A 56,609-nucleotide genomic window follows, 5' to 3' on the forward strand; every position below is an offset into this window, starting at 1 on the left:
CTGGCCTGGTGTTTCAGAGCCTAGTGCTGCTGCAGATGGCCATAAAGCTTGGCGTACAGACCGCCATCGGCCATCAGTTGCTGATGGTCCCCGTCCTCGGCGATTTTCCCACCGTCGAATACCAGCACCCGGTCGGCCTGCTTGACGGCCGACAGCCGGTGAGCGATGACCAGGGTGGTGCGATGGCTCAGGAATCGGGCCAGTGCCTGGTGCAGGTTGTATTCGGTGGCAGCGTCCAGGGCCGAGGTCGCCTCGTCGAGGATCACCACCTTGGGTTCGGCCAGGACCATGCGCGCAATCGCCAGGCGCTGGCGTTGGCCACCGGATAGACGCACCCCGGAACGCCCGACGACGCTGTCCAGGCCGGCGGGCAATTCGCGGATCGTGCTGTGCAACTGCGCAATTTCCAGCGCCCGCCAGCAGGCTTCGTCGCTGCGCTCGCGGCCCATGGTCAGGTTGGCCCGGACCGTGTCATTGAACAGCGCCGGGTGTTGCAGCACCACTGCGACGTGTTCACGGATGGTCTCCAGACCGATGTCCTCCTGAGTGACGCCACCAAAGCGAATGCTGCCCGACTGCGGTGTATACAGCCCCAGCAACAGCTGCACCAGGGTGCTCTTGCCACCGCCGCTGGCCCCGACGATGGCGACTTTTTCACCAGGCGCGATGGACAGGTTCAGTTGGTCGAGCACCAGCTCCTCGCCATAACCGAAGCTCAATCCCTGGATATCGATGCCGAGGGTGTCCTGCCCCAGGAACGGATCGACCGTGCCCTTGTATTGCGGCTCGTCGGCACGCGCCAGCAATTCGTTGATGCGGCTCAAGGCTCCGCCCGCCGCATAATAGGCGTATTGCAGGTTCAGCAGTTGTTCCACCGGACCGATCATGAACCAGAGGTAGCTGAACACCGCCAGCATCTGGCCGATGGAAAGATCGGAAAACAGTACGGTGAGCATCGCCGCGGCGCGGAAGATATCGATGCCGAACTGGAACAGCAAACCACTGGCCCGGCTCGACGCGTCGCTTTTCCACTGGGAGTTGACCGCATAATCGCGCACTTCCCGGGCGCGCAACCCCAGCCGGCCAAGGAAAAAACCCTGCCGGTTACCGGCCCGCACCTCCTGGATCGCGTCCAGGGTTTCAGTCAGGGCCTGGGTGAAGCGCGACGTGCTGTCGTTTTCCAGTTTCTTGAGGTGCTTGACCCGTTTGCCCAACTGCACGGTGGCGTAGATCACCAGCGGGTTGAACAACAGGATCAACAACGCCAGTTTCCAATGCATCCACACAAGAATGCCGGCCGTGCCCACCAGGGTCAGCATCGCCACCAGGAACCGGCTGAGCGTCTCGCCGACGAATTTGTCGAGGGTATCCAGGTCGGTGACCAGGTGGGCCGCCACGGTGCCGCTGCCCAGGCTTTCGTATTCGCCCAGGGAGATGCGCTTGAGGCGGTCGATCAAGCGGATACGGATGCGATAGACGATGTCCTTGGCCAGTCTCGCGAACAACCGCGCCTGCAGTACGTTGAACAGCAGCGCGCCGCACCGCAGGGCCAGGGTCGCCAGCAACATCAGCCCGATATAACCGGCAGCGCTCTGCCAGCCCAACGGCAGCGCATGGTTCATTATCTTCAGCGCCGCGTCGCCATGGCCCAGCAGCACCTCGTCCACCAGCAGCGGCAACAGCAAGGGGATCGGCACGCTGCACAACGTCGCCAGTACGGCCACGCCGTTGGCGATCCACAGGGCCTTCTTGTGCTTGAGGGCCAGGCGACGGATTTCCGCCCAGCTCAATCGATCGACGCGCTGGGGGCCCGGGGTCCCCTCCGGCAGATCAGGCACAGGCGGCGCGCTCCAGCCAACGCCCCAGCAATGGAGCCAACTGGCTCAAGGGCTGGTAGCCATTGGTGAGCAAGGCCAGCTGGCCGTCGCGCTCGGCCAGCAGCGTGGGGAATCCGGCGATGCCGAGGTCTTGCACCCAGGTGAAATCCGCAGCCGTGGCCGCGTGTTGATCGGCACGGTCGAACGCAGCGGCGAACTCGATGCGCGGCAACCCCGCCTGCTCGGCCAGTTCCACCAGGACGCTGGCGTGGGTGACATCGCGACCTTCGACATAAAAAGCCTGCTGGATCAGTTTCAGCAGCTTCCAGGCCAGGTCCGGCGCCAGGCTACGGGCCGTCACCACGGCGCGGCAGGCCGGCTCGGTGTCATAGACGAAACCATCGGGCAACGCGCCTTCGAGCTTGAACGGCTGGCCGGTGGCCTGGGTGACCGCCTGCCAGTGTTCGAGGATGTAGCGCCGGGTCGTCGGCTCCAGGGCCGAGCCGCTGCCGGTGCGCAGGCCGCCCACCACCAGGTGCAGTTCCACGCCGTGGGCCTGGGCCTGCTCTACCAGGGCCTCGGCCACCGGGGCGAACCCCCAGCACCAGGAACACATGGGATCCATGACATAGAGCAGGCGTGGCGACATGGTTCAGGCCTCGGACGATGATTGCTTGTAGTTGTAGCCGATCGGATGCGGCATGTTGCGCGCCTTGGCCAGCTCGATCTGCTTTTGCCGGTCGATGGCGCTGCGGCGGGTCTTCTCGCTCAGCTTGTCCCAGCAATGCGGGCAACTGATTCCCGGCACGTAATGCTCCGAAGCGCGATCTTCCAGGCTTACCGGCGTGCGGCAGGCATGACATTGATCGTAGTCGCCTTCGCTGAGGTCGTGGCGCACGGTCACGCGGTTATCGAACACAAAGCAGTCGCCACGCCATTTGGTTTCTTCCTGGGGCACCTCTTCCAGGTACTTCAGAATGCCGCCCTTGAGGTGGAAGACTTCGTCGAAGCCCTGGCTGAGCATGTAGCTGGAGGCCTTCTCGCAGCGAATGCCACCGGTGCAGAACATCGCGACCTTCTTGTGCCGCGCCGGATCGAAGTTGGCTTTGATGTAGTCGGGAAACTCGCGGAAGCTGGTGGTCTTGGGGTCGATGGCGCCTTCGAACGTGCCGATGGACACTTCGTAATCGTTACGGGTGTCGATCAGCAACACCTCCGGATCGCTGATCAACGCGTTCCAGTCCCGCGGCTCGACATAGGTACCGACCTGCTTGTTCGGGTCTACGCCTTCGACGCCGAGGGTGACGATTTCTTTCTTGAGCTTGACCTTGGTGCGATAGAAAGGCTGCTCGTCGCAGTACGATTCCTTGTGGTCGATATCGACCATGCGCGGATCGTTCCTGAGCCAGGCCAGCAACCCGTCGATGCCTTCACGGGTGCCGGAAACAGTACCGTTGATGCCCTCCTGGGCGATCAGCAAGGTACCTTTGATGCCGTTGTCGAGCATGGCCTTGAGCAAGGGCTCACGCAGCTCGACGTAATCTTCCAGGGTGACGAACTTGTACAGTGCCGCCACGACAATGGATGGTGTCATGGGTATTTCTCCAGGTGGCTACCCTCGTAAAGGGTGAACCGGATGCGAAAAAAAACGCGCCCTTGTCAGGCGCGTCGCGGATTCTAGCAAATACACCGTGGCTTTAGGAGCTGCACGAGGGTCAGTGCTTGCTGCCTCCGGCACAGGTCGGCGAAGCAGGGGCCGCGTCGATCTGCGCCCACTCCTCGGGGGTGTAGGTGTGCAACGCCAACGCATGGAACTCGCCCATCAGCTCGCCCAGCGTGCCATAGACTTTCTGGTGGCGCTTGACCCGATTGAGCCCCTCGAACTGCCGGCTGACCACCACCGCCTTGTAATGGGTCTCAAGCCCACGGCTGTGCATGTGGCTTTCATCCAGTACCTGCAGGTGCTCGGGCTGCAGGAGCCCGAGTGTCGATTCGATGCGTTGTTGCATGCTCATACCGGGCTCCGCTTACGGCTTTTTCTTGGCAGGGGCGGCTTTCGGTTCAAGCTCGGCGGTCATGTCGGCCAGCAGCTTGTTGACCACCGGCACCGCGCTTTCCAGCTTGGCCTGGGTCAGTTGGGCGGACTGCTGGGTCAGCTGTGGCATCTTTTCCAGGACTTTCTTGCCCAGGGGCGACTGATAGAAAGCGACCAGGTCCTTGAGCTCCGACTCACTGAAGTTGGTGGTGTAGAGCTTGACCATGTCCGGCTTGAGCTTGTTCCAGCCAATGGCCTGGTCCAGCGCGGCATTGGCCTTGGCCTGGTAGGTCTCCAGGGTGGCTTTCTTCGACTCGGGAGCCTTGGTCTGTTCGAAGCGTTGGGCAAACATCTGCTGCACTTGCATGTACACCGGGGTGCCCAGCTTGTCGGCATGAGCCAGGGTCAGGAACGCTTCGGCACTGGCGTTGTGGCTGGCGGTATCGGCGAAAACAGGGCCGCTGGCACACACCAGAGCAACTGCGGTACAGATGGCGCGAAGACGGGTCATCGAGTTTCCTTTTTAACTGGCGAGGTAAAACCCCAGGGGCGACCATTCTGCGCCTATTAAACGCCGCGCCTCAACCCCGTGGCGAGCGGGTCCGATTGACGGACCGAACGGGCCGCTCCTACATTGAGGGAACCGATGCCGCCCAGCAGGGCCCAAACCGCGTATCCGATGACAGGAGTTTTACCCGATGAGCCGTATCGAAACCGACAGCCTTGGCCAGGTTGAAGTCCCCGATGAAGCCTACTGGGGCGCCCAGACACAGCGCTCCATGATCAACTTTGCCATCGGCGACGAACGCATGCCCCTGTCGGTGTTGCATGCCCTGGCGCTGGTCAAGAAAGCCGCCGCGCGGGTCAATGACCGCAATGGCGACCTGCCCGCCGACATCGCCCGCCTGATCGAGCAGGCGGCCGACGAAGTGCTGGCCGGCCAGCATGACGACCAGTTCCCCCTGGTGGTGTGGCAGACCGGTAGCGGGACCCAGAGCAACATGAACGTGAACGAAGTGATCGCCGGGCGCGCCAACGAGCTGGCGGGCAACCCCCGAGGCGGCAAGACCCCGGTGCACCCCAACGACCATGTCAACCGGTCCCAGAGCTCCAACGACTGCTTCCCTACCGCCATGCACATCGCCGCCGCCCAGGCCGTCCATCAGCAATTGCTGCCGGCCATCGCCGAACTGTCGGGCGGGCTCGCGGAGCTGGCGGCGCGTCACATGAAGTTGGTCAAGACCGGCCGTACCCACATGATGGATGCCACCCCCATCACCTTCGGCCAGGAACTGTCGGCCTTCATTGCCCAGCTCGACTACGCCGAGCGGGCGATCCGTGCCGCATTGCCGGCGGTCTGCGAACTGGCCCAGGGCGGTACCGCCGTGGGTACCGGGCTGAACTCGCCCCATGGCTTCGGCGAAGCGATTGCCGCTGAACTGGCGGCGTTGTCCGGCCTGCCCTTCGTCACCGCGCCGAACAAGTTCGCCGCGCTGGCGGGTCATGAGCCCCTGACTACGCTGTCCGGTGCGTTGAAGACCCTTGCCGTGACCCTGATGAAGATTGCCAACGACCTGCGCCTGCTGGGCTCCGGGCCTCGTGCCGGCTTCGCCGAGGTGAAGCTGCCCGCCAACGAACCGGGCAGCTCCATCATGCCCGGCAAGGTCAACCCGACCCAGTGCGAAGCCTTGTCGATGCTGGCCTGCCAGGTCCTGGGCAACGACGTGACCATCGGTTTCGCCGCCAGCCAGGGCCATCTGCAGCTGAATGTGTTCAAACCGGTGATCATTCACAACCTGTTGCAATCGATCCGCCTGCTGGCCGATGGCTGCAGCAACTTCCAGCAACACTGCATCGCCGGTCTCGAACCCGACGGCGAGCAGATGGCGGCGCACCTGGAGCGCGGCTTGATGCTGGTCACTGCGCTGAATCCGCACATCGGCTACGACAAGTCCGCCGAAATCGCCAAGAAGGCCTACAGCGAAGGGCTGACCCTGCGTGAAGCGGCGCTGCAACTGGGGTATCTGACCGACGAAGAGTTCGATATCTGGGTACGTCCGGAAAACATGCTGGAAGCGGGTAGCCAGGGCTGAGTCACGGTTGACGGAGAGCGAGCCTGCTCGCGATGGGCAGGTCGACACTACATCCTGTCGCCTGCCAGGCCGCTACCGTCCCAGCGCCAACCGCTCGCGCCGGGCCCTGAGCCCGGCCAGCAGCGAAGGGCCCAGGGCCACCAGGGCCGAACCCAGCACCACCAGCACCGCTCCGCCATACCCCAGCAGGTTGATCTGCTCGGCATGGACATAGTCGGGCCACCACCAGGCAGCCAGGGCCACCGCGGCGAAGGTCACCAGTGGCGTGATGGCCAGGGTCGCACTGACCCGGGAGGCCTCCCAGTGGGCCAGGGCCTCGGCGAATGCACCATAGGCAATCAGCGTATTGAGGCAGCACGCCAGCAGCAACCAGCCTTGCAGCGGGCTCAGTTGCAGCGCTTCCAACGGATGTACCCAAGGCGTGAGCAGCAACGCGCAGAACAGGTAGATCACCATCATCACCTGCAGGGAATTCCATACCGTCAGCAATTGCTTCTGGCCCAGGGCGTAGAACGTCCAGACCGTCGAAGCCAGTAACACCAGCAAGACCCCGGCGGTGTAGTCGCTCAAGGACGTCAGCAATTCTGCGAGGCGCTGGTTGAAAAACAGCGCGAAACCCACCAGCAACACCAGCAGGCCAATGCCCTGTCCCAGGCTGAAACGCTCCTTGAACACGAACAGGCTGGCGACCAGCAGCATGATCGGCCCCATCTGCACCACCAGTTGCGCGGTGCCCGGGCTCAGGCGGTTCAGTCCCATCAGGTACAGCACGTAGTTGCCCACCAGCCCCAGCACCGCCATCGCCACCAACCAGCCGCCACGCGGGCCCAGCACTTTGCGGGAGGGCAAGCGCCGGGTGGCTGCCAGGTAGATGAACAGCAAGCCGCCGGATACCAGCAAGCGAAACCAGGTCACGGTGACCGGATCCATCACTTGCAGCACCTGTTTGAGTTTGATCGGCAGGATTCCCCACAACAGGGCGGTCAGCAGGGCGAGGAACAGGCCATAGACCCAGCGACCGGACGAAATGTGCATGCAATCCCCGAAGCTCAAGAAAAGAGCGACTATTCTAGTTGGAGATTGTCCGATCACACAGGGACAGTTGGGCTTGAACAGTTCCGGGGTAAATAATGGCACATTGCCGTCTATCGACTGGCCAAGCGCCAGTTAACGGCAACACGTAAACTTCATTCACTCTCGATGCTTTCTGGAGTTCCCATGCTTGGCAAACGCGCCCAGGACGTCGCCCCGGCGATGGTCTTTCCCAGTGACCGGATTTGCCGGATCAACGGCGAATTCTATTTCAGTACCCGGGAAGGCACCCAGGAAGGCCCCTTTGCCAGCCGTGAGGCGGCAGAGCGAGAAGTGGCGGCGTATATCGAGCGGATACAGAAAGCCGTTGCGGCCGCCAGTTGAGAGGCGGCTCCAACATTTACCCCAGTAATCGTGGCAAGGGCGCCAGGGCCCTCGCCACGCTGGTTTTCGGTCTTTTGCGATTCGCCGCTACCTGACCGCCTCGAATAGCCCTGTCGCCCCCATCCCGCCACCTACGCACATGGTCACGATGCCGTAGCGCAGGTTGCGCCGTTGCAGTTCACGCACCAGGTGCCCCACCTGGCGCGAGCCGGTCATGCCGAACGGATGGCCGATGGCGATCGAACCGCCATTGACGTTGTATTTCTCGTTATCGATTTCCAACCGGTTCCGGCTGTACAGGCATTGGGAGGCGAACGCCTCGTTGAGCTCCCATAGATCGATGTCAGCGACGCGCAGGCCCTTGGCCTTGAGCAGCTTGGGCACGGAGAATACCGGGCCGATGCCCATTTCGTCCGGTTCGCAACCGGCCACGGTAAAACCGCGGAAAAACGCCTTGGGCTTGAGTCCCAGCGCGAGGGCTTTTTCCAGGCTCATCACCAGGGTCATCGAGGCGCCATCGGACAGTTGCGACGAATTGCCCGCCGTCACCGATCCGTCTTCGGCGAACACCGGCTTGAGGGCCGCCAGGCTTTCATAGGTCGTATCCGGACGATTGCAGTCGTCGCGATCCACCACACCGTCGAGGATCTGCACCGCTCCACTGTTCCTGTCCTCGACCCGATACTTGACCGTCATCGGGACGATTTCGTCATCGAACAGCCCGGCCGCCTGGGCCGTGGCGGTGCGTTGCTGGCTCTGCAAGGCGTAGCGGTCCTGCTCCTCGCGGCTGACCTGGTAACGGCGCGCCACCACTTCGGCCGTCTGGCCCATGGGGAAATAGATCCCGGGCACCTGCTCCTTGAGCAGCGGGTTGATCAGGTTGTCGGTATTGACGCTTTTCATCGTCAGGCTGATGGACTCCACCCCACCGGCCACGATGATGTCGCTGCAACCGGAGGCGATCTGGTTGGCGGCGATGGCGATGGCTTGCAGGCCCGAGGAACAGAAGCGGTTGAGGGTCATGCCGGCGGTGCCGGTACCCAGCCGTGAAAGCACCGCCACGTTACGACCGATGTTGTAGCCCTGCGCCCCTTCGTTGGAGCCGGCGCCCACAATGCAATCCTCGACTCCGGCCGGGTCGATGTCGTTGCGCGTCAACAGCGCATTGACACAGTGCGCCGCCATGTCGTCAGGGCGGGTCTGGTTGAACTTGCCGCGAAAGGACTTGGCCAGGCCGGTCCGCACGCTGTCGACGATCACCACTTCACGCATGGCTCTACCTCATTGTCGTTGTCGGTTTAGGTGACAACGAGCATAGAGCCAGCGCATCAGCGGCCGCGACGATCATTCATCCCGCGTATGCATATCCATCGCCCGCTACTTCTTGCGGGCCCGCTTTGCACTGCGCTCGAACGCAGCCTCCAGCGCTTCGTTGAGGGTGCGCAAAACCTTGACCCGAGCCCAGCGCTTGTCGTTGGCCTCCACCAGTGTCCACGGGGAAATCTCGGTGCTGGTGCGATCTACCATGTCGCATATGGCCGTCCGGTAGTCGTCCCACTTGTCGCGATTGCGCCAGTCGTCCTCGGTGATCTTGAAGCGCTTGAACGGGATTTCCTCGCGCTCCTGGAAACGTTCGAGCTGGGTCTGCTTGTCGATGGCGAGCCAGAACTTGACCACCACCACGCCGGCATCGGCGATCTGCTCCTCGAAGTCATTGATCTCGCCATAGGCCCGCATCCAGTCGGCCCGGCTGCAGAATCCTTCGACCCGTTCCACCAGCACCCGGCCATACCAGGAGCGGTCGAACATGGTGAACTTGCCCCGCGCCGGAATGTGCCGCCAGAACCGCCACATATAGGGGTGGGCGCGCTCTTCCTCGGTGGGCGCGGCGATCGGCACGATGCTGTACTGGCGCGGATCGAGGGCGGCCGCCACCCGCCGGATCGCCCCGCCCTTGCCCGCCGCATCGTTGCCCTCGAACACCGCCACCAGGGCATGCCGGCGCATGCGCTTGTCCCGCAGCAGCCCCGCGAATCGCGCCTGCTCGGTGATCAGTTGTTCTTCATAGTCGGCCTTGTCCAGGCGCAGGGTCATGTCCAGGCTGTCGAGCAAGGTAATCTGACTGTCCAGCGCCGGCAGCGGGGCCACGCTGACCTTTTCCGGCTTGATCCTGTGGCGGTCCAGTGCCTGGCGCAGGCCTTCGAGCAGGATCCTGCCGACGGTGAGGCTGCGGTAGCAGGCGTCCATGCCCTCGATGACGTGCCACGGCGCGTAATCGCGGCTGGTCCGGCGCAGCACCCGCTCGCCGTACTTGACGAACTTGCCGTAGGTCTGGGATTGCTGCCAGTCCAGCGGGCTGATCCGCCAGCTGTGCAACGGATCGTCCCGGAGCCCCTTGAGCCGGGCCTTCATCTGTTTCTTGGAAAGGTGGAACCAGAACTTGAAGATCAGTGCACCCTCGTCACAGAGCATTTTCTCCAGGCGCTCGGCGGCATTGATGGCCTGGTCGAGCCGGGGGTCCTTGAACTCCCCATGAACCCGTCCCTGCAGCATCTGGCTGTACCAGTTGCCGAAGAAGATGCCCATGCGCCCCTTGGCCGGCAGCATCCGCCAGTAGCGCCAGGCCGGTGGCCGCGCCAGTTCCTCGTCGGTCTGCTGGTCGAAGGTGCGCACCTCGATCAGCCGCGGGTCCATCCACTCGTTGAGCAACTTCACCGTTTCGCCCTTGCCCGCCCCTTCGATGCCGTTGATCAGCACGATCACCGGAAATCGGCTCTGCTGATGCAGCTCGAATTGAGCCTCCAGCAGCGCTTCACGCAAGGCCGGTACTTCGGCGTCATAAGTGTCTTTATCGATAACGTGGCCGATCTCGGCGGATTCGAACATACGCAGCTCCTTCCAGGAATGGGCAAAGACTAGCGGATTGGATGCGGCACCGTGCAGCAGATTCCATCCAGATGCCCAGTCTGTTGCGGTGGGTCAAGCAAGCCGACAGCGATCGGCTAGAATGGCCATCCAGTTTTCACCGAGCCTGCCATGACGCCCATCCAGTACCACGCCCAACTCGACTGGGACGACCAGGGTCGCCCGCGCTCGCGGGTGTTCGACGACGTGTACTTTTCCGACCAGTCCGGGTTGGAAGAGACCCGCTATGTGTTCCTCGAACAGAACAACCTGGCCGAGCGCTTTCGCGCGTTGCCGGACCACGGGCGGCTGGTGATCGGCGAAACCGGATTCGGCACCGGCCTGAACTTCCTCTGTGCCTGGCAGTTGTTCGAACAACACGCGCCGGTCGGGGCGCGGTTGCATTTTGTCAGCGTCGAAAAGTACCCCCTCACCCCCACGGACCTGCGCCGGGCCCTGTCCCTCTGGCCATCGCTCAAGGAACAGGCCGATCAGTTGCTCGCGCAGTATGTGGCAATCCACCAGGGCTTCCAGCGCCTGGTAATGGCGGGTGGGCGTGTGACGCTGACCTTGATGATCGGCGATGCATTGGAGCAGTTGCCACAACTGGACGGCCAGATCGACGCCTGGTTCCTGGACGGTTTCGCGCCGGCCAGGAACCCGGACATGTGGACCGCCGAACTGTTCGCCGAACTGGCGCGGCTGGCGGTCCCCGGCACCACCCTCAGCACGTTCACCAGCACCGGTTGGGTACGACGATTGCTCAACGCCGCCGGTTTCAAGATGAAACGCACACCGGGCATCGGCCATAAGTGGGAAATTCTTCGAGGAACTTATCTCGGCGGGCCGGAGCAGACGCCGGCACCATCCCCCGCGAAGCCATGGTATGCGCGCCCCGCCCCACTGGCCGGAGAGCGCCGCGCATTGGTGGTCGGTGGCGGCCTGGCCGGTTGCGCCAGTGCGGCCAGCCTAGCGGCACGAGGGTGGCAGGTCACGCTGCTGGAACGCCACGCCGGATTGGCGGAAGAAGCGTCCGGCAATCCCCAGGGCGTGCTGTACCTCAAGCTTTCCGCCCACGGCACGGCGTTGTCGCAGATGATCCTCAGCGGATTCGGCTACACCCGGCGCCTGCTGGAGCAACTGCAACGAGGCGTTGACTGGGACGGCTGCGGTGTCTTGCAACTGGCCTTCGACCACAAGGAGGCCGAACGCCAGGCGCAACTGGCCGCGGCATTCCCGACCGACTTGCTGCACCGGCTGGAGCGCCCGGAAGCCGAGGCCCTGGCGGGCATCGGCCTGGCCTGTGGTGGTCTGTTCTATCCCGAAGGCGGCTGGGTCCATCCACCGGCGCTGTGTCGCTGGCAGGCTTCGGCGCCGGCGATCGAGGTGTCGCTCCACCATGAGGTGCTGGACCTGCGCCGCGTCGACGGGCAATGGCAAGCCTGGGACGGCGAACGCTGCCTGGCCAGCGCACCGGTGGCGATCCTCGCCAGCGCCGCCGAGATCAAGCGTTTCGAACCGGCGGCGGGGCTGCCGCTCAAGCGCATTCGCGGACAGATCACCCGGCTACCCCAGACTGCCCGCAGCCAGGACCTGCGCACCGTGGTCTGCGCCGAAGGCTACGTGGCACCGGCGCGCCTGGGCGAGCATACCCTTGGGGCCAGTTTCGATTTCAAGAATGACGACCTGACGCCCACCGCTGCCGAACATGCCGGCAACCTGGTTATGCTGGAGGAACTTTCCGCCGACCTGGTGGATCGCCTGGAAGCCGACACCCTGGCTCCGGAAAACCTCGAAGGCCGCGCGGCGTTCCGTTGCACCAGCCCGGACTACCTGCCCATCGTCGGTCCCCTGGCCGACGGCCAGGCCTTCGCCCGAACCTATGCCGTACTGGCCAAGGACGCCCGTCAGGTTCCGGACAGCCCCTGCCCCTGGCTTGATGGCTTGTACATCAACAGCGGCCATGGGTCCCGGGGCCTGATCACCGCACCGCTGGCAGGGGAGCTGATCGCCGCCTGGCTGGACAACGAACCCTTGCCCCTGCCCCGCAGCGTCGCCGAGGCTTGCCACCCGAATCGGTTCGCATTGCGGACGCTGATCCGGGGCAAACTCAACGACTGATGCCCCGCCCCAAATCTTGTGGGAGCGAGCCTGCTCGTGACGGCGGTGTATCAGTCGGCGTCAGGGCAGACTGAGTCAGCGCCATCGCGAACAGCCCGCACACAATCAGCGCAGCCCGGCCCCTTCTGTCGCCTTATAACGCATCGATATAAAACTCACGGCAATCCCCCCGGTCAGTTCCAGAGTACCCGCCATTTCGGCGCGTGCGGCTTGACCCCTCCCCAACGGAAAAACCGGTAAGGACTTATGTGCGGATTAGCTGGAGAGTTACGTTTCGATCAACAACCTGCGGACCTTGCGGCCGTGGAACGCATCACCCACCACCTCGCCCCTCGTGGCCCCGACGCGTGGGGTTTTCATAGCCAGGGCCCGATCGCCCTGGGTCATCGTCGCCTGAAAATCATGGACCTGTCCGACGGCTCGGCCCAGCCGATGATCGACAATCAGTTGGGCCTGTCCCTGGCCTTCAATGGCGCGATCTACAACTATCCGGAGCTGCGAGCCGAACTCGAAGCATTGGGCTATGGCTTCCATTCCGGCGGCGACACCGAGGTGCTGCTCAAGGGTTATCACGCCTGGGGCCAAGCGCTGCTGCCCAAGCTCAACGGCATGTTCGCCTTCGCCATCTGGGAGCGCGACGCCAAGCAGCTGTTCATCGCCCGCGACCGTCTCGGCGTCAAGCCGCTGTACCTGTCGCGCACCGGCCAGCGCCTGCGTTTTGCCTCGGCGCTGCCGGCCCTGCTCAAGGGCGGCGATATCAACCCCGTGCTCGATCCCGTCGCGCTCAATCACTACCTGAATTTCCACGCCGTGGTCCCGGCGCCGCGTACCTTGCTGGCGGGCATCGAAAAGCTGCCACCGGCCACCTGGATGCGCATCGGAGCCGATGGCAGCACCGAGCAGCAAACCTGGTGGACCCTGCCATACGGCCCGCGGGCCGATGAACAGCAGCTGAACCTGGAGGACTGGATCGACCGGGTGCTCGACAGCACTCGCGAAGCGGTCGCCATTCGCCAGCGAGCCGCGGTGGATGTCGGCGTTCTGCTGTCCGGCGGCGTGGACTCGAGCATGCTGGTGGGGCTGTTGCGAGAGGTCGGCGTGCAAGACCTGTCCACCTTTTCCATCGGTTTCCAGGATGCCGGCGGCGAGCGCGGTGACGAATTCCAGTATTCGGACCTGATCGCCCGACACTACGGCACCCGGCACCACCAGTTACGCATCGACGAAAAGGAAATCATCGAACAGTTGCCAGCGGCCTTCCGCGCCATGAGCGAGCCGATGGTCAGTCATGACTGCATCGCGTTCTACCTGTTGTCGCGGGAAGTGTCCAAGCATTGCAAAGTGGTGCAAAGCGGCCAGGGCGCCGACGAACTGTTCGCCGGTTACCACTGGTATCCACAGGTGGATGGCGCCAGCGACCCTTATGCGGCCTATCGCGCGGCCTTCTTCGACCGCAGCTATGAAGAATATGCCGCCACCGTACAGCCCAAGTGGCTGGTGGCCAACGACGCGGCCGGTGACTTCGTCAAGGAACACTTCGCCCGACCTGGCGCCGACGCGGCCGTGGACAAGGCGCTGCGCCTGGACAGCACGGTTATGCTGGTGGACGACCCGGTCAAGCGTGTCGACAACATGACCATGGCCTGGGGCCTGGAGGCGCGCACGCCGTTCCTGGACTACCGACTGGTGGAGCTCTCGGCGCGGATCCCGGCGAAGTTCAAGTTGCCCGACGGCGGCAAGCAAGTGCTCAAGGAAGCGGCCCGGCGGGTGATTCCCGGCGAAGTGATCGACCGCAAGAAAGGCTACTTCCCGGTACCGGGACTCAAGCACCTGGAAGGCAACACCCTGGCCTGGGTCCGCGAACTGCTGCTGGACCCGAGCCAGGACCGCGGCCTGTTCAACCCGGCCATGCTGGACCGCCTGCTCACCGACCCCAACGGTCAGCTCACCCCATTGCGCGGCTCCCGTCTGTGGCAGCTGGCAGCGCTGAACCTGTGGCTCAGCGAGCAAGGAATCTGATTGATGAAACCCAACCCTACCGTTCACAACCAACGTCTGCTGCGTGGCCAGGCCCCTTCCTATGAACGCCTGCAAGCACGCCTGGCCGAAGACGGCAGCGAGCTGGACACCGCCCCCATCGCCGTGCATTGCGGCTGGGGCCGGCTGCTGATCGGCCACACCTTCCCGGACCCCGCGTCCCTGGGCCGGGAACTGCTCAACGAACAGCCCGGCGAACGGGACATCGCCCTGTACGTCGCAGCTCCCCAGCAAGTGCTGGGGCTGGAGCCGGCGCATCTGTTTCTCGATCCCTCCGACACGCTGCGCCTGTGGTTCAGCGATTATCGCCAGGCCACCCGGGTGTTCCGTGGCTTTCGCATTCGTCGCGCCCAGAGCGAAGCGGACTGGCAGGCCATCAACCAGCTCTACCAGGCCCGGGGCATGCTTCCCATCGATCCCCAGCGGCTGACCCCGCGCCACGAGGGGGGCCCCGTCTACTGGCTGGCCGAAGACGACGACACCGGTGCGGTGATCGGCAGCGTCATGGGCCTGAATCATCAGAAAGCCTTCAACGATCCGGAAAACGGCAGCAGCCTCTGGTGCCTGGCCGTGGACCCGCAATGCTCCAGGCCCGGGGTGGGTGAAGTGCTGGTGCGGCACCTTGTCGAGCACTTCATGAGCCGTGGCTTGAGCTATCTCGACCTGTCGGTATTGCATGACAACCGCCAGGCGAAGAATCTCTATGCCAAGCTGGGTTTCCGGAACCTGTCGACCTTTGCCATCAAACGCAAGAACGGTATCAACCAGCCACTGTTCCTGGGGCCGGGTCCGGAAGCGCAGTTCAATCCCTACGCCCGGATCATTGTCGAGGAAGCTCACCGTCGCGGCATCGAAGTGCAGGTGGACGACGCCGAGGCCGGCCTGTTCACCCTGATCCATGGCAGTCGCCGAGTGCGCTGTCGCGAGTCCCTGAGCGACTTGACCAGTGCCGTCAGCATGACGTTGTGCCAGAACAAAAGCCTGACCCACAAGGTGCTGAAAAATGCCGGGCTGAGCCTGCCGGCCCAGCAATTGGCGGGCAATGCCGATGACAATCTGGCGTTTCTGGATGAACACGAACGGGTGGTGGTCAAGCCGTTGGACGGCGAACAGGGCCAAGGCGTGGCAGTGGACCTGCGCACCATCGAAGAGGTGCAGGCCGCCATCGAGACCGCCCGGCAGTTTGACCAACGGGTCCTGCTGGAAAGCTTTCACGAAGGGTTGGACCTGCGGATCCTGGTGATCGGATTCGAAGTGGTGGCCGCAGCCATCCGGCGTCCGGCAGAAGTGATCGGAGATGGCCGCCACACCATCGGTGCCTTGATCGAGGCCCAGAGCCGCCGGCGGCAGGCGGCTACGGGGGGCGAGAGCAAGATCCCCCTGGACGCCGAGACCCAACGCACACTGAACTCGGCGGGCTATGACTACGACAGTGTCTTGCCGGCCGGGGAACACCTGTTCGTACGGCGTACAGCGAACCTGCATACCGGCGGTATCCTGGAAGATGTCACCGGCATTCTCCACCCGACCCTCGCCGAGGCAGCGGTACGGGCCGCACGAGCCCTGGACATCCCCATGGTTGGCCTCGACCTGCTGGTACCGGCCGCCGACCAACCCGAGTACGTATTCATCGAAGCCAATGAACGCGCCGGCCTGGCCAACCACGAACCACAGCCCACGGCTGAACGCTTCGTGGACTTGCTGTTTCCCCACAGCCAGGCGATGGCCTAAGCCTCTACAGATCATTCCCACGCCCGGCGTGGGAATGCCTCAAGGGACGCTCAGCGTTCAGATCACGCCGGGCGTCACCGGCTGCATTCCCACGCAGCGCGTGGGAATGATCATGCGCTCAACCCATCAGGAGTTTCCATGATCAGTAAAATTCCCGAACCGAACCTCGAATACCTGCAGAAAGTCCTGCTGGAGATGCTTGCCATTCCCAGCCCCACCGGCTTCACCGACACCATCGTGCGCTATGTCGCCGAGCGGCTGGAAGAACTCGGCATTCCCTTCGAGATGACCCGGCGCGGCACGATCCGCGCCACCCTCAAGGGCCGCAAGAACAGCCCCGACCGGGCGGTCTCGGCTCACCTGGACACCATTGGTGCCACCGTACGGGCCATCAAGGATAACGGCCGCCTGACCCTGGCGCCGGTGGGCTGCTGGTCCAGCCGTTTCGCCGAAGGCAGTCGAGTCAGCCTGTTCACCGACACCGGGGTGATCCGCGGCAGCGTGTTGCCGTTGATGGCCTCCGGGCACGCGTTCAATACCGCCGTGGATGAAATGCCCATCAGCTGGGATCACATCGAACTGCGCCTGGACGCCTACTGCGCCACCCGGGCCGATTGCGAAACCCTGGGGGTCGGTATCGGTGACTACGTCGCCTTCGACCCCTTGCCGGAATTCACCGAGAGCGGCCACATCAGTGCCCGGCACCTGGACGACAAGGCCGGGGTAGCGGCACTGCTGGCCGCGCTCAAGGCTATCGTCGAGAGCGGTGAGGAACTGCTGATCGATTGCCACCCACTGTTCACCATCACCGAAGAAACCGGCAGTGGCGCAGCCGCCGCACTGCCCTGGGACGTCAGTGAATTCGTCGGCATCGACATCGCCCCCGTCGCCCCGGGCCAGCATTCGAGCGAGCACACGGTGAGCGTGGCGATGCAGGACTCCGGTGGTCCGTATGACTATCACCTGTCGCGGCATCTGTTGAAGCTGGCCAAGGAGAACGACCTGCCGGTACGTCGTGACCTGTTCCGCTACTACTTCAGCGATGCCCATTCGGCCATCACCGCCGGCCATGACATTCGAACCGCCCTGCTGGCCTTCGGCTGCGACGCCACCCATGGCTACGAACGCACCCACATCGACAGCCTCGCCGCCCTCAGCCGCCTGCTGGGCGCCTACATTCTCAGCCCGCCGGTATTCGCCAGCGATGCACAACCGGCCCAGGGTTCCCTGGAGCGCTTCAGCCATCAGATCGAACACGATGCACAGATGGAAAGCGATACCCGCGTACCGTCGGTGGACAGCCTGGTGGGACAACGGTCGGACGGGTGATCGAAATTATCCTCCGGCCGGTCATCCGCGGACAGGCGGTTGCCCTGCGGGCGCAGCCTGCTCGCGATGCGCCTCCCAAGGCTAGCCGCAAGCCTTCAATGGCCGTAGCATCAGGGCATTGTCCAGCCGAGGTAGACCATGCTGATTCCCCACGACCAACTCGAAGTCGACACGCTGACTCGCCTGATCGAGGACTTCGTGACTCGCGACGGCACCGACAACGGTGACGACACGCCCCTGGAGACGCGTGTATTGCGGGTCAGGCAAGCCCTGGCCAAGGGCCAGGCGATGATCGTCTTCGATCCTGAAAGCGAACAGTGCCAATTGATGCTCAAGCACGACGTGCCCAAGCATCTATTTGACTGAACACGCCCTGTCGACCGCAGACGCCTTGGGCGTGGCCCGGGCTTTCTTCTTCTGGATCCTTTCGTAGATTTCGAAGCGATGCACATCGATGTGCCGTGGCGCTTCCACGCCGAACCGCACGGTGGTGCCGTTGACCGAGAGCACCCGCACGGAAATGTCGTCACCGATGGAAATCAGTTCACCCACAGCACGGCTTAATACGAGCATGGTTCTTGTCCTTAAGAATGTCTGGACCTCGACCATGCCCGGCCGCTTTGGTGTTCACAAGACAACGACAAGAATTCAGTAACCCCCTACAAACAGGGCTCCTGCGACTGACGGAAACGTCCTGCAAAACCCTGTCGAATCGCCCGGATGTCAGGAAGCCGAAAAACGAGGACCGAACAGGATGACGCTGGCGCCCAACACGCAGAGCGCCACGCCGATCCAGTCGGATCCCAGGGGCCTGGCACGCTCGACCACCGCCAGCCAGCCGATGGAAGCGATGATATAGATACCGCCATAAGCGGCGTAGGCACGCCCGGCATAGGTCGCTTCGATGCGGGTCAACAGCAGGGCGAACAGCGTGAGGCTGAGCAGCGCTGGCACGATCCACCAGGCACTCTTGCCCTGGCGCAGCCACATCCAGAAGGCGTAGCAGCCGGCGATTTCAAACAGCGCGGCGAGGAAGAACCACAAGTAATTGAGCATGCACGTGTCCATCAGGAGGGCCGGATGGCGCCATCCTGAGGACACCGGGCGCTCAGGTCAACTCGAGCCCTGGCGGGCCTTGGCGCGCATCTTGTCGGCCATGGCGGTCATCTCATCGTACAGCAGCTGCGGATTCTTCTGCTTCATCGCCCAGGCCATGCGTCCCTGTTCGTGCGGCAGGATCATGAACTCCCCCTGGTCCACTTGCCGATAGATGTAATCGGCAATATCGGCGGCGGTGATGGGCGAGCTTTCCAGCAACTTGCCCACCTGGGCTTTCATCGCCGGGGTCGGGCCACGGAAAGAATCCAGCAGGTTGGTCTGGAAGAACGACGGACAGACCACGTGCACGCCGATTTCCTGCTGTGCCAGTTCCACCAGCAGGCTTTCCGACAATGCCACCACGCCGGCCTTGGCCACGTTGTAGTTGCTCATGGCTGGCCCCTGCATCAGCGCCGCCATGGAGGCGATGTTGATGATCTTGCCACGACTTTTCTCCAGTAACGGCAGGAAGGCCTTGCAACCCTTGACCACCCCCATGAGGTTGATCGCGATCTGCCAGTCCCAGTCCTCCAGCGACAGTTCGCTGAAAAAACCGCCGGAAGCCACGCCAGCGTTGTTGACGATGATATCGATGCCGCCGAGCTTCTCTTCACACGCTTGAGCAAACGCCGTCAGTTGGCTGTAGTCACGCACATCGCAGCGCTGTACGAAACCGTCACCACCGGCGTCGCGCACCAACCTGAGGGTTTGTGCAAGGCCGGGCTCACTGACATCCGACAAGGCCAGGTGCCAGCCTTCGCGGGCCCAGCGCAGCGCGATTTCGCGACCCAGGCCTGAGCCGGCACCGGTAATCATCATGCGATTTTGCATAGGAAACAGCCTTGTTGTTCCGGGAGAGATGCAGCCGAGTGTAGCGAAGGACCCGTCACGGCCCACGCACCATTAGATTGCTGAATAGCCGGGGCAAACCGTAATGGGTTTTGATCGGGCTGACCGCCTGCCATCACCCGACGGGCCTCGAAGTTCAGGGCTGTCCTGCCTCCGCAGTCATCAATTTCCTCTCCCCCCTGTTCGCGACAAAGCAGGAAGATTCATCCTTTGGAAAAACCGCGATAAGCAGCGCCCCTTCAAATACTAAAAAACTTTGAATTTTTTACAGGACGTTACGGTCGGACTAAATAAGCCCGCCCGGTTTCAATGCAGCGCGCTGGCAGTTGAAAAGTTGTCTCACTCCAAAACTGACCAATAAGGAAAAGCAACAATGGGCACAATACTTATCATCATTCTGATCCTCCTCTTGATCGGTGGCCTGCCGGTCTTTCCACACTCCAGAAGTTGGGGTTATGGTCCATCCGGTATCATCGGCGTAGTGTTAGTGGTGCTGTTGATATTGCTGTTACTGGGCAAGATATGAACCGCCGGACTCTGTTTGAAAAGTCTTGAGACGAAGGTCAGGCAAGGCGAAAACCGGCGAGGAACGGCCGGGGTCGCCTCGGCTTTACTGGGGTAAGTGAGCATTGCGATCGGACTCGCGCACGACCCGGTTTTCAACGCAGCATGAACGAGTATCAAGACTTCTCGGAAAGAGTCCAGGCAAAAAAAAGAGGCCTTCTTCAAGGCCTCTTTTTTATGCTCGTCGGACTCAGTCCGGCGTACCGTGAATCACTCCAGCGGTGTTATCGATCAAGCTCTTGGTGGCGGTTTGCAAGAACGCCTCCAGCTCGAGCTTCATCTTCGCCGCATCGGGCGAGTCCTGGATAACGGTTGCACGAGGGTTGGCTCCCAGTTCATAACTGAACAGTTTCGCGTCCATGCCCTTGTCCCTGGGTACCATCAGGACCTTGTCACCGCGCAGGATAGCCGTGGTCTGGTCACTGCCCGATGGCTTGATCACGCCAAAACCGCTGTCCCCTTCCGGCAGGTTCAGCAGATCGCGCCCCCAGCACTGGTGACGCACCTGGCCACCGATCCGCCCCATGATTGTCGGTACGATATCGACCTGGGTGCCCACGGTATGGTTACGCTGGCCGAACTTTTCCTGGATGCCCGGACCGATCAACAGCATCGGCACGTTGAACCGGCCCAGGTCCATTTCGGAGATCTGACGCTCGTTGCCGAAGCCATGGTCGCCGACCACGACGAACAGCGTTTCCTTGAAGTAAGGCTCCTTGCGGGCCTTCTCGAAGAACTGTCCCAGGGCCCAGTCGGAGTAGCGCATAGCGGTCAGGTGTTCGTTCAGGCTGCCCCGGTCGGTAACCCGCTCCACCGGCAAGGGCGTTGGCAATGCGTACGGCGTGTGGTTGGACAAGGTCTGCAGCAAGGCATAGAACGGCTTGCCGTTCTCCCGCGCCTTGAGCTCGATCAGGCCGCGATCGAACATGTCCTGGTCGGACACGCCCCAGGTCGGATCGGAGAATACCGGGTTCACGAAATCGTTACGCCCGATGAAGTTGGTCATGCCCTGGTTGCTGAAGAAGCCCGACTGGTTGTCCCAGGCGAAATCGCCGTTATAGACATACACATCGTCGTAGTCTCGGGCGCTGAGCAGCTGTGGCAGGCCCGACAATTTATGACTGCCTTCCGGCGTCTGCATCAGGTACTCGAAACCCGGCAGGTTCGGGAAGCAGGCCATGGTGGCGAACATACCCTGGTGGGTGTGGGTGCCGTTGGAGAAGAAACGGTCGAACAACAAGCCTTCCTTGGACAGCTTGTCCAGGTAAGGCGTGATGTTGCCAGGAGCGCCAAGGGCGCCCACCGAATGCCCCGCCATGCTCTCCATGAGGATCACGACCACGTTCTTGATCGGCAGGGTCTTGTCGGCTGGCGGCGTGTAATCCCGGCGTACGGCGGCAGTATCGGTATCCACCAGCTTGTCGTCGGGCATCACCAGCATGTCACGCACGGTCTGTTGCGCCAGGGGTTGCTCCAGCGTGGCTTTCCAGATGTTGTCACGGTCTTCGGACAGCCGGCTCTTGGCGGCCGCCACCAGGGACAGCGTGCCATTGAGACCCAGCTGGTTGGCGAAGTTCGAATCGGTGGTGTAGACGTCGCCCCAACGCAGGGGTGGCCCCTGGCGCAGGGTGCCGCGCGCGGCGGTCACGGCCACCAACAGGCAGACCATGAATACCGCAACGCGTCCGTACCACGGGGCGATCTGGCGCGTACCGATGCTGCCACCGCTGAAAGGGCCACGTGGCCGCGTGGCACGATCGGCAGCCTTGAACGCCAGGCTGAGAATGATGGTTCCGCCGGCCCAGGCCAGCAGGTAGCGCACCACCGGGAAACCGTACCAGAGCATGCTCATTACGGTCTTCGGGTCTTCCTTCACGTATTGGAAGACCAGGCCGTTCAAACGCTGGTGGAATTCACGGTAGAAGTCCATTTCCATCAGGCCCAGGAACAGGGCGATGCTGGAGGTGAGCGTCAGCCAGAAACGAAAGAATCCGCGAGCGGCCATGGCCCGGACGCTGAACAGCGACAGCAGCAGCGGGATACTGAGATAGACCACCAGCCTCAGGTCGAAGCGCAGGCCGTTGGCAAAGGCCTCGACAAAGGTCGAAGCCGGGGTGTCGAGGATCATTTCGCGGTTATAGACCAGCAGCGCCACGCGCAGCAGGCTGAACATCACCATCATCACCAGGGCACAGAGCAAGGTATAGGCCAGGTGTGATTTGACGGTCGGTTGCAGCAGGCGATGCGTGCTTCGCCGCGTGCTCAGGGCGTCCGGAATTGCCATGTCGTTTTAGGACCTATTGGAGTGAGTGTGACAAAGAAACAACGGCGTACTCCTCTGTCGACCAAAGGGGGTTGCGCAGAGGGGGCAGATGTTGCACGAACGGCCAAGGCATTGCCATTAAATAACCGCCGGCAATAAAAGCGCGGGGATTTTCCAAAAGTTCTCGTGAAAATTTCGTTCAATGCATATTCAGAAACAAAAAAGCCCGGCCTGCCGGGAAAACTGTGGTGAGGGGATTGATCCCTTCACCACAGGGGCCTTTGTTCAATGAAATTGCCGCCCGAGGCCCGCCGGTACGCCTTCTATGGTGGTGGCTTCCCAGGGGCCGTTCGGGCTGACGGAACGGCTCCAACCGTTGTCCCAGCGGTAGTAGGTACGTTGGCGGTAGAAGGTGTTGGTCTGGTTATCCAGCACATAGACCCCAAGCTTTGCATCCCAATGGCTGTTGCCACCCGGTGGCGGGGCAAAACTGGCGGAAGTGCGCGGCAGCGGCTTGGCCGGTTTGTTCGGCGTTACCGGTTTGCCCGGAGCGGTCGAGGGTGCCGGCTTGGTCGCCGGGCCGGAAGGCGGGATGGGTGGTAGCGGCGCCGAAGGCTCCGGCGGGCGATGGACCGCACAAGCGCTCAGGCCCAGAACGAGCGAAAGCAGGGTGATACGAGCGAGGGCGGTCATGGTGCGAGTTCCTGTCATTGGTCCGGGCTGTCGATAGTCAGTTGCTGCGGCGTCGTGGTGCTGCTCGCCAGGGGCTGGCTGCGGCCGATCCACTCGCCGGCGGTCGGTTGACCGGCGCGGGAGATACGCGCCACCAGTTGGACTTCGGGGAAGTTCGACAGTTTCAGTTGCGGCATCATCGCGTCCGCGTCGCCCAGCTCGACGCTGGCAGGCAGGTCGGCGACCGTCAGGCGCTTGGCCGCCAGCGGCGCGGGTGGGCCGGAGACGGCGCGGGCGAAGATGAACACGCTGTCGCCTGGCTGTACCTTGGCCTTGAGCGCCGGGGCCAGGTCGACGCGCACCTTGAGTAGCGCGGCGGCCTTGGCAGCCACGGCCGGAGCCTGGGCGACCTTGCCACCACTGGCCTGGAGCTTCTCAGTGGCACGAGCGATGCCGCCTTGCAGTGCCTCGCGGGATTTATCGCCTTGCGGCAACTGCTCCAGCAGGCGCCCCCAGTAATCGATAGCGTCCTGATAGCGCTCGCCTTCGAACGCGGCGATCCCCAGCAGGCCCAGGCTGGTGACTTCCTTGGGATCGAGCTTCAGGGCTTCGTCGGTCAGGGCCTGGACCTTGTCCGACCATTTCTTGCCATCGGCGAAATACTGCGCCTGGGCCCATTGGCCGAGCAACTCGGGCTGCCGGCCGGCCACCGCGACGGTGCGCTCGAAGATTTTCGCCGCATCCGCCGGGCGGTCCTGGGCCATGTAGGTGCGACCGAGGAAGTACAAGCCTTCGGCGTTATCCGGTTGCGCCGCCACCGCCCGTTCCAGGCGCTGGGTCATGTCTTGCATCGACTGCGGCGCCTGGGCGAATTCGCGGGTCAGTTCGACCTTGTCGCTGGCTCCGAAATGCAAGTACAGCCCCAGCCCCAGCACCGGGACCAGCACGGCGGCCAGCAACGGCAATGGTTTGCCCAGCCGCGATTCCCGTGGTGCGTCGACGCCCTCGGTGTCGGCAAGCAGTTCCCGGGCGGCTTCGGCGCGACCGGTGTCCAACTGCGCGGCGTTGAGCACGCCTTCCGCCTGCTCGGCCTGCAGTTCGGCAACGCGCTCCTGATACAACGCCACGTTGAGCGCGGTACGGTCCTCTTCCCGCTGGGCACGGCGCCCCCGCAACACAGGGATCAACAGAAAACTCAGGGCAACCAGGAGAAGCAGACCTGCGGCGAGCCAGAAATCAATCATGCTTGGTTTTATCCAACAGTTGGTCGAGGCGCTGGCGCTCTTCGACGGAAAGCGAATCGGGGGCCGCAGTTCGCTGGACCCGGCGGCGACGCACGATCACCGCGATGATGACGAAACCGCCCAGCAGCAACCCGGCGGGGCCGAACCACAGCAGCGCGGTCCTGGAACTCAAGGCCGGGTTGTAACGCACGAACTCGCCGTAGCGGTCCACCATGAAATCGACGATCTGCTGGTTGCTCTTGCCTTCACCGAGCATGCGGAAGATTTCCTTGCGCAGGTCGGCGGCAATCGGAGCATTGGAATCGGCGATGTCCTGGTTCTGGCACTTGGGGCAGCGCAGTTCCTTGGTCAGTTCGCGAAAGCGCTCTCGCTCGCCCTCGTTGGCGAACTCGTAGGTATCGATGGCGGCATGGGCCACCCCGGCCAGGCTCAGGCCGAGGACCGCCGCGGCTAGCCAACGCTTCATGGCTTGGCCTCGTCCACCAGCGCCTGGTACTTGGCGGCCAGTTTCTCGCGCCAGACCTGTTCGTCGATCACACCGACGAACTTGTCGCGGATGACCCCCTTGGCGTCGATGAAGAAGGTTTCCGGCGCCCCGTAGACCCCCAGGTTCAGGCCCAGGGAGCCCTCCTCATCACGGATGTCCAGTTGGTACGGATTGTGGAATTCGGCCAGCCATTTCAAGGCGTCGGCGTTGACATCCTTGTAGTTCACGCCATAGATCACCACGCCGTTCTGGGCCAGCTTGTTCAGCACCGGATGTTCGACCCGGCAGGAAATGCACCAGGTGCCCCATACGTTGACCAGCGCGGGCTTGCCCAGCAGGTCGGCGCGGGTCAGGGTTCGGTCACCCTGGACCGACGGCAGGGAGAACTCCGGAAATGGCTTGCCGATCATCGCCGATGGCAACTCGGCCGGGTTCAGGTAAAGCCCCCGGAACAGAAAGACCGCCACCACCAGGAACAGCGCCAGCGGCAACAGCATCAACCAACGTTTCATGCAGTGGCTCCCGTTGCGCCCAGGGCTTCGCGCACCCGGGTCTTCACCTTGACTCGATATCGCCGATCCAGTGCCGCCAGCGCCCCGCCCAGGCCGGTGAGCAGGCCACCGAACCAGATCCAGCGTACGAACGGCTTGACGTGCACCCGCACGGCCCATGCACCGTCACCCAGGGATTCGCCCAGCGCCACGTAGAGGTCGCGGGTGAAACCGGCATCGATCCCGGCTTCGGTCATCACCGAGTTCTGTACGGTATAAAGGCGTTTCTCGGGATGCAGTACCGTCACTTCCTGCCCATTGCGAATGACCCGCACGGTGCCCTTGTCGGACGTGAAGTTCGGCCCTTCGAAATGCCTGGCCCCTTCGAAGACGAACTGGTAGCCCCCAAGCTCCATGGACTCGCCCGGCGCCAGGCGCAGGTCGCGCTCGGCGCTGTTCTGGCTGGACAGCACCACGCCCAGGGCGCAGACGGCGATGCCCAGGTGGGCGATCTGCATGCCCCAGTAGCTGCGGGTCAGGGTCGGCAGGCCCTTGATCAGGCCTTTGTGGCGGGTCTTGTCGAAGATGTCGCGTACACCGGCCAGCAACACCCAGGCAGCCAGCACGAACGTCGCCAGCACCGCCCAGTTGAAGTCGCCATAGGCGATCCCGGCCACCACGGCCAGGGCAGCGGTGCCCAGCAGCACCGGTGTGAGCATTCCCACCAGCCACTTGACCGGGGTGTCCTTCCAGCGCACCAGCACACCAACCGCCATCACCACCATCAGGATCGCCATCAGCGGGATGAACAGCGCATTGAAGTACGGCGGCCCCACCGAAAGCTTGGCACCGGAAAGCGCATCGAGCACCAGCGGGTACAAGGTCCCCAGCAGGATCATCGACGCAGCGACCACCAGCACCAGGTTGTTGCCCAGCAACAGGGTTTCCCGAGACCAGAGGTTGAAGCCGACCTGGCTCTTGACCACCGGAGCGCGCACCGCGAACAGCGTCAGCGAACCACCCACCACGAACAGCAGGAAGATCAGGATGAACACGCCACGCTCGGGGTCCGAGGCGAAGGCATGCACCGACGTCAGCACCCCGGAACGCACCAGGAAGGTTCCCAGCAGGCTCAGGGAAAACGCCGCGATGGCCAGCAGTACCGTCCAGCTCTTGAAGACGCCACGTTTTTCCGTGACGGCCAGGGAGTGAATCAGCGCCGTGCCCACCAGCCAAGGCATGAAGGAGGCGTTCTCCACCGGGTCCCAGAACCACCAGCCACCCCAGCCGAGCTCGTAATAGGCCCACCAGGAACCGAGGGTGATGCCGATGCCGAGGAAGGCCCAGGCGACGATGGTCCACGGCCGCGACCAGCGGGCCCAGGCGGCATCGAGGCGGCCACCCAGCAAGGCGGCAATGGCGAAGGCGAAGGCCACGGAGAAACCGACATAGCCCATGTAGAGCATCGGCGGATGGACGATCAGGCCGATGTCCTGCAGCAGTGGGTTGAGGTCACGACCGTCCACGGGCACCTGGGGCAGGATCCGCTGGAACGGGTTGGACGTGACGATCAGGAACAGCAGGAAACCGGTGCTGATCATGCCCATCACCGCCAGCACCCGGGCCAGCATCACCTGGGGCAATTGCCGGGAAAACACCGACACCGCGAAGGTCCAGCCGCTGAGGATCAATGCCCACAGCAGCAGTGACCCCTCGTGGGCACCCCATACGGCACTGAACTTGTAGTACCAGGGCAAGGCGCTGTTGGAGTTGCTGGCCACGTATGCCACGGAAAAATCGTCGACCATGAAGGCATAGGTCAGGCAACCGAAGGCAAACACCATGAACGCGAACTGGCCCCACGCCGCCGGCTGGGCCAGGCCCATCCACAGGCGGTCACCGCGCCAGGCGCCGAGCAACGGCACCACCGCCTGGACCAGGGCCAGGCACAAGGCCAGGATCATGGCCAGATGGCCCAATTCGGGGATATAGACTCCTGCGCTCATGGATCAGCCCTCCTTCACGGGAGTGGGGGCCGATTGGCCGCTTTCTTTCAAGGCCTTGGTCACTTCCGGCGGCATGTACTTCTCATCGTGCTTGGCCAGCACTTCGTCGGCCACCACCACACCGTCGGCATTGAGCTTGCCCAGGGCGACGATGCCCTGCCCTTCGCGGAACAGATCCGGGAGAATGCCCCGGTAGGTGATGGTCACGGTCTTGTTGAAGTCGGTGACGTTGAAGGTCACGTCCAGCGAATCCCCGGAGCGTACCAGGGAGCCCTTCTCCACCATCCCGCCGGCGCGGATGCGCGTGTCCCTGGGAGCTTCGCCATTGGCGATCTGGGTCGGGGTGTAGAACAGGTTGATGTTCTGCTGCAAGGCGCTGAGGGCCAGGCCGACCGCGGCACCGACACCCACCAGGATCGCAAGGATGATGACAAGACGCTTTTTGCGCACCGGATTCACTGACCACTCTCCCGGCGCAAACGACGCGCCTCTTGTTGCAGATACCGCTTGCGGGCCAGGATCGGCACCGCCACGTTGAGAACCAGTACCGCCAGGCAGATGCCATAGGCTGACCAGACATACAGGCCGTGATGGCCCATGGCGAGGAACTCGCCGAATGAAGCGAAACTCATCGAGCGGCCTCCAGGCTGTTCTGTACTTCGGCCTTCACCCAACTGGCCCGGGCTTCGCGCTTGAGCACTTCCAGGCGCATGCGCAGCAACAGCACCGCGCCGAAGAAACAGTAGAAACCCAGCGCGGTCAGCAGCAACGGCAGCCACATCTCCATCGGCATCGCCGGTTTCTCGGTGAGGGTGAAGGTGGCGCCCTGGTGCAGGGTGTTCCACCATTCCACCGAGTACTTGATGATGGGGATGTTGATCACCCCGACAATCGCCAGCACCGCACAGGCCTTGGCGGCGCTCTCACGATTGCTGATGGCGTTGCCCAGCGCAATAAGACCGAAGTACAGGAAAAGCAGGATCAGCATCGACGTCAGCCGGGCATCCCAGACCCACCACGAGCCCCAGGTCGGCTTGCCCCAGATGGCGCCGGTGACCAGCGCCACGGCGGTCATCCAGGCACCGATGGGGGCGGCGCACTGCAGGGCCACGTCAGCCAGCTTCATCTTCCAGACCAGCCCCACCACACCGCACACCGCCAGCATCACGTAGATGGACTGGGCCAGCACCGCCGTGGGAACGTGGATGTAGATGATGCGGAAACTGTTGCCCTGCTGGTAATCCGGTGGCGCGAAAGCCAGGCCCCAGACCACGCCGCTGCCAATCAGCAGCACGGCGGCGATGCTCAGCCAGGGCAATAACCTGCCACTGATGCCATAAAACCATTTGGGTGAGCCGAGCTTATGAAACCAGGTCCAATTCATTGCTGTTTCCATCACGGTCGCGGCTCGCTGTCACGAACCGCCGGGTCTGCCTTTACTTCACAGGAAGTGGTCAATTTTTGACCAGGCCTAGTTATTATTCGCCGACGCTGATCTTCAGGCCAGCGGCTATTGCAAAGGGTGTCAGGGTTATCGCCAGGGCGGTCAGGCTCCCAAGCCACAGCAGATAACCGGTTGCCGGCATGCCTTGCAGCGCCGCCTGCAAGGCGCCACTGCCCAGGATCAGGACCGGGATATACAACGGCAGGATCAAGAGCGCCAGCAACAGGCCGCCGCGCTTCAACCCCACCGTCAGTGCCGCACCTACGGCCCCCAGCAGGCTCAGCACCGGCGTACCCAGCAACAGCGACACCAACAGCACCGGCATGCAGGCCGCAGGCAACCCCAGCATCATCGCCAGGAGCGGTGAGAGCAAGACCAGCGCCAGGCCGGAAAAAACCCAGTGTGCCAGTACCTTGGCCAAAACCAGAAGGGCCAGGGGGTGCGACGAAAGGACCCACTGTTCCAGCGATCCGTCCTCGAAATCACTGCGGAAAAGCCCGTCCAGCGAGAGCAGGACCGATAAAAGCGCTGCCACCCAGACCAGGCCTGGCGACAAGGTTTGCAACAATTGAGTCTCGGGGCCGACCGCCAGGGGGAACAGCGCAATGACGATCGCAAAAAAGACCAGCGGATTGGCCAGTTCGGCCGGACGGCGGAACAACAGACGCGCTTCGCGGGCAAGCAACAGGCCAAACACAGTCATACGGCCCAATTCCCCAGATCGATATTGCGGTAGCCGGACGGCATTCGGGTCAATGTATGGTGGGTGGTCAGCAACACCATGCCGGCGTTTTCGCAGTGCCGGGCCAGATGTTCCTCCAGCTGCGCCACCCCTTGCTTGTCCAGGGCGGTGAATGGTTCGTCGAGGATCCACAACGGCGGGCTGTCCAGGTATAGACGCGCCAGGGCCACGCGGCGCTGCTGGCCGGCGGACAGGGTATGGCACGGCACATCCTCGAAACCACGCAGCCCCACTTGCGCCAATGCCTGCCAGATCGCTTCCCGTGTGGCGGGCCGATGCAGCGCACAGAGCCAGCTGAGGTTTTCCTCGGGAGTCAACAGATCCTTGATACCGGCGGCGTGACCGATCCAGAGCAGGTTGCGAGCCAGCTCGCCGCGCTGGCTGTGCAACGGCTGGCCGTTGAGCAGCACCTGGCCTGCGGTGGGCTGCATCAACCCGGCCAACAGGCGCAACAGACTGGTCTTGCCGCTACCATTGGGCCCACTGACTTGCACCATATCGCCCGGCGAGAGTCTCAATTCGAGGTGTTCGAAAAGCAGCCGCAAGTCTCGCTCACAGGCGAGGCCGACGGTTTGCAAAAGAGGACTGGTCAAGGGATCGCGGGCCTTATACGGTTCAAGTCGGCGGTGCTGCGGCCGTTAAAGAAGTGCAGCATAGATGCTTTGAGGGCCTGTTCCACAGAGCTGCGTCAAACAATGACGAGATTTTCGCCACTCCCTGAAAATACGGGCGGCATTATACATGCCGAGCTTTACATTTCCCCAAGGTCAAAGCGCAAATGACAGGCGACATGAACATCCAGCCACTGCCCCAGGCCACGGCAACGACACGTGCGCCGATGGTCAGCGGTGAGCTGCTCAAGCTGCTCACGCCCGCCGCAGGCTTGATCGCCACCGGCCAGACGGCCCAGGCCGAAGTCCTGTCCCTCAAGCAGGCGGACCAGACATTCCAGCTCTTGCTCAAGGTCACCCTGGAAAGCGGCCGCCAGACCACGGTACAGGCCACCAGCACCCAGCCGCTGCCTCAGGGCACCAGCCTGGCGGTGACCCAACCATCGGCCAGCAACCTGGCGATTACCGTGCAACAGGCCCTCGCTTCCAGCGTCGCGACCCTCACCCGGATCGACACCAGCCAGATGCCGGTGGGCACCTTGCTGCAAGGCAAGGTCATCACCAGCCAGGCCTTGCCACAGGCGCCAGGGCAACCGGTGGTCTATCGATCGCTGGTGAGCCTGCTCAACACCGCCCAGGCCGGCCGAACCCTGGATATCGACAGTCCCCGGCCGCTGCGTATCGGCACGTTGCTCAGCGCCCAGGTACAGGATGCCCAGACGCTGAAGTTCATCCCGCTGAGCAACCGCCAGGAACAACTGGCTGTGAGCCAGCAACTGGTGACCCAGGTCAGTCGCCAGGGCTCGCTGGACAGCCTGATCAGCGCCCTGCAGAACCTGCCCGTCACCGATGACACGGGTAGCGAGCTGCGCGCCGTGGTGACGCGCCTGTTGGCCAGCCTGCCGGATGTCCAGCAACTGAGCACCCCCAAGGGCCTGGCCCAGGCCCTGGCCGCCAGCGGTGCGTTCCTGGAGAGCAAGCTGCTGGCCGGGCAACCCCCTGCCCTGGCACCGGACCTCAAGGGCGACCTGCTGAAGCTGGTCGCACAGCTGACACCGGCCCTGCCCGCCTCCACCAACCTGAGCGCGATCATCGCTGCCAATACCCTGGCCCAGGCACTGCCCAGTTTCGTGCGCAACGCCCTGGGCACCCTTGGCCAGGTCAGCGCCAAGCCGCAGCCCACCAGCTTTCCCCTGCCCTCGCGCCTGTTGAAAGAGCAGGACGACGAAGGTGATCTCGAGCATTTGCTGCGCCTCGCCGCGGCCGCCGTGTCGCGCCTGCAGAGCCACCAACTGTCGAGCCTGGAACAGACCGGCCTGACCGACGACGGTCGCCTGATGAGTACCTGGCAACTGGAAATCCCGATGCGTAACCTGCAGGACATCGTGCCCTTGCAGGTCAAGTTCCAGCGTGAGCAAACCCCACCCCGGGAGCAGTCGAACGAGCCTCGGGAAGAACGCGAGCCCCGACAACAGCAGCTCTGGCGGGTCGAACTGGCGTTCGACATGGAGCCGCTGGGGCCGCTACAGGTCCAGGTCCAGTTGCTCAGCGGCAGCCTGTCGAGCCAGTTGTGGGCGCAACGCCCCTATACCGCCAGCCTGATCGAAAGCAATCTGGCGGCCCTGCGTGAACGCCTCGTGACTTGCGGCCTGAACGTGGGCGACCTCGATTGCCATCTCGGCACCCCGCCCCAGGGCCCCAAGACCCGGCTCGAACAGCGCTGGGTGGACGAAACCGCATGACGACCCACACCGAACCCCGCCAGGCCATTGCCCTCAAGTACGATGGCCAGCATGCCCCGACCCTCACCGCCAAGGGCGATGAAGCCCTGGCCGAGGAAATCCTGCGCATCGCCAGGGAAAGCGAAGTACCGATCTATGAGAATGCCGAGCTGGTGAAATTGCTGGCTCGCCTGGAGCTGGGGGACAGTATCCCGGAAGAGTTGTATCGCACGATTGCCGAAATCATCGCGTTCGCCTGGACCCTCAAGGGCAAGTTTCCCAAGGGTTTTGATCCGAACGCGCCGAGTGTCGAGAAAGACGTGACGGATCGCGGAGACGATTACTGAGGCAACGAGGGGGCACCACTGCGCCTCGACTGGCACCCACGGTGGGCGGTGGTATTTATTCCCACTGGGACGCAAAGCGGCCCTGAAACCTCAGCACAGGGCGTGGCAGATGGAACGCGGCGTCTTGCTTGGGGTTGCTGCGCAAACCAGCGAGGATGAATTCCCTCGCCACAGGGTGGCGTTTCGCTGAACATCGGCTTGCATCCGACTCGGTGGCGAGCGCCAGAAAAGCCTGTGGGAGCGAGCCAGCTCGCTCCCACAGGCGATTGGGGCGAAGCGGTCAGCCGCCTCTATGCAGCTTGCTCATCAATTCCGCTTCGGCCTGGGTCAAGCCGCAGGCCTGGGTCAGTTCGTCGACGCTGGCGCCCATGCCGACCAGACGCGCGGCCTGGGCGAAAGAAAGGCTCGAGGGGTCGCGCTGTTCCAGCTGGGCCAGCTTGTCCGGCAACGGGCCGACCACGGCGCGCAGTTCATGGAGGGCTTCGCCCATGCGCACGGTGCCGTTCTGGTAATCGTCGACACGCTTGGCCAGGTCCTTGATGCGCTGATCGCGCAGCGCATCGCCCTGGGCCTGCTGCGCGGCGATCTGCCGCTGGGCGCGGATGTAGGCCAGGAACATCGCCAGCGTACCGGCCCAGAACAGGAACAGGACAATGACTGCTACCTCAAGGATCAAATCAGATACTCTCCAGTTCCGACCATTCTTCTTCGCTCATCATTTTTTCCAGTTCGACCAGGATCAGCAACTCGTTGTTCTTGTTGCACACGCCCTGGATGAACTTGGCCGATTCTTCGTTACCGACGTTAGGCGCGGTTTCGATTTCCGACTGACGCAAGTAAACCACTTCAGCGACGCTGTCCACCAGGATACCGACCACTTGCTTGTCGGCCTCGATGATCACGATACGGGTGTTGTCGTTGACTTCAGTGGAGTTCAAGCCGAAACGCTGGCGAGTGTCGATCACCGTGACTACGTTGCCACGCAGGTTGATGATACCCAGCACATAGCTGGGCGCACCCGGTACCGGAGCGATCTCGGTATAGCGCAGCACTTCCTGCACGCGCATCACGTTGATGCCGTAGGTTTCGTTATCGAGCTTGAAGGTGACCCATTGCAGGATCGGATCTTCGGAACCCTTGAGAGACGACGCCTTATCATTCATACCCTGACCCCTCGAAAAACCGCCTGTGGCGGTGTGTTCTGCCCCGTGACGCCCTGCGTCGCCGGTTGTGTTATTTCGGTTTCTGGACCGGCTTGGTGCCGCCCAGGTGTTTTGCCCCGCCGCTGGCGATCAGCTCGGCCAGCTCGGAAACGTCCAGCAAGGCGCACATGTGCTCGATCACCGTACCGGCCAGCCATGGCCGTTGCCCTCGATGGCTGCGCCACTTGATTTCGTTCGGGTCCAGGCGCAACGAGCGACTGACCTGATGCACCGCCAATCCCCACTCGTAGCCCTGCACCGAAATCACGTACTGAAGGCCCTGGCGGAAATCGTCGCGATAACGATCCGGCATCACCCAGCGCGCGGTATCCAGCACCTTCAGGTTGCCGGCCTGGCTGGGCAGGATCCCGAGGAACCATTCCGGCTGGCCGAACAACGGCGTCAATTCCTGCCCGGCCAGGGAATAAATCGATCCCAGGCAAACCAGCGGCACCGCCAGGGTCAACCCGGCCACATCGAACAACAGGCACTCGAACGCCTCGGCGGCCCAGGCCGGACGGTCGTTTCCCGGCACCGGTGGCGGCGGGCTGCTCGGCGGCAGGTGAACTTCCACCACCGGCTTGACCAGGCCCTGCAACAACGGCGCAACGGTCGAGACCGGCGCCAGGATTGGCGCGGGTACCTCCATCACTTTCACGGCCGGCTCTATCGACGGCGCTTCGACCACCGGAGCCTTGGCCACCGGGGCAACCACGGGCTTGCGTGCATCACGGGCCTGCTCTTCGAGCACGGCCGCCTGGAATTCATCCAGTACACCCTCGGCTTCGACGGACCCAGGCAAGGCCTCGATCACGCTCGGCGGCGGTGGCAATTCTTCGGTCGCTTCCTGCAACAGCCCATCCAGATAAGACTGCAGGGCCATTTGCGGACGCGAGGTTGTCTTGATCGGGCGGTTCATTGGAACAGTGCGCCCCATATGAATGTTATCGGCATGGATGCCATGGGACTTGAGCCTGCGATGATTCTGGACGCGTTCAATCAGGCCACCTGCTGTGGAACGAGCTGCTGGGCCAGGAGATGCTTGAGCAGCGCGCGGTAAGCCAGCACGCCACGGCTCTTGCCATCGAACTGCGAAGGGGTCAGGCCGGCGCGACTGGCATCGCGCAGGCGCGTGTCCACCGGGATGTAGCCTTGCCAGATGTCATCGGGATACATGTCGCGCAATACCCGCAGGGTGCCCATGGAAGCCTGGGTGCGCCGGTCGAACAGGGTTGGCACGATGTTGAAGGCCAGCGATTGCTTGCGCGAGCGGTTGACCATCGCCAGGGTGTTGACCATCCGCTCCAACCCCTTGACCGCCAGGTGCTCGGTCTGCACCGGGATCACCAGTTGCTGGCTGGCCGCCAAGGCATTGACCATCAGCAAGCCAAGCAACGGCGGGCTGTCGATGATCGCGTAATCGAAATCCTGCCACAGTTGCGCCAGACTCTTGGCGATCACCAGGCCCAGGCCGCTCTGGCCAGGCGACTGGCGCTCCAGGGTGGCCAGGGCGGTGCTGGACGGCAGCAGGGAAATCCGCTCGTCGCTGGTGGACAACAGCAACTGCCCGGGCAAGCCCTCGGGCACGCTGCCCTTGTGCAGGAACAGGTCGTAGTTGCTGTGCTCCAGGCTATCGGGATCGTAGCCAAAGTAACTGGTCATCGAGCCGTGCGGGTCCAGATCGACAATGACCACGCGCTTGCCCGCCTCGGCCAGCAATCCGGCTAAAGCGATGGAAGAGGTGGTTTTACCCACGCCCCCTTTCTGATTGGCAACTGCCCAGACTCTCATTCGGATCGTTCCTCCCGGCCGAAACAGGCTCGACCGAGAAATAGCTCGGTTATAAAGCGGGTGACGGAGAATTGACGGCGCTCGGTCTTCCCGGTGTGTTGACCGAGGTCGGTGCAGTTTGTGTGCCAGCCCGCTTCAATGCCGCATCCGGCGTCGCATGGGCCGTGCCGGTACCGGTCAGGCTGCGGCGCACGTCGAGGTTGCGCGACACCACCAGCACCACCCGCCGGTTGCGCGCACGCCCCTCGGCAGTGGCATTGTTGGCCACCGGCTGGAACTCGCCGTACCCCACCGATGCCAGGCGGCCAGGATTCACGCCCTGCATGGCAAGCATGCGCACGATACTGGCCGAACGGGCCGAGGACAGCTCCCAGTTGGTCGGGTACTGCGCGGTGCGGATCGGCTGGTCGTCGGTGAAGCCTTCCACATGAATCGGGTTGTCGAACGGCTTGAGGATCGCCGCCACCTTGTCGATGATGTTGAACGCCATGTCACTGGGCATCGCATCGCCGCTGCCGAACAACAGGCTGGAGTTGAGCTCGATCTCCACCCACAGCTCATTGCCGCGCACGGTCATCTGGTTGGAACTGATCAGGTCGCCGAACGCGGCGCTGATGTCGTCGGCAATGCTTTTCAGCGGATCGCTGCCGCCGGCGATGCCGGCATCCACCTGCTCGGCGTCCCTGACCAACGGCTTGGCCGGCGTCGTGGTCTTGGGGCGTTCGTCGCCGATGGGGATAGGCTTGAGGGCGCGGTCCGAGTCGGTAAAGACGCCGAGCAGCGCTTCGGAAATCACCTTGTACTTGCCTTCGTTGACCGACGAGATCGAGTACATCACCACGAAAAAGGCAAACAGCAAGGTGATGAAGTCGGCGTAGGAAACCAGCCAGCGTTCGTGGTTGACGTGCTCTTCATGCTGTCTGCGGCGTGCCATTGTCCCTATCCCCCATCAGTCCATGAAGCCCTGGAGCTTCAACTCGATGGAACGCGGGTTCTCACCCTCGGCGATGGACAGGATGCCCTCCAGCAACATTTCACGATAACGCGACTGGCGCAGGGCGATGGCCTTGAGCTTGGCGGCGATGGGCAGCAACACCAGGTTGGCGCTGGCCACGCCATAGATCGTGGCGACGAAAGCCACGGCGATACCATTGCCCAGTTGCGATGGATCGGCCAGGTTACCCATCACGTGGATCAGGCCCATGACCGCACCGATGATGCCGATGGTAGGTGCGTAGCCGCCCATGCTTTCGAACACCTTGGCTGCTTCGATGTCACGGCTTTCCTGGGTATAGAAATCCACTTCCAGGATGCTGCGGATGGCTTCCGGCTCGGCGCCGTCCACCAGCAGCTGCAGGCCTTTGCGCGAATAGCTGTCCGGTTCGGCGTCAGCCACCCCTTCCAGACCGAGCAGGCCCTCCTTGCGGGCGGTCAGGCTCCAGTTCACGACGCGATCGATGCCACCGGCCAGGTCGACCCGTGGCGGGAACAGGATCCAGACCAGCACCTGCATGGCGCGCTTGAAGGCGCTCATGGGTGACTGCAGCAAAGCGGCCCCGATGGTGCCGCCCAGCACGATCAACGCGGCCGGGCCGTTGGCCAGGGCCCCGAGATGGCCGCCTTCCAGATAATTGCCACCGATGATGGCGACGAACGCCATGATGATGCCGATCAGGCTGAGCACATCCATTACAGGCACGCCTCGACCAGGTGTCTACCGATATCGTCCAGGCCATATATCCCGTCGGCCAGGTCCGCTTTGACAATCGCCATGGGCATGCCATAGATCACGCAGCTGGCTTCGTCCTGGGCCCAGATCGTGCTGCCGCCCTGCTTGAGCAGGCGCGCGCCTTCGCGACCATCGGCCCCCATGCCGGTGAGCACCACCGCCAGAACTTTGTCGCCGTAGGATTTCGCGGCGGAACCGAAGGTGATATCCACACAAGGCTTGTAGTTCAGGCGCTCGTCGCCAGGGAGGATTTTCACCGCGCCACGGCCATCGATCATCATCTGCTTGCCACCCGGCGCCAGCAGCGCCAGGCCGGGACGCAGGACATCGCCATCCTCGGCTTCCTTGACGCTGATGCGGCAGAGCTTGTCCAGGCGCTCGGCGAATGCCTTGGTGAACGCGGCGGGCATGTGCTGGATCAGCACGATGGGGGCCGGGAAATTGGCCGGCAACTGGGTCAGGACCCGCTGCAGCGCCACCGGACCACCGGTGGAAGTACCGATGGCGACCAGTTTGTAGGCCTTGCGCTTGGGCGCCGGCGACGAGGCCGTGGCGGCGGGCGCGGCACGGGTTGGCGCAGCAGGCGCAGCGCTGCGCGCCGGCGCCGGATTGAAACCACCCGATGAAGCCGGGGCAGGCGCAGGCGCGGACACCGGCGCCGGGGCCGGTGGGCTGTAGGCACTCACGCGCCGGTTGCTGCGGGAAATGCTGTGGACCTTCTCACAGAGCAACTGCCGGACCTTGTCGGGGTTGCGCGAGATGTCCTCGAAATTCTTCGGCAGGAAATCCACCGCGCCGGCGTCCAGCGCATCGAGGGTCACCCGGGCGCCTTCGTGGGTCAGCGAGGAGAACATCAATACCGGGGTCGGGCAGCGCTGCATGATATGCCGCACGGCGGTGATGCCATCCATCATGGGCATCTCGTAGTCCATGGTGATCACGTCCGGCTTGAGGGCCAGGGCCTGATCGATCGCCTCTTTGCCGTTGGTCGCGGTGCCGACGACCTGAATACTCGTATCCGCTGAAAGAATTTCCGAGACGCGGCGGCGGAAGAACCCCGAATCGTCCACCACCAGGACTTTAACTACCATAAACACTCCGTTAGACGAGGCGCGGCCCTGGGCCACGCCCCCCAGAATCAAATACGCCGTGTGGCGTAACGCTTGAGCATGCTTGGCACATCGAGGATCAGCGCGATGCGGCCGTCGCCGGTGATGGTGGCGCCGGACATGCCCGGGGTGCCCTGGAGCATCTTGCCCAACGGCTTGATGACCACTTCTTCCTGGCCCACGAGCTGGTCGACGACGAAGCCGATCCGCTGGGTACCGACCGAAAGGATCACCACATGGCCTTCGCCCTGCTCCACATGGGCGGCGGAGCTGACCAGCCAGCGCTTGAGGTAGAACAGCGGCAGCGCCTTGTCCCGCACGATCACCACTTCCTGGCCGTCCACCACGTTGGTCTTCGACAGGTCGAGGTGGAAAATCTCGTTGACGTTGACCAATGGGAAGGCGAAGGCCTGGTTGCCCAGCATCACCATCAGGGTCGGCATGATCGCCAGGGTCAGCGGCACTTTGATGAGGATCTTCGAGCCCGAACCCTTGACCGAATGAATGTTGATCGAACCGTTGAGCTGGGAGATCTTGGTTTTCACCACGTCCATGCCCACGCCACGGCCCGATACGTCGGAAATCTCGGTCTTGGTGGAGAACCCCGGGGCGAAGATCAGGTTGTAGCACTCGGTGTCGCTGAGGCGGTCGGCGGCATCCTTGTCCATCACACCGCGTTTCACTGCGATGGCCCGCAATATCTCGGGGTCCATGCCCTTGCCGTCGTCGGAGATCGACAGCAGGATGTGATCACCCTCCTGCTCGGCGGCCAGGATCACCTTGCCGCTGCGGACCTTGCCGGCGGCCTCGCGCTCTTCCGGCGACTCGATGCCGTGGTCGACCGCGTTGCGCACCAAGTGGACCAGCGGGTCGGCCAAGGCCTCGACGAGGTTCTTGTCCAGGTCGGTTTCTTCACCCACCAGTTCCAGGTTGATTTCTTTCTTGAGCTGGCGAGCCAGGTCTCGTACCAGGCGCGGGAAGCGCCCGAAGACTTTCTTGATCGGCTGCATCCGGGTCTTCATGACCGCGGTCTGCAGGTCGGCGGTGACCACGTCGAGATTCGACACCGCCTTGGACATGGCTTCGTCCTGGCTGTTGAGGCCCAGGCGCACCAGACGGTTACGCACCAGCACCAGTTCGCCGACCATGTTCATGATCTCGTCCAGGCGCGCGGTGTCGACCCGAACGGTTGTCTCGGCTTCGCTGGTCGGTTTTTCCGCTGGCGCGGCAGCGGCTGCGCGAGCAGGTGCCGGGGCGGCTGGCTTGGCCGCGGCCGCCGGCGCAGGCGTCTCGGCCTTGGCTTGGGGCGCCTTGCTTTCCGGCGCCTTGGCAGCGGGCTTGGGCGCAGCCTTGGCGGCCGGCGCGGCCGTCGATGCGGCAGTGGCGGTACCGACTTCGCTGAACTTGCCTTTGCCGTGCAGTTCGTCGAGCAGCGATTCGAATTCCTGGTCAGTGATCAGGTCGCTGCCGGCCGCCGCGGCGGATGGTTTGTCCGAGCCCGGTGCAGAAGCGATGGCCGACTCCAGCGCGTCAACGGCGAACGTGCCCTTGCCATGCAACTGGTCGAGTAGCGCTTCGAATTCATCGTCGGTGATGTCGGAGTTGTCGCCTGCCGCGCTGGGGGCCGCAGGTGTTGGCGTCGGGGCGACGGCATCCGGGGCGAACTGGCCCTTGCCGTGGAGCTGGTCGAGCAGCGACTCGAACTCGGCATCGGTGATTTCGTCGCTGGCCGTGCCATCGGCGGCTTGCGCCGCTGGCGCTACCGGGGCCTGGACCTGGGCTTCAGCCTTGACGGCGCTCAGGGAGTCCAGCAGTTGTTCGAATTCGTTATCGGTGATATCGCCCGACTCTTGCGCCACCGGTTCTTCGGCGACAGGCTCTTCGACAGCGGGTTCTTCAGCCGGAGCGGCTTCGTCGGCCGATTGCGGCTCGGCCAGGCGCGACAGCGCGGCGAGCAGCTCAGGCGTGGCAGGGGTAATGGGCGAGCGCTCGCGCACTTCGCTGAACATGCTGTTGACCGCATCCAGTGCTTCAAGCACCACGTCCATCAGCTCCGAGTCAACGCGACGCTCACCCTTGCGCAGGATGTCGAACACGTTCTCGGCAATGTGACAGCACTCCACCAGCTCGTTGAGCTGGAGGAAGCCGGCGCCTCCTTTTACAGTGTGGAAACCGCGAAAAATTGCATTGAGCAGATCCGCATCGTCAGGCCGGCTTTCCAGCTCGACCAGTTGTTCGGACAGTTGCTCTAGAATCTCGCCGGCCTCAACCAGGAAATCCTGAAGGATCTCTTCATCGGCGCCGAAGCTCATTAATGGCTGCTCCTAAAACAGGTAGGTCGTGATGACGGTTAATCCCGGATCGCATTGGTGTCGTGAGCGTGCCCGGCAAGGCTTGCAACGCAGCATGGCGCGCTCTGGACTCCAACCTCTCGGGGTGCGCCCCACAAGGCGCAATCCGTCGTTACTCGTCGTTCATTTGGTAAGACCAAACCACACTCCTCGTGCCTGGGTCTTGCGCCTTGTGGGGCACGGCGCGATCGGTATTAACCGTTATCACGACCTACAAACTCAAAATCCAAGGCTGGACAACAAATCGTCCACGTCGTCCTGACCGGATACAACGTCTTCTCTTTTATCGGCATGAATTTGCGGACCTTCACCCTGGGAGAGATGTTTTTTTGGATCTTTTTCAGCGAGCATCGCCGCACGGTCATGTTCGATGCCCGCAAAGCGGTCCACCTGACTGGCCATGAGCACGAGTTTGAGCAGATTGCTTTCGACTTCGGTGACCAGTTGGGTCACGCGCTTGATCACCTGCCCGGTCAGGTCCTGATAGTCCTGGGCCAGCAGAATGTCGTTGAGGTTGTTCGCCACGGCGCGGTTGTCGGCGCTGCTGCGTGTCAGAAAACCGTCGACACGGCGAGCCAGCTCCCGGAATTCCTGAGCCCCGACCTCCCGCCGCATGAACCGGCCCCAATCGGCGCTCAGGGCCTGGGCTTCGTCGCCCAGGCCGTTGACCAGGGGCGTAGCGCTTTCCACCAGGTCCATGGTGCGGTTGGCCGCGGCCTCGGTCAGCTTGACCACGTAGGACAGGCGCTCGGTCGCGTCGGTGATCTGCGAGACCTCCTCGGCCTGCGGCATGTTCGGGTCGATCTGGAAATTGACGATTGCGCTGTGCAGTTCACGGGTGAGCTTGCCGACTTCCTGGTACAGACCACGATCCCGGGTCTGGTTGAGCTCGTGGATCATCTGGACAGCGTCGCCGAAGCGGCCTTTTTCAAGGCTATCGACCAGTTCGCGGGCATGTTTTTTCAGGGTCGATTCGAAATCGCCCATTGAAGATTCGTTATGCTCCATAGCTCCCCCGTGGCGCCATTAACCGATGCGTTCGAAGATTTTCTCGATCTTCTCTTTCAACGCCTGGGCCGTGAAGGGTTTGACCACATAGCCGTTCACACCGGCCTGGGCCGCTTCGATGATCTGCTCGCGCTTGGCTTCGGCGGTGACCATCAGCACGGGAAGGTGCTTGAGTTTTTCATCGGCGCGTACATGACGCAGCAAGTCGATACCGGTCATGCCGGGCATGTTCCAGTCAGTCACCAGAAAGTCGATGCTCCCGCTGTTGAGGACCGGGATGGCGGTGGTGCCATCGTCGGCCTCAACCGTGTTGGTGAACCCAAGGTCACGCAACAGGTTCTTAATGATCCGCCGCATCGTTGAAAAATCGTCAACGATGAGGATTTTCATGTTCTTGTCCAATTCGACCTCCAAGCAGTCTTAAACGTGTCCAGCACCTGAACGCGCCATTTCAATCAATCCGGCACAACACTCGACAACGGTCCGGTGCGCACCGTACGGCGACTGATGGGAACTTGCCCCGCCAACCTCGTCCGCTGCGCTCCCCTGCCCGCTGTCAGCGCGCTCGCCACTCCCCCAAACGCCCCCGCAAACGGGCCGCGCACTGGCTGTGTAACTGGCTGACCCGCGATTCGCTGACCCCCAGGACCTCACCGATTTCCTTGAGGTTCAGCTCTTCGTCGTAGTACAGCGCCAAGACCAGTCGCTCACGCTCCGGCAAATTGGCAATCGCATCCGCCAACGCACTCTGGAAGCGTTCATCTTCCAGGTCACGCGACGGCTCCATATAGGCACTTGCGCCATCCTCATGCAGCCCTTCGTGCTCGCCGTCCTGCAACAGGTCGTCGAAACTGAACAGGCGGCTGCCCAGGGTATCGTTCAAAATCCCGTAATAATCGTCGAGACTCAACTGGAGTTCGGCCGCAACCTCGTGATCTTTAGCGTCACGTCCGGTTTTAGATTCGATGGCGCGAATCGCGTCACTGACCATGCGGGTATTACGGTGTACCGAACGCGGTGCCCAATCGCCCTTGCGGACCTCATCGAGCATCGCGCCACGAATGCGGATACCGGCATAGGTCTCGAAACTGGCACCCTTGCTGGCGTCGTATTTGTTCGCCACTTCGAGCAGGCCGATCATGCCTGCCTGGATCAGGTCTTCGACCTGGACACTGGCCGGCAGGCGCGCCAGCAAGTGATAGGCAATGCGCTTGACCAGGGGCGCGTAACGCTCGATCAATTCGTATTGGGCGTCCCGTGCCGATTTCTTGTAGAGATGGTTGTAACCGCTGGCTGTCATAACACGGGCCCTGCTGTTTGTTGCACGAGACGCTCGACGAAAAATTCCAGATGCCCGCGTGGGTTGGCCGGCAGTGGCCAGGTATCGACCTTCTGGGCGATCGCCTTGAACGCCAGCGCGCATTTGGAACGTGGAAAGGCTTCATAGACGGCACGTTGCTTCTGGACGGCCTTGCGTACGCTTTCGTCGTAGGGCACGGCCCCCACGTATTGAAGCGCAACGTCCAGGAAGCGATCCGTGACCTTGGTCAACTTGGCGAACAGGTTGCGTCCCTCCTGTGGGCTCTGGGCCATGTTGGCCAGGACGCGGAAGCGGTTCATGCCATAGTCGCGGTTCAGTAGCTTGATCAGGGCATAGGCGTCGGTGATGGACGTCGGTTCGTCGCAGACCACCAGCAACACCTCCTGGGCGGCGCGTACGAAACTGACGACCGAGTCACCGATACCGGCCGCGGTATCGATCACCAGCACATCGAGGTTATCGCCAATGTCGCTGAATGCCTGGATCAGGCCGGCGTGCTGGGCCGGGGTCAGATGAACCATGCTCTGGGTGCCGGAGGCGGCCGGCACGATGCGAATCCCGCCGGGCCCTTGCAGCAGCACGTCGCGCAATTCGCAGCGACCTTCGATGACGTCCGCCAGGGTGCGCTTGGGGGTAAGCCCCAGCAGCACGTCGACGTTCGCCAGGCCCAGGTCGGCGTCCAGCAGCATGACCCGTCGGCCAAGCTCTGCCAGAGCCAGGGACAAGTTCACTGACACGTTAGTCTTGCCGACGCCACCTTTGCCGCCGGTCACCGCGATCACCTGTACGGGATGCATGCTGCCCATGTTCGTTCTTTACCTTGTCTTACTTAGACGGAGGCCACATTACTGGCTGCGCGTTCATACTGAACATTGCATGGCAGACCATCGATGTAGGTACAAAAAATATTCATGATTACCTCAGCCGACCTGCTTGGTAGGGCTGTGGTAGATATCAGCGAACATGTCAGCCATGGCTTCTTCGCTGGGTTCGTCCTGCATTTGCACACTCACGGCGCGACTGACCAGTTGATGACGACGCGGCAGATGCAAATCATCCGGGATCCGCGGCCCATCGGTCAGGTACGCCACCGGCAGATCGTGACCGATCGCCAGGCTCAACACCTCGCCCAGGCTTGCCGTTTCGTCCAGCTTGGTCAGGATGCAACCGGCCAGACCACAACGTTTGTAGCTGTGATAAGCGGCCGTTAGAACCTGTTTCTGGCTGGTGGTTGCCAACACGAGATAATTTTTTGACCGTATACCGCGACCGGCCAGGCTTTCAAGCTGCATGCGCAGGGCCGGGTCGCTGGCTTGCAGGCCGGCGGTATCGATCAGCACGACACGCTTGCGCAGCAGCGGCTCCAGCGCCTGGGCCAGGGATTGGCCCGGGTCCACGTGGGTCACCGACACATTGAGGATCCGCCCCAGGGTCTTGAGTTGCTCCTGGGCACCGATGCGGAAACTGTCCATGCTCACCAGGGCAATGCTCTGGGAACCGTACTTGAGCACATAACGGGCGGCCAGCTTGGCCAGGGTGGTGGTCTTGCCCATGCCGGCCGGACCGACCATCGCAATCACCCCGCCCTCTTCCAGCGGCTCGACTTCCGGCGTGGCGATCATCCGCGCCAGGTGCGCCAGCAGCATGCGCCAGGCCTGGCGAGGCTCCTCGATATCGTTGATCAGCGCCAGCAGGTCGCGGGCCAACGGACCGGACAGGCCGATGCGTTGCAGGCGACGCCACAGGTTGGCCTGGGCCGGGCGGCTGCCTTGCAGCTGGTTCCAGGCCAGGGAGCCGAGCTGGACTTCCATCAGCTCGCGCAGGCTGTTGAGCTCGAAACGCATCGAATCCAGGGCCCGTGGGTCGATACCCGGGGCGGGGGCGGCCGGAGCCGGGGCCGGACGACGCGGCTCGGCCGGGGTCGGCTCGATCAGCGGCTCGGCAGCGGTCAAGGGCAGGCCGGCAGTCAGCGGCTGGCCGGCGAACAATTGACGATTGGTGCCGGCGGCGGCCTCGCCTTCGCTGCTGCGCAGGCTCAATTCGGCCTGGGCACTGGCGATGCGCGACTGGGTCTTGCGCAGCTCATCCTCAAGTTCCATGTTCGGAACCCGCGGGGCCAACGCAGACAATTTGTAGTCCAGGGCCGCCGTCAGCTCGACACCGCCGGCGATCCGGCGGTTGCCGATGATGGCTGCTTCGGCGCCCAGCTCGTCACGAACCAGTTTCATGGCCTGACGCATATCGGCGGCGAAAAAACGCTTCACTTGCATAAACCACTACCTCAGCCGTTGGGCCCTACTGTCGCAACAATGGTCACTTGCTTGTTGTCCGGTATTTCCTGGTAAGCCAGCACATGCAGGCCCGGGACTGCGAGGCGGCCGAAGCGCGAGAGCATCGCGCGAATCGGACCTGCCACCAGCAGGATCACCGGTTGACCTTGCATTTCCTGCCGCTGGGCTGCCTCGATCAACGAACGCTGCAGCTTCTCGGCCATGCTTGGCTCCAGCAGAACACCCTCTTCCGAGCCTTGTCCTGCCTTCTGAAGACTATTGAGCAATATCTGTTCCAACCTTGGCTCCAGAGTGATCACAGGCAGCTCGGACTCAGTACCTACAATGCTTTGGACGATTGCACGGGACACGCCGACCCGCACTGCAGCCACCAGGGCGGCGGTATCTTGACTCTTGGAAGCGTTGTTGGCGATCGCTTCGGCAATGCTGCGAATGTCGCGAACCGGTACCTGTTCGGCCAGCAGCGCTTGCAGCACCTTGAGCAACTGAGACAACGAAACCACGCCAGGCACCAGCTCTTCGGCCAGTTTCGGAGAGCCCTTGGCCAGTACCTGCAGCAATTGCTGGACTTCCTCGTGGCCAATCAGCTCGCTGGAGTGCTTGTACAGAATCTGGTTCAAATGGGTCGCGACCACGGTACTGGCGTCCACCACGGTGTAGCCGAGGGACTGGGCCTGGGCTCGCTGGCTGATTTCGATCCACACCGCCTCGAGACCGAAAGCCGGATCCTTGGCGGTGATGCCGTTGAGCGAACCATAGACCTGCCCCGGGTTGATGGCCAATTCGCGGTCCGGATAGATCTCGGCTTCCGCCAGGATCACCCCCATCAAGGTCAGGCGATAGGCGCTTGGGGCCAGGTCGAGGTTGTCACGGATATGCACGGTGGGCATCAGGAAACCCAGGTCCTGGGACAGCTTCTTGCGCACGCCCTTGATCCGTGCCAGCAACTGGCCGCCCTGGTTGCGGTCGACCAGCGGGATCAGGCGGTAACCGACTTCCAGGCCGATCATGTCGATGGGGGTCACGTCGTCCCAGCCCAGCTCCTTGGTTTCCATGGCACGGGCCGGCGATGGCAGCAATTCCTGCTGGCGCTTGACCTCCTGCAGGGCCTGGACCTTCTGCTCGTTCTGTTTCTTCCAGAACAGATAGGCGCCGCCCGCGGCCACGGCAGCCATGGTCAGGAAGGAAACGTGCGGCATGCCCGGCACCAGGCCCATCACCGCCATCAGGCCGGCGGCCACGGCCAGGGCCTTGGGCGAGGCGAACATCTGCCGGCCGATCTGCTTGCCCATGTCTTCGGAGCCCGAGGCACGGGTCACCATGATCGCCGCGGCTGTGGATAACAACAGTGATGGCAATTGCGCCACCAAACCGTCACCGATGGTCAGCAAGGCATAGACCTTGCCCGCATCGCCGAAACTCATGTTGTGCTGGAAGATACCGACCGCCATGCCGCCGATCAGGTTGATGAAGAGGATCAGCAAGCCGGCGATGGCGTCACCGCGCACGAACTTGCTCGCACCGTCCATGGAGCCGTAGAACTCGGCTTCCTGGGCCACTTCAAGGCGGCGTGCCTTGGCCTGGCTCTGGTCGATCAGACCGGCGTTGAGGTCGGCATCGATCGCCATCTGCTTGCCTGGCATCGCATCGAGGGTAAAGCGCGCGCTCACCTCCGAAATCCGCCCGGCACCCTTGGTCACCACCACGAAGTTGATGATCATGAGGATGGCGAACACCACGATACCGACCACGTAGTTGCCACCAATCACCACCTCACCGAAGGCCTGGATCACCTTACCGGCAGCGGCGTGACCTTCCTGGCCGTGGAGCATGACCACGCGAGTGGACGCCACGTTCAGCGCCAGGCGCAACAGCGTGGCCACCAGCAGGATGGTGGGGAAGACCGCGAAATCCAGTGGGCGCAAGGCATACACGCACACCAGCAGTACGACGATGGACAAAGCGATGTTGAACGTGAAGAACACGTCCAGCAGGAACGGTGGTACCGGCAGCATCATCATGGCCAGCATGACCAGCAGCAACAGCGGCACGCCCAGATTGCCCCGGCTGAGGTCTACGACGTTGCTGCGCGCGGTGCTGAGTAACTGAGAGCGATCCACCGATATTCCCCGTTCCGTGAAGCAAACTTTTGACGCCCAGAGCGGGCGCAGACGGGGTATTGCAAGAAGCCTTCCAACTTTTGCCGACAGCCGAAACAGAGCGGGCGAAACGAATGCACGCGGTGGCAGCGAGCCTGCCCGCGACTGCGATTTGTCAGGCGCATCCGATGGTCGAATGGAGCATCGCGTTCGCGAGCAGGCTCGCCCCCCACAGGGGGCGGGTTCATGGCTCAGGAATCGCGGCGCAGGTCCGGCGGGATCGGCAGGTCCTTGAGCGGCTCGGGACGCTTGCCCTTGCCGGCGCGGTGCTGACGGATCTGATAGACGTAGGCCAGTACCTGGGCCACCGCCAGATACAGGCCACCGGGGATTTCCTGGTCGAGTTCGGTGGAGTAGTAAATGGAACGTGCCAGCGCCGGAGATTCGAGCAGCATCACTTCATTGGCCACGGCGATTTCACGGATCTTCAATGCCAGGAAGTCACTGCCCTTGGCCAGCAATACCGGGGCGTTGCCTTTGTCAGGATCGTATTTGAGCGCCACGGCATAGTGGGTCGGGTTGGTAATGACCACGTCGGCTTCCGGGATTGCCGCCATCATCCGCCGCTGGGATACCTCGCGCTGCAACTGGCGAATCCGCTGCTTGACCTCCGGCTTGCCCTCCGAGTCCTTGTACTCGTCGCGCACCTCCTGCTTGGTCATCATCAGTTTCTGCTTGCTCTGATAGAGCTGGATCGGCACATCGATAGCGGCGATCAGGATCAAGCCACAGGCCATCCACAACGTGCTCCAGCCCACCAGTTGCACGCTATGGATAATGGCCTGCTCCAGTGGTTCATGGGCGATGCGCAGCACGTCGTCGATATCGGCCTGCAATACCACCAATGCAACGGACAGGACCAACAGGAACTTGCCGAATGCCTTGAGCAGCTCCATCAGTGCCGTGGTGGAAAACATGCGCTTGAGGCCGGCCGCCGGATTCATCCGACTGAACTTGGGGGCCAGGCTCCCGGCGGCGAATAGCCATCCGCCCAGGGAAATCGGACCGATGAAGGCTGCCAGCAACAAAAAAATCAGGACTGGCTGAATCGCCAGGATGGCGATCTTGCCGGAATGCAACAGGTACTGCGCCATCGCGCCGGGGCTCAGCAGCACCTCCCGGGGCAAGGAAAAATTCAGGCGCATGATTTCCAACAGATCCAGAGCCAGGCCGCCCCCGTAAATCAGCAGGCCGCCAGCGCCGGCGAGCATGATCGCAAGGGTATTGAGCTCCTTGGAGCGCGCGATCTCGCCCTTTTCACGGGACTCTCTACGGCGTTTCTCCGTGGGGTCTTCTGTCTTGTCCTGACCGCTTTCGCTCTCGGCCATGGTTCAGCGCGCCTGTGCCATGTCACGCAGCAACTGCAAGGCCTGGGTGGCCAGCGGCTGGTACTGGTTGAGAATATCCCCCAGGCTGACCCAGAAAATCACCATGCCCAGCACCAGGGTCAGCGGGAAACCGATGGAAAAAATGTTCAACTGCGGCGCCGCCCGGGTCATCACGCCAAACGCGATGTTGACCACCAGCAGCGCAGTGATCGCCGGCAATACCAGCAGCATCGCCGCCCCCAGGACCCAGCCGAGCTTGCCGGCGACGTCCCAGAAATGATTGACCAGCATCGCGCTGCCCACCGGCAACGTGGTGAAACTCTCGGTCATGACTTCGAAAACCACCAGGTGTCCGTTCATGGAGAGGAACAGCAGGGTCACCAGCATGGTCAGGAGCTGCCCGATGACGGCCGTGTTGACGCCGTTGGTGGGGTCGATCATGGAAGCGAAGGCCATGCCCATCTGGATCGAAATGATCTGCCCCGCCACCACGAACGCCTGGAAAAACAACTGCAGCGAAAACCCCATCAGGACTCCGATGAGGATCTGTTCGGCCACCAGCATCAGCGCACTGAGGTCCAGGGCATTGACCGGGGGCATCGGCGGCAGCCCGGGCACGATGACTACCGTGATCGCCAGGGCGAAATACAGGCGCACGCGGGTCGGCACCAGGGTCGTGCCGAAGACCGGCATGCTCATCAACACGGCGGTCACGCGAAACAGCGGCAGGATGAACGACGCCACCCAGGTACTGATCTGGGTGTCCGTCAGTGCGAGCATCGACATCGGGTCAACCGATCAACTGCGGAATACTGCCGTACAACTGCAGGATGTATTCCATGAAGGTTTGCACCAGCCAGGGACCGGCGACAATCAGCGTCACCAGCATGACCAGCAGGCGTGGCAGGAAGCTCAGGGTCTGCTCGTTGATCTGGGTGGCGGCCTGGAACATGGCCACCAGCAGCCCCACCAACAGGCTGGGGATCACCAGGATGGCAACCATCATGGTGGTCAGCCAGAGAGCCTCGCGGAACAGGTCTACCGCTACTTCAGGCGTCATATCGTCCTACTCGCGCAAGGGGTCTAAACACCGCCGAAACTGCCCGCCAGGGTGCCGATGATCAATGCCCAGCCATCCACCAGGACGAACAGCATGATCTTGAACGGCAGGGAAATGATCAGCGGCGACAGCATCATCATGCCCATGGCCATGAGGATACTGGCGACTACCAGGTCAATGATCAGGAACGGGATGAAAATCATGAAGCCGATCTGGAATGCGGTCTTGAGCTCGGAGGTCACGAACGCCGGCACCAGGATGGTCAGCGGCGCCTGGTCGGGGCTGGCGATGTCGGTGCGCTTGGACAGGCGCATGAACAGCTCCAGGTCGCTGCTGCGGGTTTGCGCCAGCATGAAATCCTTGACCGGCACCTCGGCCTTGGCCACGGCGTCCTGGGCAGTGATCTTCTCCGCCAGGTAAGGCTGCAGCGCATCCTGGTTCACCCGATCGAACACCGGGGCCATGATGAACATGGTCAGGAACAGCGCCATGCCGGTGAGGATCTGGTTCGACGGCGTCTGCTGCAAGCCCAGGGCCTGGCGCAGGATGGAAAAGACAATGATGATCCGGGTAAAGCTGGTCATCAGCATGACGAACGCCGGGATGAAGCTCAGCGCAGTCATGATCAGCAGGATCTGCAGGCTGACCGAGTATTCCTGGGCCCCTTCTGCGTTGGTCCCCAGGGTGATCGCCGGGATCGACAACGGATCGGCGGCGAACGCCAACGGCGCGGCCAGCATCAGCGCCAGCGTCAACAGAATGCGCAACGGCATTACTTCTTATCCTTCTGGTCTTTACCCAGCAGTTCCATGAGGCGCTGGGCAAATTCGGGAGTGGCCTGCTCGGTGGACGGCACCTGCACCGGCTCCTTGAGCACGTGCAACGCGGTGATCGTGCCAGGGCTCAGGCCCAGCAGGATCTGCTCGTTGCCCACCTGCACCAGCACCAGCCGGTCCCGCGGGCCAAGAGCGCGCGAGCCGACGATATCGATGACCTGGCCCTTGCCGGCCGGCCCCGCCTGTTGCACGCGGCGCAGCAACCAGGCGAGGAAAAAGATCAGCCCCAGCACCAGCAACAGGCCCAGCACCAGCTGCGCCAATTGCCCGGCCATACTGCTGCCGGACGCCGTGGCCGTGGTGGTCGCCGCCGGTTCGGCCGCCAGCACGCTGAAGGGCAGCATGAGGGCCGCTGCGATAAACCCCTTCACTCAGCGCAGCTTCTTGATGCGTTCGCTCGGGCTGATCACGTCCGTCAGGCGGATGCCGAACTTCTCGTTGACCACCACCACTTCGCCATGGGCGATCAGGGTGCCGTTGACCAGCACGTCCAGGGGCTCGCCGGCCAGGCGGTCCAACTCGATCACCGAACCCTGGTTGAGCTGCAGCAGGTTGCGGATGTTGATGTCGGTGCTGCCCACTTCCATGGAAATCGACACCGGGATATCGAGAATCACGTCCAGGTTCGGACCGTCCAGCGTCACGGGCTCGTGGCTCTTGGGCACGCTGCCGAACTCTTCCATGGGCAGGCGGTTGGACGCAGCGGCGCCGGTGTCGGCTGCCAGCAAGGCGTCGATGTCGGCCTGTCCGCTTTCGCCAGCTTCTTCCAGGGCAGCGGCCCATTCGTCGGCCAGCGCCTGGTCGTCCTGGTTGTTCATATCGTTAGCCATCGTTTGTCCTCGGCGGGCAAAAATCAGTTAGAAACGTAAAATCCGCTAAAAAGTTTCGACACTGCTCAGCGGCGTTCGATCGGCTCGATCACTTGCAACGCGAGGTTGCCTTTGTGAGAGCCCATCTTGACCTTGAAGGCCGGTACGCCGTTGGCACGCATGATCATGTCTTCCGGCATCTCGACGGGGATGATGTCCCCCGGCTGCATGTGCAGGATGTCCCGCAGGCGCAGTTGACGCCGCGCGACGGTCGCGCCAATCGGCACGTCCACGTCCAGCACGTCCTGGCGCAGGGCATTGATCCAGCGCTCGTCCTGGTCGTCGAGGTCCGACTGGAAACCGGCGTCGAGCATCTCGCGCACCGGCTCGATCATCGAATACGGCATGGTCACGTGCAGGTCACCTCCACCGCCATCGAGCTCGATATGGAAAGTCGACACCACGATGGCCTCGCTCGGGCCGACGATGTTGGCCATGGCCGGGTTCACTTCCGAGTTGATGTACTCGAAGTTCACTTCCATGATCGCCTGCCAGGCCTCCTTCAGGTCGATGAAGGCCTGCTCCAGCACCATACGCACCACTCGCAGCTCGGTGGGGGTGAATTCACGCCCTTCGATCTTGGCGTGACGACCATCTCCGCCGAAGAAATTGTCCACCAGCTTGAACACCAGCTTGGCATCCAGGATGAACAGCGCGGTGCCGCGCAACGGCTTGATCTTGACCAGGTTCAGGCTGGTGGGCACGTACAGCGAATGCACGTACTCACCGAATTTCATCACCTGCACGCCGCCGACGGCCACGTCGGCCGAACGGCGCAGCATGTTGAACATGCTGATACGGGTGTATCGGGCAAAGCGCTCGTTGATCATCTCCAGGGTCGGCATGCGTCCGCGAACGATGCGATCCTGGCTGGTCAGGTCGTAGCTTTTGACGCTGCCCGGTTCAGTAGCGGTTTCGGTTTGCACCAGGCCGTCGTCGACACCATGCAACAGCGCATCGATTTCGTCCTGGGACAACAGGTCCTGCACGGCCATGTCGTGTTCCTACTGCAATACGAAGTTAGTGAAGAGCAACTGTTCGATCACCACTTTGCCGAGTTCTTTCTGTGCCACTTCCTGCACGCTGGCCGTGGCTTTCTGACGCAGCATTTCCTGGCCGACAGGGGTGGCCAGGGTGTCGAAGTTCTGTCCGGAAAACAGCATCACCAGGTTATTGCGGATCAGCGGCATGTGCACCCGCAAGGCTTCCAGGTCGGCCTGGTTGCGACCCAGCAGGGTGATGCTGACCTGCATGTAGCGCTGACGGCCGTTCTGGGTGTAGTTGGCCACGAACGCAGGCGCCATGGGCTCGAAAATCGCCGGCTGCTTGCCGACCGGTGCCGCTTCGGCCACGGGCGCAGGCTTGCTTTGAGCGTTGTGCATGAAATACCAGGTCGCCCCCACGGATACACCGATCGCCAGCAGCAGCCCCACGACGATCAGGATGATCATCTTGAGTTTGCCTTTGGTCGCAGGGTCTTTTACAGCTGCTGCTTCGCTCTTCGCCATGCCAATAATCCGTCACTAATCGGGGGGTTTACGGTTGCATGGCAAGGCAGGAGCAAGTGTTATGCCAGAACATGTCGGGAGCACAAAGCACTGTGGGAGCGAGCCTGCTCGCCATAACGGAGTCTCGGTCACCTCGTATCGGTGACTGGTCCACAGTCATGGCGAGCTGGCTCGCTCCCACAGGGTCTGTTTGCCTGGTCAGGCGTAGTAATCCACGGCGCTGGTACCGATGACGGTGGTGGTGCTGGTGGCCACCTCGGCGACGCCGGCCGGCAGGTTTTCATCCCCGGAGTCCAGGCGCGCGCCAGTCGACGAAGCGCGCCCGGCCTGGGCCTGCTGCTGCGCCTGCTGGTCCGGGTTCTGGGAGCCACGGGATTGATCGGACACGCTGACGTCGACCTGGCCCATGCCCTGCTGGGCGAAGCTGTCGCGCAGGCGGTGCATCTGGCCTTCGAGGGCTTCGCGCACACCGGAGTGAGCGCTCATGAAGGTAACCTGGGTCTGCTGGTCCGGGATCATGTTCACCCGGATATCCAGGCGTCCGAGTTCGGCTGGCTGCAACTGGATGTCCGCCGCCTTGAGATTGGCGCTCGACAGGTACATGACCCGGTTGACGATCTCTTCGGTCCAGCCGCTCTGGTTCATGGCGATTGGCTGGTTGACCGGCACCGCGTTGGCAGTCTTGGGCGTGGCGGCCTGGGTCAGCGCCGCCAGGCGGTTGGCGAAATCATCCACCCGGGTATCGCTGGAAGCGCCCCCCAGATCCTTGAGCCCTTCGCTGATCAGGCCGCTGAAGGCCTTGTCGCCGCCCTGGCTTCCCGGACCGGTGCTGTCCTGGTCAGCCTGGACGCTGAGCATATTGGCCATGCCGGCGGCGAATGTCTGGGCCGACGTGGACGTCTGTTCGGCTTCGAGCGGCGCCGTAGCGGCTGCCTTGGACTGGCTGGCGGCGGAAACATGGCCGCTCTGCTCCATTGCCAGGCGCAGCGCCGGCAGGGCATCGAGGGGGTCAGCCTGTGGATCGAACTCCGGGTCCACCACTGGAGCCTCAGCCTTGGCCGGCGTCACTAGGGGCGCAACCGGTGCCGCCACCGCCGCGACAACCTGAGGTGCGGAGCAAACGTCCACCGGCGTGGGTGCAACGTCCACGGTCACGACCGATGCGGCAGTCTCCGGCAGCAAGGCGGGGTCCAGTGTCGGATCGGCAAGCGGAGCCTCGGCCACGGGTGCTTCAGCCGTATCGTCGCGCTCCTCGCTGGCCTGCTGGTCGTCGGCGGTGACCGGTTTGTCGGTGGGCAAGGGTTTGCCGCTATCGGCAACGGTCGGTTCTGGCGCGGCAGCCGTTTCGTTGCCGGCGTCTTTCTTGACGGTGTTGTCGGGCGTCTTGTCGCGCACCGGCTTCATCGAAGGTTCAGGTACCGACGGTGATTTGACGGGGGCCTGCTTGGCGAAGACCTGCGCGAAGCTGAAGGCTCTATTTCCTGGCTCCGGGGCCGCTGCCGGTGAATTGACGGCGGTCTGGGGCTTGGCCTGGGTGGTGGCCTGCAGCAGTGTATTGGGCGTAACGGGCATAAAAAGTCTCCGCTGCACTGAAATCATAGGTACAGTCGAGACAAGTCAATGCAAGGGGCGGGCCAACGCCGCAGAGGCTGGAAATCGGTCGGTCATGCTCAGCAGTGGAAACCTTCGCGCTCTTCCCTGCAGAGGTTTCGAACATGGGCAAATTCGCTGTCGATCTCGCTGACCAGCTTCTCGATGCCACCCAGCGAGGGCTGCTTGGCACGCTGCTCCAGCTCGCCGCACAGCTCAGCCAGGCGGATGGCCCCCATGTTGCTGCTGCTGCCCTTGAAGCTGTGGGCCGTGGCGCTCAGTTTTTCAGCGTCACGAGCCTCGTGCAGCACGCGAAGGCGCGCCTCGGAATCGTTGAGAAAGGTGTCTAGCAGTTCCAGATACCCTTCCTCCATGACTTCCTTCAATGTGCTGAGCACATCGCGGTCCAGATGAATCTCACTCACTTGTTCGCTCCTTGATCAAGAATGGCGCGGATTATGCCAGAGCCTCCCAGAAAAACTCCACGCGGACACTACGACCATCGTCTGACCAACGGGCCTGATGGCTCAACTGCCGTACCAGGCTCACACCGCGCCCTGACAGCCTGTCGCAGTCCAGAGGTCGCGCCAGCACCTGGGCGACATCGAAGCCCTCGCCGCTGTCTTCGACCTCGATCACCAGGCGGCCACCCTCACCATGAGGGGTGATATGCAAGTGTACCCGGATGTGACCGTCACTCAATTCTTCCAGGCGTGAGTTGCGCTCCGTGTAATAACGCGCAAAACCCGACGCGTCACGCTTGATACTCGAATCCAGCCCCAGCACGCCATGTTCCAGGGCGTTGGAATACAACTCCGAGAGTACGCTGTAGAGCGCACCGCTCTGGGCCCTGAGCCCATGAACTTCAAGCAACAGTTGCAACAGGTACGGCATGGGATTGAACCGCCTGAGCGTCTGCGCCCGGAACTCGAAGCTCACCGACCAGTCCAGCGGGCTGGACTGGCCGCTATCGGAATAGACCGGTGGCGGCGGGTTGAGTTGCGCCGGCGCCACCATCCGCACCTCCACCATGCTGAAGTCATCGCGGGCCTCGCCGCGAAAATCCCGCAGCGCCTGCTGGATGTCTTCGAAAAGACTGTCCGGCTCGCGGTTGGCGGCGAAGACCGCCTGCAGCCGATCCACGCCAAACAGTTCGTCATCCTCGTTACTGGTATCGATGACGCCATCCGACAGCAGGAATACCCGATCTCCTACCGCCATCGGATGCACTTCGGTACGGTCATCGAATAACTGTGGCGTGAGCACGCCCAACGGCAGGTGGCGCGCCGGCAATGGCTTGCGCGCCCCGCTGAGGCTGTCATGCAGGTAGCCGTCGGGCATGCCGCCGTTCCAGATTTCCACCGTGCCGCGTTGGAAACTCAGGCACAACAGCGTCGCGCAGCAGAACATGTCGACCGGCAGGATGCGTTTGAGCTTGGCGTTCATTTCCCGCAGGATCTGCGCCAGGCCGTAGCCCTTGGCAGTCATGCCGTAGAACACCTCCGCCAGCGGCATCGCGCCGACTGCCGCCGGCAGGCCGTGGCCGGTGAAATCCCCCAGCAGGACATGCATGTCGCCGGCCGGATTGAACGCGGCCAGCAGCAGATCGCCGTTGAACAAGGCATAAGGTGATTGCAGGTAACGGATGTTCGGAGCGCTGAGACAGCCGGAGTGGGCGATCTTGTCGAACACGGCCTTGGCGACCCGCTGTTCGTTGAGCAGGTAATCGTGGTGCCGGGCGATCTGGTCGCGCTGCTCAACGACGGTAGCCTGCAAACGCCGCAACCGATCCATCGCCTTGATCTTGGCGGCCAGGATCACCTGGTTATAGGGTTTTGCCAGGAAATCGTCGCCACCGGCCTCCAGGCAACGAGCCAAGGCCTCGCTTTCGGTCAATGACGTGAGGAAGATGATCGGAACCAGCTGCTCGCCGGCCAACTGCTTGATCTTCTGCGCGGCCTCGAACCCGTCCATGACGGGCATCATCGCGTCCATCAGCACCAGGTGCGGACGCTGCTGCTGGTACACCTCCACTGCCTCGGCACCATCGGCTGCAGTGAGCACATGATGCCCCTGGCGACGGACAATGGTGGACAACAGCAGCCGATCAGCGGCACTGTCCTCGGCAATCAGGACCGTCAACGACTCCAGATCGGACAACATGGCGGGTGATCAGGCTTTGCCCAGATGGAACTTGTCCTGGTGAGCGTGGCCGTTCTGCGCGCCGTCATCTTTCGCCGCCGACTTGTCCTCCTTCGGGCCGTCGATATCGAACAGCTTGTCGAAATTGGAGATCGCAAGAATCTTGCGCACATCCGCACCGCAGTTGGTGACGCTCACATCGGCGTCTTCACCCCCGGCGTAATCACGCAGCAGGAGCAACATGCCCAAAGCGGAGCTGTCGAGATAGGTGGTGTCTTTCAGGTCCACGACGT

57 protein-coding genes and 1 pseudogene (1 of these 58 running past the window's edge) are annotated in these 56,609 nt (G+C 62.7%); 10 read left to right on the forward strand and 48 right to left on the reverse strand.

Annotated elements, in window-relative coordinates:
- Positions 1–20: 20 nt before the first annotated feature.
- The 5 genes from BW992_RS25600 to BW992_RS25620 form a co-directional block, all read right to left on the reverse strand.
- A complete protein-coding gene (locus BW992_RS25600) occupies positions 21–1,838 on the reverse strand; it encodes an ABC transporter ATP-binding protein (RefSeq protein WP_072389392.1) in 1,818 nt (605 codons plus the stop codon).
- Positions 1,831–2,466, reverse strand: coding sequence for a DsbA family protein (locus BW992_RS25605; protein WP_072458127.1), 636 nt, complete (start codon positions 2,464–2,466; stop codon positions 1,831–1,833). Before BW992_RS25605 ends, BW992_RS25600 begins: the two co-directional genes overlap by 8 nt.
- Positions 2,467–2,469: 3 nt before the next feature.
- Positions 2,470–3,411 (reverse strand): oxygen-dependent tRNA uridine(34) hydroxylase TrhO, encoded by a 942-nt coding sequence (gene trhO, locus BW992_RS25610; protein WP_072389396.1) that lies wholly within the window; start codon positions 3,409–3,411, stop codon positions 2,470–2,472.
- A 121-nt stretch (positions 3,412–3,532) separates the two neighbouring features.
- Positions 3,533–3,832: a BolA family protein gene (locus BW992_RS25615; protein WP_072430272.1), complete on the reverse strand. Its 300-nt coding sequence runs from the start codon at positions 3,830–3,832 to the stop codon at positions 3,533–3,535.
- A gap of 12 nt (positions 3,833–3,844) precedes the next feature.
- Positions 3,845–4,363 carry a DUF2059 domain-containing protein gene (locus tag BW992_RS25620; RefSeq protein WP_072389400.1) on the reverse strand — a complete coding sequence of 173 codons (519 nt, stop codon included), beginning with the start codon at positions 4,361–4,363 and terminating at the stop codon, positions 3,845–3,847.
- Positions 4,364–4,550: 187 nt separating this feature from the next.
- Here BW992_RS25620 and BW992_RS25625 point away from each other — a divergent pair, with 187 nt between their 5' ends.
- On the forward strand, positions 4,551–5,945 hold the full coding sequence (locus BW992_RS25625) for a class II fumarate hydratase (protein WP_076407265.1): 1,395 nt from the start codon (positions 4,551–4,553) through the stop codon (positions 5,943–5,945).
- 72 nt (positions 5,946–6,017) lie between these two features.
- Here the strand turns inward: BW992_RS25625 and BW992_RS25630 are convergent, their stop codons facing one another.
- Complete coding sequence (locus BW992_RS25630; protein WP_072430270.1) at positions 6,018–6,980, reverse strand: DMT family transporter; 963 nt, start codon at positions 6,978–6,980, stop codon at positions 6,018–6,020.
- Between the two features lie 183 nt (positions 6,981–7,163).
- On the opposite strand from BW992_RS25630, the gene BW992_RS25635 reads away from it, so the two are divergent.
- Positions 7,164–7,361 carry a DUF6316 family protein gene (locus BW992_RS25635; RefSeq protein ID WP_072389406.1) on the forward strand — a complete coding sequence of 66 codons (198 nt, stop codon included), beginning with the start codon at positions 7,164–7,166 and terminating at the stop codon, positions 7,359–7,361.
- Between the two features lie 87 nt (positions 7,362–7,448).
- Here BW992_RS25635 and BW992_RS25640 read toward each other — a convergent pair whose 3' ends face one another.
- Together BW992_RS25640 and pap are read right to left on the reverse strand one after the other, a co-directional pair.
- Positions 7,449–8,633 carry a thiolase family protein gene (locus BW992_RS25640; RefSeq protein ID WP_072389408.1) on the reverse strand — a complete coding sequence of 395 codons (1,185 nt, stop codon included), beginning with the start codon at positions 8,631–8,633 and terminating at the stop codon, positions 7,449–7,451.
- Positions 8,634–8,738: 105 nt separating this feature from the next.
- Entirely contained in the window at positions 8,739–10,247 is a 1,509-nt protein-coding gene (gene pap, locus BW992_RS25645) for a polyphosphate:AMP phosphotransferase (RefSeq protein WP_072389410.1), read from the reverse strand.
- Positions 10,248–10,397: 150 nt separating this feature from the next.
- On the opposite strand from pap, the gene mnmC reads away from it, so the two are divergent.
- From mnmC to BW992_RS25670, 5 genes are all read left to right on the forward strand, one after another.
- The gene (mnmC, locus tag BW992_RS25650) at positions 10,398–12,386 is read left to right on the forward strand and encodes a bifunctional tRNA (5-methylaminomethyl-2-thiouridine)(34)-methyltransferase MnmD/FAD-dependent 5-carboxymethylaminomethyl-2-thiouridine(34) oxidoreductase MnmC (RefSeq protein ID WP_076407266.1); all 1,989 of its coding nucleotides are present in this window, start codon (positions 10,398–10,400) and stop codon (positions 12,384–12,386) included.
- Positions 12,387–12,632: 246 nt separating this feature from the next.
- Positions 12,633–14,405 carry an N-acetylglutaminylglutamine amidotransferase gene (locus tag BW992_RS25655; protein ID WP_072458131.1) on the forward strand — a complete coding sequence of 591 codons (1,773 nt, stop codon included), beginning with the start codon at positions 12,633–12,635 and terminating at the stop codon, positions 14,403–14,405.
- A gap of 3 nt (positions 14,406–14,408) precedes the next feature.
- Positions 14,409–16,154, forward strand: a complete 1,746-nt coding sequence (ngg, locus tag BW992_RS25660; protein ID WP_072389425.1) for an N-acetylglutaminylglutamine synthetase — start codon at positions 14,409–14,411, stop codon at positions 16,152–16,154.
- 138 nt (positions 16,155–16,292) lie between these two features.
- Positions 16,293–17,483, forward strand: a complete 1,191-nt coding sequence (locus BW992_RS25665) for an osmoprotectant NAGGN system M42 family peptidase (RefSeq protein ID WP_072389427.1) — start codon at positions 16,293–16,295, stop codon at positions 17,481–17,483.
- A 138-nt stretch (positions 17,484–17,621) separates the two neighbouring features.
- Positions 17,622–17,849 (forward strand): YheU family protein, encoded by a 228-nt coding sequence (locus BW992_RS25670; protein ID WP_072389429.1) that lies wholly within the window; start codon positions 17,622–17,624, stop codon positions 17,847–17,849.
- On the opposite strand, the gene csrA is transcribed toward BW992_RS25670, so the two are convergent.
- The 3 genes from csrA to BW992_RS25685 form a co-directional block, all read right to left on the reverse strand.
- Positions 17,838–18,056: a carbon storage regulator CsrA gene (gene csrA, locus BW992_RS25675; RefSeq protein ID WP_072389431.1), complete on the reverse strand. Its 219-nt coding sequence runs from the start codon at positions 18,054–18,056 to the stop codon at positions 17,838–17,840. The genes BW992_RS25670 and csrA overlap by 12 nt on opposite strands.
- A 150-nt stretch (positions 18,057–18,206) precedes the next feature.
- Positions 18,207–18,539: a YnfA family protein gene (locus BW992_RS25680; RefSeq protein ID WP_072389433.1), complete on the reverse strand. Its 333-nt coding sequence runs from the start codon at positions 18,537–18,539 to the stop codon at positions 18,207–18,209.
- 57 nt (positions 18,540–18,596) lie between these two features.
- Positions 18,597–19,412 carry an SDR family oxidoreductase gene (locus tag BW992_RS25685; RefSeq protein WP_072389435.1) on the reverse strand — a complete coding sequence of 272 codons (816 nt, stop codon included), beginning with the start codon at positions 19,410–19,412 and terminating at the stop codon, positions 18,597–18,599.
- 391 nt (positions 19,413–19,803) lie between these two features.
- Between BW992_RS25685 and BW992_RS25690 the strand changes: the two genes are divergently transcribed.
- Complete coding sequence (locus tag BW992_RS25690) at positions 19,804–19,956, forward strand: DUF3309 family protein (RefSeq protein ID WP_018606531.1); 153 nt, start codon at positions 19,804–19,806, stop codon at positions 19,954–19,956.
- A 228-nt stretch (positions 19,957–20,184) separates the two neighbouring features.
- Here the strand turns inward: BW992_RS25690 and BW992_RS25695 are convergent, their stop codons facing one another.
- From BW992_RS25695 to ccmA, 11 genes are all read right to left on the reverse strand, one after another.
- The gene (locus BW992_RS25695; protein WP_072389437.1) at positions 20,185–22,278 is read right to left on the reverse strand and encodes an LTA synthase family protein; all 2,094 of its coding nucleotides are present in this window, start codon (positions 22,276–22,278) and stop codon (positions 20,185–20,187) included.
- Positions 22,279–22,542: 264 nt separating this feature from the next.
- Positions 22,543–22,950, reverse strand: a complete 408-nt coding sequence (locus BW992_RS25700) for a hypothetical protein (protein WP_072389439.1) — start codon at positions 22,948–22,950, stop codon at positions 22,543–22,545.
- Positions 22,951–22,964: 14 nt separating this feature from the next.
- Positions 22,965–24,173: a c-type cytochrome biogenesis protein CcmI gene (gene ccmI / locus BW992_RS25705; RefSeq protein WP_072389441.1), complete on the reverse strand. Its 1,209-nt coding sequence runs from the start codon at positions 24,171–24,173 to the stop codon at positions 22,965–22,967.
- Positions 24,166–24,639 (reverse strand): cytochrome c-type biogenesis protein, encoded by a 474-nt coding sequence (locus tag BW992_RS25710; protein WP_072389443.1) that lies wholly within the window; start codon positions 24,637–24,639, stop codon positions 24,166–24,168. The genes ccmI and BW992_RS25710 overlap by 8 nt, the downstream gene beginning before the upstream one ends.
- Positions 24,636–25,172 carry a DsbE family thiol:disulfide interchange protein gene (locus BW992_RS25715; protein ID WP_072389445.1) on the reverse strand — a complete coding sequence of 179 codons (537 nt, stop codon included), beginning with the start codon at positions 25,170–25,172 and terminating at the stop codon, positions 24,636–24,638. Before BW992_RS25715 ends, BW992_RS25710 begins: the two co-directional genes overlap by 4 nt.
- On the reverse strand, positions 25,169–27,157 hold the full coding sequence (locus tag BW992_RS25720; RefSeq protein WP_076407267.1) for a heme lyase CcmF/NrfE family subunit: 1,989 nt from the start codon (positions 27,155–27,157) through the stop codon (positions 25,169–25,171). The genes BW992_RS25715 and BW992_RS25720 overlap by 4 nt, the downstream gene beginning before the upstream one ends.
- Before the next feature lie 3 nt (positions 27,158–27,160).
- Complete coding sequence (ccmE, locus tag BW992_RS25725; RefSeq protein ID WP_076407268.1) at positions 27,161–27,616, reverse strand: cytochrome c maturation protein CcmE; 456 nt, start codon at positions 27,614–27,616, stop codon at positions 27,161–27,163.
- Entirely contained in the window at positions 27,613–27,789 is a 177-nt protein-coding gene (gene ccmD, locus BW992_RS25730) for a heme exporter protein CcmD (protein WP_072389451.1), read from the reverse strand. The genes ccmE and ccmD overlap by 4 nt, the downstream gene beginning before the upstream one ends.
- The gene (locus BW992_RS25735; RefSeq protein ID WP_072389453.1) at positions 27,786–28,541 is read right to left on the reverse strand and encodes a heme ABC transporter permease; all 756 of its coding nucleotides are present in this window, start codon (positions 28,539–28,541) and stop codon (positions 27,786–27,788) included. The genes ccmD and BW992_RS25735 overlap by 4 nt, the downstream gene beginning before the upstream one ends.
- A 94-nt stretch (positions 28,542–28,635) precedes the next feature.
- Positions 28,636–29,304: a heme exporter protein CcmB gene (gene ccmB / locus BW992_RS25740; RefSeq protein ID WP_053154995.1), complete on the reverse strand. Its 669-nt coding sequence runs from the start codon at positions 29,302–29,304 to the stop codon at positions 28,636–28,638.
- Positions 29,301–29,936: a cytochrome c biogenesis heme-transporting ATPase CcmA gene (ccmA, locus tag BW992_RS25745; RefSeq protein WP_072389455.1), complete on the reverse strand. Its 636-nt coding sequence runs from the start codon at positions 29,934–29,936 to the stop codon at positions 29,301–29,303. Before ccmA ends, ccmB begins: the two co-directional genes overlap by 4 nt.
- 185 nt (positions 29,937–30,121) lie before the next feature.
- Between ccmA and fliK the strand changes: the two genes are divergently transcribed.
- Both fliK and BW992_RS25755 read left to right on the forward strand, forming a co-directional pair.
- Positions 30,122–31,696, forward strand: coding sequence for a flagellar hook-length control protein FliK (gene fliK, locus BW992_RS25750; protein WP_072458133.1), 1,575 nt, complete (start codon positions 30,122–30,124; stop codon positions 31,694–31,696).
- Complete coding sequence (locus tag BW992_RS25755; protein WP_072389460.1) at positions 31,693–32,022, forward strand: EscU/YscU/HrcU family type III secretion system export apparatus switch protein; 330 nt, start codon at positions 31,693–31,695, stop codon at positions 32,020–32,022. The genes fliK and BW992_RS25755 overlap by 4 nt, the downstream gene beginning before the upstream one ends.
- A 280-nt stretch (positions 32,023–32,302) precedes the next feature.
- On the opposite strand, the gene BW992_RS25760 is transcribed toward BW992_RS25755, so the two are convergent.
- The 26 genes and pseudogenes from BW992_RS25760 to BW992_RS25885 form a co-directional block, all read right to left on the reverse strand.
- Positions 32,303–32,698, reverse strand: a complete 396-nt coding sequence (locus BW992_RS25760; protein WP_072389462.1) for a DUF2802 domain-containing protein — start codon at positions 32,696–32,698, stop codon at positions 32,303–32,305.
- A gap of 1 nt (position 32,699) precedes the next feature.
- A complete protein-coding gene (locus BW992_RS25765) occupies positions 32,700–33,185 on the reverse strand; it encodes a chemotaxis protein CheW (RefSeq protein WP_024778681.1) in 486 nt (161 codons plus the stop codon).
- A gap of 70 nt (positions 33,186–33,255) precedes the next feature.
- A complete protein-coding gene (locus BW992_RS25770) occupies positions 33,256–34,143 on the reverse strand; it encodes a CheW domain-containing protein (RefSeq protein ID WP_072389464.1) in 888 nt (295 codons plus the stop codon).
- An 80-nt stretch (positions 34,144–34,223) separates the two neighbouring features.
- Positions 34,224–35,015: a ParA family protein gene (locus tag BW992_RS25775; protein WP_053154985.1), complete on the reverse strand. Its 792-nt coding sequence runs from the start codon at positions 35,013–35,015 to the stop codon at positions 34,224–34,226.
- Between the two features lie 49 nt (positions 35,016–35,064).
- A complete protein-coding gene (gene motD, locus BW992_RS25780; RefSeq protein ID WP_072389466.1) occupies positions 35,065–35,949 on the reverse strand; it encodes a flagellar motor protein MotD in 885 nt (294 codons plus the stop codon).
- Positions 35,950–35,964: 15 nt separating this feature from the next.
- A complete protein-coding gene (locus BW992_RS25785) occupies positions 35,965–36,705 on the reverse strand; it encodes a flagellar motor protein (RefSeq protein ID WP_072389468.1) in 741 nt (246 codons plus the stop codon).
- Entirely contained in the window at positions 36,705–37,835 is a 1,131-nt protein-coding gene (locus tag BW992_RS25790) for a protein-glutamate methylesterase/protein-glutamine glutaminase (RefSeq protein ID WP_072389471.1), read from the reverse strand. The genes BW992_RS25785 and BW992_RS25790 overlap by 1 nt, the downstream gene beginning before the upstream one ends.
- 47 nt (positions 37,836–37,882) lie before the next feature.
- Entirely contained in the window at positions 37,883–40,165 is a 2,283-nt protein-coding gene (locus BW992_RS25795; protein ID WP_072389473.1) for a chemotaxis protein CheA, read from the reverse strand.
- A 258-nt stretch (positions 40,166–40,423) separates the two neighbouring features.
- Positions 40,424–41,212, reverse strand: a complete 789-nt coding sequence (locus BW992_RS25800; RefSeq protein ID WP_072389475.1) for a protein phosphatase CheZ — start codon at positions 41,210–41,212, stop codon at positions 40,424–40,426.
- A gap of 18 nt (positions 41,213–41,230) precedes the next feature.
- Positions 41,231–41,602 carry a chemotaxis response regulator CheY gene (locus tag BW992_RS25805; RefSeq protein WP_003183998.1) on the reverse strand — a complete coding sequence of 124 codons (372 nt, stop codon included), beginning with the start codon at positions 41,600–41,602 and terminating at the stop codon, positions 41,231–41,233.
- A gap of 166 nt (positions 41,603–41,768) precedes the next feature.
- Positions 41,769–42,512, reverse strand: a complete 744-nt coding sequence (gene fliA / locus BW992_RS25810) for an RNA polymerase sigma factor FliA (RefSeq protein ID WP_072389477.1) — start codon at positions 42,510–42,512, stop codon at positions 41,769–41,771.
- Positions 42,509–43,339 carry a flagellar synthesis regulator FleN gene (gene fleN, locus BW992_RS25815; protein WP_003184001.1) on the reverse strand — a complete coding sequence of 277 codons (831 nt, stop codon included), beginning with the start codon at positions 43,337–43,339 and terminating at the stop codon, positions 42,509–42,511. The genes fliA and fleN overlap by 4 nt, the downstream gene beginning before the upstream one ends.
- 114 nt (positions 43,340–43,453) lie before the next feature.
- A complete protein-coding gene (flhF, locus tag BW992_RS25820) occupies positions 43,454–44,803 on the reverse strand; it encodes a flagellar biosynthesis protein FlhF (RefSeq protein WP_072389480.1) in 1,350 nt (449 codons plus the stop codon).
- Positions 44,804–44,814: 11 nt separating this feature from the next.
- Positions 44,815–46,944, reverse strand: a complete 2,130-nt coding sequence (gene flhA, locus BW992_RS25825) for a flagellar biosynthesis protein FlhA (RefSeq protein WP_072389482.1) — start codon at positions 46,942–46,944, stop codon at positions 44,815–44,817.
- 230 nt (positions 46,945–47,174) lie between these two features.
- Positions 47,175–48,311 carry a flagellar biosynthesis protein FlhB gene (flhB, locus tag BW992_RS25830; protein ID WP_072389484.1) on the reverse strand — a complete coding sequence of 379 codons (1,137 nt, stop codon included), beginning with the start codon at positions 48,309–48,311 and terminating at the stop codon, positions 47,175–47,177.
- A 3-nt stretch (positions 48,312–48,314) separates the two neighbouring features.
- Positions 48,315–49,091 carry a flagellar biosynthetic protein FliR gene (fliR, locus tag BW992_RS25835; RefSeq protein WP_371128577.1) on the reverse strand — a complete coding sequence of 259 codons (777 nt, stop codon included), beginning with the start codon at positions 49,089–49,091 and terminating at the stop codon, positions 48,315–48,317.
- 10 nt (positions 49,092–49,101) lie between these two features.
- Positions 49,102–49,371 carry a flagellar biosynthesis protein FliQ gene (fliQ, locus tag BW992_RS25840; RefSeq protein ID WP_003184009.1) on the reverse strand — a complete coding sequence of 90 codons (270 nt, stop codon included), beginning with the start codon at positions 49,369–49,371 and terminating at the stop codon, positions 49,102–49,104.
- Between the two features lie 23 nt (positions 49,372–49,394).
- Positions 49,395–50,144: a flagellar type III secretion system pore protein FliP gene (gene fliP / locus BW992_RS25845; protein WP_072389488.1), complete on the reverse strand. Its 750-nt coding sequence runs from the start codon at positions 50,142–50,144 to the stop codon at positions 49,395–49,397.
- Complete coding sequence (gene fliO, locus BW992_RS25850; RefSeq protein WP_092179770.1) at positions 50,144–50,551, reverse strand: flagellar biosynthetic protein FliO; 408 nt, start codon at positions 50,549–50,551, stop codon at positions 50,144–50,146. Before fliO ends, fliP begins: the two co-directional genes overlap by 1 nt.
- A 27-nt stretch (positions 50,552–50,578) precedes the next feature.
- Positions 50,579–51,037: a flagellar motor switch protein FliN gene (gene fliN, locus BW992_RS25855; protein ID WP_072389492.1), complete on the reverse strand. Its 459-nt coding sequence runs from the start codon at positions 51,035–51,037 to the stop codon at positions 50,579–50,581.
- Between the two features lie 65 nt (positions 51,038–51,102).
- Positions 51,103–52,071 carry a flagellar motor switch protein FliM gene (fliM, locus tag BW992_RS25860; protein ID WP_072389494.1) on the reverse strand — a complete coding sequence of 323 codons (969 nt, stop codon included), beginning with the start codon at positions 52,069–52,071 and terminating at the stop codon, positions 51,103–51,105.
- Positions 52,072–52,080: 9 nt separating this feature from the next.
- Positions 52,081–52,584 carry a flagellar basal body-associated protein FliL gene (fliL, locus tag BW992_RS25865; protein ID WP_053154955.1) on the reverse strand — a complete coding sequence of 168 codons (504 nt, stop codon included), beginning with the start codon at positions 52,582–52,584 and terminating at the stop codon, positions 52,081–52,083.
- 198 nt (positions 52,585–52,782) lie between these two features.
- Positions 52,783–54,156, reverse strand: a complete 1,374-nt coding sequence (locus BW992_RS25870; protein WP_076407269.1) for a flagellar hook-length control protein FliK — start codon at positions 54,154–54,156, stop codon at positions 52,783–52,785.
- A gap of 98 nt (positions 54,157–54,254) precedes the next feature.
- Positions 54,255–54,599 carry an Hpt domain-containing protein gene (locus BW992_RS25875; protein WP_042731736.1) on the reverse strand — a complete coding sequence of 115 codons (345 nt, stop codon included), beginning with the start codon at positions 54,597–54,599 and terminating at the stop codon, positions 54,255–54,257.
- A 31-nt stretch (positions 54,600–54,630) separates the two neighbouring features.
- Complete coding sequence (locus tag BW992_RS25880; protein WP_072389498.1) at positions 54,631–56,337, reverse strand: ATP-binding SpoIIE family protein phosphatase; 1,707 nt, start codon at positions 56,335–56,337, stop codon at positions 54,631–54,633.
- A gap of 102 nt (positions 56,338–56,439) precedes the next feature.
- Positions 56,440–56,609: pseudogene (locus tag BW992_RS25885) on the reverse strand (STAS domain-containing protein); its annotated part runs 130 nt beyond the window's last position; the annotation flags it as partial.

The sequence above is a fragment of the Pseudomonas sp. 7SR1 genome, assembly GCF_900156465.1.
Taxonomy (GTDB): Bacteria; Pseudomonadota; Gammaproteobacteria; order Pseudomonadales; family Pseudomonadaceae; genus Aquipseudomonas.

Coding starts and splice junctions, on each gene's coding strand:
- ccmI (WP_072389441.1), bottom strand. CDS start 24,173: ATGATTGATTTCTGGCTCGCCGCAGGTCTGCTTCTCCTGGTTGCCCTG.
- fliA (WP_072389477.1), bottom strand. CDS start 42,512: ATGACAGCCAGCGGTTACAACCATCTCTACAAGAAATCGGCACGGGAC.
- fliL (WP_053154955.1), bottom strand. CDS start 52,584: ATGGCGAAGAGCGAAGCAGCAGCTGTAAAAGACCCTGCGACCAAAGGC.
- mnmC (WP_076407266.1), top strand. CDS start 10,398: ATGACGCCCATCCAGTACCACGCCCAACTCGACTGGGACGACCAGGGT.
- BW992_RS25770 (WP_072389464.1), bottom strand. CDS start 34,143: ATGAACCGCCCGATCAAGACAACCTCGCGTCCGCAAATGGCCCTGCAG.
- BW992_RS25625 (WP_076407265.1), top strand. CDS start 4,551: ATGAGCCGTATCGAAACCGACAGCCTTGGCCAGGTTGAAGTCCCCGAT.
- BW992_RS25775 (WP_053154985.1), bottom strand. CDS start 35,015: ATGAGAGTCTGGGCAGTTGCCAATCAGAAAGGGGGCGTGGGTAAAACC.
- fliQ (WP_003184009.1), bottom strand. CDS start 49,371: ATGACGCCTGAAGTAGCGGTAGACCTGTTCCGCGAGGCTCTCTGGCTG.
- ngg (WP_072389425.1), top strand. CDS start 14,409: ATGAAACCCAACCCTACCGTTCACAACCAACGTCTGCTGCGTGGCCAG.
- BW992_RS25790 (WP_072389471.1), bottom strand. CDS start 37,835: ATGGTAGTTAAAGTCCTGGTGGTGGACGATTCGGGGTTCTTCCGCCGC.
- BW992_RS25880 (WP_072389498.1), bottom strand. CDS start 56,337: ATGTTGTCCGATCTGGAGTCGTTGACGGTCCTGATTGCCGAGGACAGT.
- BW992_RS25605 (WP_072458127.1), bottom strand. CDS start 2,466: ATGTCGCCACGCCTGCTCTATGTCATGGATCCCATGTGTTCCTGGTGC.
- BW992_RS25680 (WP_072389433.1), bottom strand. CDS start 18,539: ATGCTCAATTACTTGTGGTTCTTCCTCGCCGCGCTGTTTGAAATCGCC.
- csrA (WP_072389431.1), bottom strand. CDS start 18,056: ATGCTCGTATTAAGCCGTGCTGTGGGTGAACTGATTTCCATCGGTGAC.
- fliO (WP_092179770.1), bottom strand. CDS start 50,551: ATGCTGCCCTTCAGCGTGCTGGCGGCCGAACCGGCGGCGACCACCACG.
- BW992_RS25785 (WP_072389468.1), bottom strand. CDS start 36,705: ATGGATGTGCTCAGCCTGATCGGCATCATCATGGCGTTCGTCGCCATC.
- motD (WP_072389466.1), bottom strand. CDS start 35,949: ATGGCACGCCGCAGACAGCATGAAGAGCACGTCAACCACGAACGCTGG.
- fleN (WP_003184001.1), bottom strand. CDS start 43,339: ATGGGCAGCATGCATCCCGTACAGGTGATCGCGGTGACCGGCGGCAAA.
- BW992_RS25870 (WP_076407269.1), bottom strand. CDS start 54,156: ATGCCCGTTACGCCCAATACACTGCTGCAGGCCACCACCCAGGCCAAG.
- fliR (WP_371128577.1), bottom strand. CDS start 49,091: ATGCTCGCACTGACGGACACCCAGATCAGTACCTGGGTGGCGTCGTTC.
- BW992_RS25670 (WP_072389429.1), top strand. CDS start 17,622: ATGCTGATTCCCCACGACCAACTCGAAGTCGACACGCTGACTCGCCTG.
- BW992_RS25685 (WP_072389435.1), bottom strand. CDS start 19,412: ATGCAAAATCGCATGATGATTACCGGTGCCGGCTCAGGCCTGGGTCGC.
- ccmB (WP_053154995.1), bottom strand. CDS start 29,304: ATGACTGTGTTTGGCCTGTTGCTTGCCCGCGAAGCGCGTCTGTTGTTC.
- fliK (WP_072458133.1), top strand. CDS start 30,122: ATGACAGGCGACATGAACATCCAGCCACTGCCCCAGGCCACGGCAACG.
- BW992_RS25690 (WP_018606531.1), top strand. CDS start 19,804: ATGGGCACAATACTTATCATCATTCTGATCCTCCTCTTGATCGGTGGC.
- BW992_RS25635 (WP_072389406.1), top strand. CDS start 7,164: ATGCTTGGCAAACGCGCCCAGGACGTCGCCCCGGCGATGGTCTTTCCC.
- BW992_RS25720 (WP_076407267.1), bottom strand. CDS start 27,157: ATGAGCGCAGGAGTCTATATCCCCGAATTGGGCCATCTGGCCATGATC.
- BW992_RS25710 (WP_072389443.1), bottom strand. CDS start 24,639: ATGAAGCGTTGGCTAGCCGCGGCGGTCCTCGGCCTGAGCCTGGCCGGG.
- trhO (WP_072389396.1), bottom strand. CDS start 3,411: ATGACACCATCCATTGTCGTGGCGGCACTGTACAAGTTCGTCACCCTG.
- BW992_RS25620 (WP_072389400.1), bottom strand. CDS start 4,363: ATGACCCGTCTTCGCGCCATCTGTACCGCAGTTGCTCTGGTGTGTGCC.
- fliP (WP_072389488.1), bottom strand. CDS start 50,144: ATGCCGTTGCGCATTCTGTTGACGCTGGCGCTGATGCTGGCCGCGCCG.
- BW992_RS25630 (WP_072430270.1), bottom strand. CDS start 6,980: ATGCACATTTCGTCCGGTCGCTGGGTCTATGGCCTGTTCCTCGCCCTG.
- BW992_RS25795 (WP_072389473.1), bottom strand. CDS start 40,165: ATGAGCTTCGGCGCCGATGAAGAGATCCTTCAGGATTTCCTGGTTGAG.
- ccmD (WP_072389451.1), bottom strand. CDS start 27,789: ATGAGTTTCGCTTCATTCGGCGAGTTCCTCGCCATGGGCCATCACGGC.
- fliN (WP_072389492.1), bottom strand. CDS start 51,037: ATGGCTAACGATATGAACAACCAGGACGACCAGGCGCTGGCCGACGAA.
- fliM (WP_072389494.1), bottom strand. CDS start 52,071: ATGGCCGTGCAGGACCTGTTGTCCCAGGACGAAATCGATGCGCTGTTG.
- BW992_RS25640 (WP_072389408.1), bottom strand. CDS start 8,633: ATGCGTGAAGTGGTGATCGTCGACAGCGTGCGGACCGGCCTGGCCAAG.
- pap (WP_072389410.1), bottom strand. CDS start 10,247: ATGTTCGAATCCGCCGAGATCGGCCACGTTATCGATAAAGACACTTAT.
- BW992_RS25655 (WP_072458131.1), top strand. CDS start 12,633: ATGTGCGGATTAGCTGGAGAGTTACGTTTCGATCAACAACCTGCGGAC.
- BW992_RS25765 (WP_024778681.1), bottom strand. CDS start 33,185: ATGAATGATAAGGCGTCGTCTCTCAAGGGTTCCGAAGATCCGATCCTG.
- BW992_RS25735 (WP_072389453.1), bottom strand. CDS start 28,541: ATGAATTGGACCTGGTTTCATAAGCTCGGCTCACCCAAATGGTTTTAT.
- BW992_RS25695 (WP_072389437.1), bottom strand. CDS start 22,278: ATGGCAATTCCGGACGCCCTGAGCACGCGGCGAAGCACGCATCGCCTG.
- BW992_RS25700 (WP_072389439.1), bottom strand. CDS start 22,950: ATGACCGCCCTCGCTCGTATCACCCTGCTTTCGCTCGTTCTGGGCCTG.
- flhF (WP_072389480.1), bottom strand. CDS start 44,803: ATGCAAGTGAAGCGTTTTTTCGCCGCCGATATGCGTCAGGCCATGAAA.
- BW992_RS25805 (WP_003183998.1), bottom strand. CDS start 41,602: ATGAAAATCCTCATCGTTGACGATTTTTCAACGATGCGGCGGATCATT.
- BW992_RS25615 (WP_072430272.1), bottom strand. CDS start 3,832: ATGAGCATGCAACAACGCATCGAATCGACACTCGGGCTCCTGCAGCCC.
- BW992_RS25665 (WP_072389427.1), top strand. CDS start 16,293: ATGATCAGTAAAATTCCCGAACCGAACCTCGAATACCTGCAGAAAGTC.
- BW992_RS25800 (WP_072389475.1), bottom strand. CDS start 41,212: ATGGAGCATAACGAATCTTCAATGGGCGATTTCGAATCGACCCTGAAA.
- BW992_RS25755 (WP_072389460.1), top strand. CDS start 31,693: ATGACGACCCACACCGAACCCCGCCAGGCCATTGCCCTCAAGTACGAT.
- BW992_RS25715 (WP_072389445.1), bottom strand. CDS start 25,172: ATGAAACGTTGGTTGATGCTGTTGCCGCTGGCGCTGTTCCTGGTGGTG.
- flhB (WP_072389484.1), bottom strand. CDS start 48,311: ATGGCCGAGAGCGAAAGCGGTCAGGACAAGACAGAAGACCCCACGGAG.